We start from the raw sequence: 57,671 nt of genomic DNA, 5'->3' as shown, positions 1-57,671 counted from the left end.
ATCGTCGTCGCGATCTTCTTCATCACGTCGTCGGACTCGGGATCGCTCGTCGTCGACATGCTCGCGTCCGGTGGCCACCCGAACCCGCCCATGTGGTCGCGCATCCTCTGGGCCGTGCTCGAAGGCGTCCTCGCGATGGCGCTGCTCCTGGCGGGCGGATCCGACGCGCTGAGCGCCCTGCAGGCCGGTTCGCTCCTCACGGCACTGCCGTTCAGCGTCATCATGATCCTCATGGCGATCGCGCTCGTGAAGGCACTGCGATACGAGTTCAAGCAGATCGAGCATGCGCAGTCGATGAAACGCCTCGAGCGCTTCACGGAATACGTGACCGAGGAGATGACGAGCAGCCTGTCCGGGAGCGAGGAGCTGCAGGACTACGTCGACGACCGCATCGACTACCGGATCTCCCGCACGCGCGGCCTGCGGCGTCCGCAGAACCGCGGCACCAGCGGATCCGAGTAGCCCCGCGTCGCACAGCCGCCGCGAATCGCTCCGAGGTCGCGATCTCGGAGCGATTCGCGACGGCGAGAGCCCGCGCCGGCCGTCGCGGACCCCGCGCGACACGCGCATGACGCGCCTCGTTATCCTGGCACGGTGAGTCACCCCCACGGCGGTCAGGCGCCTCCCCCGGAAGACGCCGACGACGCCGCACACGGCGCGGGCGCGGAGGCGGCGCGCGAGGCCGGCGGATCGGGCCTGTCGGGGCGCTGGGTCGCCGCGGAGGACGCGCTGCGCACCCGCTTCGACGAGCCGATCGAGCGGGCGACCGCGATCACGCGCCGGACGCTCGCCTGGTTCCCCGTGCGGGTGTGGCGGCACTTCCTGCGGCACAACGGATTCCTGCTCGCCGCCGGGGTGAGCTACGAGGCGCTGTTCGCGATCTTCGCGGCGGTCTACGTCGCCTTCGCCAGCGTCGGGCTGTGGCTCGGCGCGAGCTCCGTCGCCGTCCAGGAGCTCATCGACCTCATCAACCGCTACATCCCCGGGCTCATCTCCGAGGACGGCGTCTTCACGCCCGCCCAGGTGCAGGCGGTGGCGACGGGCGGGACGGGCGTTCTGAGCGTCACAGGGCTGATCGCCGTGGGCACGCTGATCTGGACCATGATCGGCTGGGTGACGTATGCGCGCCGCGCCGTGCGAGACATCTTCGGGCTGCCGCCGGACGATCGCGGCTATGCGCTGCTGAAGGTCCGCGACTTCCTCGCCGCGCTGCTGTTCGGCGGCGCCCTGATCGTCGGCGGCGTGGTGGGGTTCCTCGGCACCTGGACGTTCGGCGCGGTCTTCCGGCTGTTCGGATGGGACACGCATTCGGGGTGGTTCCAGCTGCTCGTCGGAGCCGCGACCGTGCTCGTCTCCTTCGCCGTCGACGCCCTCGCCCTCGCCGTCATCTTCCGGTTCCTGTCCGGCGCCGCGGTGCGCTGGCACATGATCCTGCCCGGCTCGCTGCTCGGGGGCGGCGCCGTCGCGGTGCTGCAGCTCGGCGCCGGATTCCTGCTGAGCTACTCCCCCTCCAACCCCCTGCTCGCGACGTTCGCCGTCTTCATCGGGCTGCTGCTCTGGTTCCGCGTCGCGGGCGTCGTCCTCCTCGTCGCGGCGGCGTGGATCGCCGTCTCAGCGAACGACGAGAACATCGAGCTGGCACCGCGTTCCGAGGCCGATCGCCGCGCGGCCGAGCACGCCGCCCTCCTCGTGGCGGCGCGCGTGCGGCTCCGCGAGGCCGAGAGGGCGCGGGATGCCGCGTCCTGGTTCCGCCGCGCCGCTGCGGCGCGGGCCGTGCGTCGTGCGCAGGCCGACCTCGACGCGCTCACCGCCGACGCCTGACGGACGAGGCGGCACCGCCGCGCAGACAGAGACCCCCGGACGTCACGTGACGTCCGGGGCTCTCTGTCTGCGGGGTGGGTCAGAGGTTGATCTTGACGTCGGCGTCCTTCTTCAGCCCCTTGAGGATCTCGCCGACGGCGGCGTTCTCCTCCTCGGCGACAGCCTGCTGGGCGATCTGGTCGCGGACCTCCTTGAACGGCGGAATCTGCGCCGCCGCTTCCTCGCCCTGAGCCTTCGTCTGCTCGACGAGCGCGTCGTACTGCTTCTTCAGCTCCTCGTCACTCGGCTCCGCGATGTCGGTCTCGCCCTGGATGAACTGGTCGATCTCGGCCTGGACGGCCGCGTCCTCGCGGACCTCCTTCTCCGAGACGCCCTGGTCGTCGAACGCGGAGATGACCGCGTCCACCGACTCGAGGCCGTTCTGCTCGGCGAGCGCCTGAAGCTGCCCGTCGATGTCCTCGTCGGTCGCGTCGATACCGGCGTCGGCTGCCGCCTGCGTGAGGAGAAGGTTGTTGACGAGCATGTCGGCGACCTGGCCCTTGAGGGCCTCCTGGTCGACCTCCTGCCCGGTCTGCTGCTGCGTCATGGCCGCCTGCTGGAGCTGACCCTCGTACGCGGTCGTGAACTCCTCGAGCCCGACCTCTTCACCGTTGACCTCGGCGACGACGTCGGGAACGCCCTTCAGGTCGGCCTTCGGCGCCGCGCTGTCGGGGTTCTCTGTGGCACTGGGGGTCTTCTCCGCGCCGTCTTCGCTGCCTGCCGCGCTGCAGCCGGTGAGCGCGAGCATCGCGACCGCGGACACGGCGAGAAGGGGACGGGTAATCGACATGGAGTCTCCTGAACGTGTGAACATTCCGACCGACGCTACACACGTCGGCTCCGTGCGCAACCGGTGCGGGCTATGGATCGCCCGTGTCGCGCCTCTGCCCGGGTACCCCCAGAAGAAGTTCCCCTCTCGATGTATCAGGGGCGTCCGCGCGCGCTCTTGACATGCATCGAGATCGGCGCGCATCCGCGTGACGGCTCCGATCCGCGCGGCGGGAGCAGCGCGGTCGACCATCTTCCGGGGAGATGCCATGACGACTGGCGCGCTCACACGCCGTACGGCGACCTTCGAGGCCGCCCCCTTCATCGCTCTGCCGTACGCGCGGGATCTGACGGCACGGCGGGCCAAGCGCCTCGTCGACGTCTCCCTCGCCGGCGCCGCCCTCGTCGTCATCGCCGCCCTCCTCCCGGTCATCGCGATCGCGATCGCGATCGACTCTCCCGGCCCTGTCTTCTTCCGGCAGCTCCGGGTCGGGCAGGACGGTCGCCTCTTCGCGATGTGGAAGTTCCGCACGATGCGAGCGGACGCCGAGATCGCGCGCGCCGAGATGCGCGGCGACGATCAGGGCGCCGGGCCGCTCTTCAAGCTTCACGACGATCCGCGCGTCACGCGTGTGGGGCGTCTTCTGCGCCGCCACTCGATCGACGAGCTGCCGCAGTTCTGGAACGTGCTCATGGGCGCCATGAGCATCGTCGGCCCCCGCCCACCGCTCCGTGAGGAGGTGCTGGCGTACGAGGCCGGCGCCTTCCGCCGCCTCGACGTCAAGCCCGGCATCACGGGGCCCTGGCAGGTCAGCGGCCGCAGCGACCTCACCTGGGAGGAGAGCCTCCGGCTCGACCTCCGCTACGTCGAGACCTGGTCGCTCCCGACCGATCTCGCTCTCATATGCCGCACCGTCGGCGTCGTGGTGCGGCCGAAAGGAGCGTACTGATGACCGCCATCGTCACGGAGGGCGCGCACGTCCTCCCCGCAGTCCCCGCAGTCCCCGCACCGTCAGCGCCGGCTCAGCCGAGCGCGCCCGACATCGTCCCCACCACTCCCATCGACGGCGTGCCCATCTGCGCCGCGACGACGGGATCCCTCACGACGACGATCATCTCCCGCACTCTCCTGCCGGGAACTGAGGTCTTCGTCGGCGTCAACGCCCACGTGGTGAACCTGGCGCGACATGACCCCGACCTGCGGGACTTCCTCCGCGACGCCGCCACGAACTACGCCGACGGAAAGTCGGTCGTCTGGGCGGGCTCGCTCCTCGGGGGATCCGTCCCCGAGCGCGTCGCCACGACCGACCTCGCCGAGCCGGTTCTGCGTGCCGCCGCCGACGCCGACCTCCCCGTCTACTTCTTCGGAGGGGCCGAGGGCGTCGCCGCCCGTGCGGCCGAGAAGATGGTCGAGCACGTCCCGGGTCTGCGGATCCGCACCTCGCACGGCTTCGTCGCCGATGACGATGTCCCCGCGCTGCTCGATGACATCCGCGCGCACGACACACGCATCCTGTTCGTGGGCCTCGGGGATCCTCTCCAGGAGCGCTGGGTGCAGGCGCACCGCGACGAGCTCCCTCCCGTCGTCCTCACCTGCGGCGGTCTCTTCGACTGGCTGAGCGGAGCGCACAGGCGCGCACCGCGCTGGATGATGCAGGCGGGTCTCGAGTGGGCCTGGCGGCTCCTCATCGAGCCGCGTCGTCTCGCGCGCCGCTACCTGCTCGGCAACCCGTCGTTCATCGGCGCCGTCCTGCGCCAGCGCTTCTCCCGCCGCACTGCCTCGGCGTCTCTCACGGGACGCTCCGCATGACGGCCGTCGCCCCGCAGGCCACGCTCGCACGAGGCGGCCTCGTGAGCTTCGGCGGCGCCGCGGCCGGATCCGCCCTCGGACTCGCCCTCATCGTCGTCCTCGGTCGGCTCCTCGGCGACGCCGGCGCCGGTGTCGTCCTGCAGGCGATCGCGGTGCTCACCATCGCCCTCGCGGTCGCCCGCGCCGGCATGGACTCGACGGCCCTGTGGATCCTCCCCCGGCTCGCGATCGACGGCACCGCCGGACTCCGTGGCACCACGGGCCGGCTCGTCGCGACCGCCGCCGCGGCCGGGACCCTCGTCGCGGTGATCCTCACGATCGCATCCGCACTTCTGGTCGGGCCGGTCGCCGAGGCCGTCGTCGCCTCCGCCTGGGTGCTGCCCTTCGCTGCGGTCCTCGCGGTCGCCCTCGCCGCTTCCCGGGCGCTGGGAGATCTCGGCGCCTACGTCGGGATCGGGAACGTCGGGCTTCCTCTCGCACGAGTGCTCGCCGTCATCGCGGCCGTCGCCGTCGGCGCCGGCGTCGCGGGCGTCGCGGCCGCGTGGGCGGCTCCCGCGGCACTCGCCTGCGCCGCCGCGCTGTGGCTGCTCGCGCTGCGCCTCCGACTCGCGGACGCGCCTCCGCACGGCGCCGCACCGGTCGGATCCGCGCCTCGCCTCGCGCGCTACGCCGCCCCGCGCGTCGCCTCCGAGACGCTCTCGCAGGCGCTCGCCTGGCTCGACGTCGTCCTGGTCGGGGCGATCGCCGGACCGGCCGCCGCCGGGATCTACGGCGCCGCGACGCGCATCGCGGCCGCCGGCACGCTCGTCGACTCGGCCCTGCGCGTCGTCGTCGCTCCCCGCTTCAGCGGCCTGCTCCACCGCAACGACCACGACGGCATCCGCGCGCTCTTCCGCACCGCGACCTGCTGGCTCGTGCTCTTCAGCGCGCCCATCTACCTGCTGCTGGCGATCTTCGCTCCCGTCTGGCTCGGGATCCTCGGGCGAGATTTCGCCATCGGCGCGCCGGCGCTCGCGATGCTCAGCGCGGCGGCGATCGTCACCTTCCTCGCCGGAAACGTGCACTCGGTTCTCCTCATGAGCGGCCGAAGCGGTCTCGCCGCCCTGAACAAGATCGTCGCGGTCGCCGTCGACGTCCTCCTGCTCCTCGTCCTCGTGCCCCTCTGGGGGATCACGGGCGCGGCCGTCGCGTGGGCCGTCGCGATCCTCGTCGACGCGGCACTCGCGACCTTCCAGGTGAGGCGGATCCTCCGTCTCCCGCTCCCCCTGTCGGCCGGCTTCGTGCCGCTTGCGATCGCCATCGGCTGCGTCGGTCTGCCCGCCGCCGTCAGCCGCGCCGTGTTCGGCGCCACGTGGGAGGGACTGCTCATCGGCGCCGCCCTGGGTGGGATCTGTCTCACCATCTGCGCGGCGCGAGCACCGCGGCTTCTCCATCTCGACCACTTCACAGCGCTTCTGCGCCGCACCACGACCGGAGCGCCCTCATGACCTTCACTCCCCGATCCGTCGTGATCGGCGCCGCCTGCGTCGCGATCCTCGCGGTGACGGGCGCCGCGATCGCCTTCGGCAGCGTGGCGCCCCCAGTCTCCGGCGACGACGCTGCGCTCTCCCCGGCAGCGTCCGACCCGGTGCCCTCGGCGACGGCCGAGGTGAGGGAGAGCGCCTCTGCGCCTCCCGCGGCCCCGGCGGCGACTCCCGTCGCCACGCCGGGGCCGTCTCCCACCGCGGCGCCGCGGACGGCCCCACCGACCCCCGAGCCGACGGCCGCGCCGGTGACCGGCGACCTCGAAGAGGACGCCGTGCGCGATCTCATCGACAGCGCGCTCCTCCCCTCGACGCGTGGGGACAAAGGAAACAGGGTCGGCCTCATCCGCCAGCTCTCGGATGCCGTGGCCGGATCGTACCTCGCCGAGCTCGAGGCGCAGGATGCCGAGCTCGCCGAGAACGGGTGGACCCTCGAGGGCGATCCCGTCGTCGAAAGCGTCGAGATCCTCTCTCACCACGGCCGCGATGCGAGCGTGCGCGCCTGCATCGACTCGAGCGATGTCGTGATGCGCGACGACGCCGGCGACCCGGTGGGCTCGCTCGACGCGCGGAGCGTCCGCGCGGCGAGCGTCTTCGATTTCGTACGCGAAAAGGGCGTCTGGCGCATCACCGCTCGATCCTTTCCCGACGACCCGACCTGCTGACGCGACCGGAGCATCGAATGACTCTTTTCACCCCCGCCGCTCGGCGCGGCGCCTCTGCCGCCGGTCCCGCACTCCTCGGCCTCGCGGTCGCCCTGCTCGTCCCAACGGGCGCGGCAGCCGACGAACCGGCGATTCCGGCTCCCGACGGGCTCACCGAGCAGACGGCAGCCGCCTCGTGCTGGGAGATCGCGCAGACGGATCCGGACGCCCCGAGCGGCGTGTACTGGCTTCTCACTCCCGCGATGGTGTCCCCGGAGCGCTTCCACTGCGATCAGGAGACCGATGGCGGCGGATGGGTACTCGTCGGGCGCGGACGCGAGCGCTGGTCGGAGTCGATCCTCGGGTCGGGCACCCCCGCGCAGGTCCGCGACGTCGTCACGGGCGCCGCGGCCTTCCAGCCGCGTCAGCTGTCCGGCGCGATCATCGACGACCTCGTCGGCCACCAGCCGATCACGGATCTCGAGGACGGGATCCGGCTCGTGCGCGCCACGAACGCGGCCGGCACCGCCCACCAGGACGTGCGATTCCACCTGACGAGCCCGCGCGACGAATGGACATGGCAGTTCAACAGCGAGCAGCGCGTCGGCGCGTTCACGATCGACGGCAGCAGCTATTCGGGTGGCTTCACGAGCAACTTCGGCTCCGGCAACGGCACGAGTCGCGTGCGCACGATCACGGGCGCCGCAGAGGGATGGGCGATGGGGTTCGGCTACGGCGCCGACATCTCGGGCTCGACCGCGGCCTCGAGCCACCTCTGGTCGCGTACGCCGTCGTCGGGCTACGCACGCCCCTTCACCCAGGTGCTCCTGCGCCCGCAGCTCACCACTCCCGAGACGCCCGCCGCCGAGGCGCTCCCGGCGGCGACGCGCGAGCCGGTCGCCGAGGCCTTCGCTCGGCGGCAGACCTGGGGCGTCACGGGCCTCGGCGCCGGCCCCACCACGACCGAGGGCAGCAACGAGGTGTCGGCGTTCGGCGAAGAGGGCGGTCGCGTCTTCGTCGGCGGCAACTTCACCACCGTGCAGCGCTCGTCGTCCGGCGCTGGCGCGGTACAGCAGTCGTATCTCGCGTCGTTCGACCGCGACTCCGGCGACTGGAATCCGGCCTTTCGTCCCGTCTTCGACAATCAGGTGAAGGCGGTCGTGGGGCTCGGCGACGGACGCATCGCGGTGGGCGGATTCTTCTCCACCGTCAACGACGAGCCGCACGCCGGCCTCGTCGTGCTCGATGCCGCGACGGGGGCCGTCGACGCATCCTTCACGGGCGCCCTGATCAACTACCTCTCGGGCGGCGTGCCCTCCGTGCGTTCGATGGATGTGCAGGACGACTGGCTCTACGTCGCCGGGACCTTCACCCACGCCACCGCCGAGGGATCCGGGCAGGCCTACGCCCGCGGCGCGGCGCGCTTCTCCCTCTCGACCGGACTCCCGGGCACGTGGAACCCCGAGTTCAACGGCACCGTGATGAGTCTCGACGCCTCGGAGCAGGGCGACCGCGTGTACGCCGCAGGGTTCTTCTCGCAGTCGCGCGGACGGACCGCCGATCACGCCGCCGCGCTCGCGTCCGCCGACGAGACGCTCTTCCCGTGGGAGCCGGTGTTCTCGAACCGCTCCGGAGGACGAACCGGGTATCAGCAGGCCGTTCGCGAGGTCGGAGACCGCGTATGGCTCGGCGGATCCGAGCACTCGCTCATGAGCTACTCACGCGACACGCTGGACGTGCTCAGCGCCGCCATCACGCTGCGGGGCGGCGACTTCCAGGCGATCGCCTCCGACGGCACGACGGTGTACGGGGGGTGCCACTGCTTCGAAACCGTCTACGAGGGCGCCACGCGGTGGCCCTCGGTCGGGACCGGGTGGAGCGGCTCGCACGCCATCTACGGCAGCGGGGCGTGGGATGCCGCGACGGGCGAATACCGGCCGTCATTCAACGGCGCGTTCAACACGCGCGGCGGCGCGGGCACCTGGGCGCTCTTCGTCGACTCCGCCGGGTCGCTCTGGCAGGGCGGGGACTTCACGCACTCGACGCGCGAGGGATACACCCGGCAGTGGTCGGGCGGGTTCGTGCGGCACGCCGCCGCAGACGTCACCGCGCCGAGCACACCGGCCGGCCTGCAAGCGCAGCGGACCGCCGACGGCGTCGACCTCTCCTGGGAGGAGGCGACGGATGACAGAGGTGTGACGGCCTATCAGGTGATCCGGAACGGACGCGTCGCCGCGTCGACCGACGCCCGCTCGCTGGAGCTGCCGCTCGCGCCTGGTGACACGACCTACGCCGTCCGGGCCTCCGACGCCGCCGGCAACGTCTCCGCGAGCTCCGACCCGATCGCCGCTGCTGCGCCGACGGAGCCGGATCCCGAACCGGACCCCGACCCCGAACCGGACCCGGATCCCGAACCGGACCCGGATCCGGATCCCGACCCCGGTCCCGCGATCGGTCTGGTCATCGCGGGCGGATCCGACTGGCGCCACCTGTGGTCGATCGACGGCGCCGCGGAGGGCTGGGGGTCCCCGGACTTCGACGACGCGACGTGGGCCGCCGCGCCCGCCCCGATCGGCTGGGGCACGAGCGATATCGCGACGCCGCTCGACATATCGCTCTCGCCGCGCCCTGTGACGAGCTACTACCGGCACGGCTTCGACCTGGCCGAGGTCCCCGCCGCGCTCGACCTGAGCGTGCGTGTCGACGACGGCATCGTCGTGTACGTGAACGGCACGGAGGTGCTGCGCGAGAACCTCGACGACGGCCCCCTCACGGCGGGGACCTTCGCGAACGCCGGCGTCTCGGGCGGTGCGGCGGTCGCGAACCCCGTCACCGTCGCGGTTCCGACCGACCTCCTGGTCGCCGGCGCGAACACGATCGCCGTCGAGGTGCACTCGAACTACCGCTCGGCGAAGTCCCACAGCTTCGAGCTCACGGCGGAGGCGACATCGTGACCGTGGGATTCGCGGACTCCGCGACCCTTCGCGACCGCCTCCAGGCCCTGCGGAGCGCGCAGAAGTCGGGCGCAGGAGTGCCTGCCTACACGCGCTGGATCAACCGCCGCCTCGCGCGCGGCGTCGCGGCCGCCGCGGCGAGCGCGGGGCTCGGGCCGAACGCGGTCACCCTGGCCAGCGCGGGCCTCTCGGTCGCGGGTCTCGTCGTCCTCGTCGCCGCACCCGCGTCTCTCCCGAGCGCGGTCGTCGCCGCCGTCCTGCTCGCCGCCGGGTACGTGCTCGACTCCGCCGACGGCCAGGTCGCACGTCTCACGGGGCGCGCCGGTCCAGCGGGCGAATGGCTCGATCACGTCGTCGACGCCATCCGCACGCCGCTCATCCACACGGCCGTCGCGATCGCCGTCTTCCTCCACCGCCCCGACGAGGAGTGGCTCATGATCGTCGCGCTCTCGTACGCGGTGCTCAGCTCCGGTCAGTTCATGAGCCAGATCCTCGCCGAGCAGCTCGCCACCCGTCACGGCCGCGATCGCTCCGAGGGGCCGGGCATCGCGAAGTCGATCGCCCTTCTCCCCACCGACCCCGGCGCCCTCTGCTGGGCCTTCCTGCTCTGGGCCGCCCCGACGGCGTTCGGCCTCGTCTACGCGGCGCTCTTCGTCGCGAACCTCATCCACACCGCCGCTTCGATGCGCCGCAAGCACCGCCTGCTCGCCCGCTGACCACCCGATGGAGGACGCTCCGATGGACCGCACCACGACGCTCGGACTCGAGCACTACGCCCGCGTGATCGCTCGGCACTGGGTGATCATCTGCCTCACGACGGCGCTGGGAGTCGCCACCGCCTGCGCCGCTCTGCTCGTCATGCCCGCCCGCATCACGGCGACGACGCACGTGAACCTGTCGGTCATCACAACGGATCCGTTCGGCGCCCAGCGTTCGGCGTCGGGCCTCGTCGACACCGCCACCGAGACGGCGATCGCCGAATCGTTCGCGGTCGCCGACCGTGCCGCGCTCCTGTTGGGGGGCGAGGTCGCGGCACCCGAGCTCCACGATGGCGTCGAGGTGACGGTCTCCGATGGCGGAACCGTCGCGGGCATCGCCGCCGTGGGCGCGTCGAGCACGGAGGCGATCGCCCGTGCGGACGCCGTCGCCGCCGCGTACCTCGCCTACCGCAGCGAGACGGCGCAGGAGCGCCTCGACGTCATGATCACGCGCATCGATGACCGCGTGGGCGACCTGCGCGCCGACCTCAGCGAGGCGAACGCGACCATCGCGGCGGATCCCCAGAGCGTCCAGGCCGCCAGCGAGCGCGAGCAGATCCTCGCCGAGCTCACGGGGCTCACGACGCAGCGCAACACCCTGCAGAGCGTCGACACGACGGGCGGAAGCGTGCTCACGCGTGCCGCCGACAGCCCCCTCGTGTCCGCGCCCTCGCGCACGATGGTGCTGGCGACGGGCGGCGCGGCCGGGCTCCTGCTCGGCATCGTGTTCGCATTCGTGCGCGATCCGTTCGACCGCCGCCTGCGCACACCCGCCGAGATCGAGCGCCGTTCGGGTCGGAGGATCCTCGCGCACCTGCGAACGGCGCGCCCTGCCGCGCACGGCGGCGCGGAGTTCGACATCGCCCGCGAGCGACTGCTCGGCGACCTGCCCCTCGGAGCGTCGACGATCGGGGTGATCGATGACACGGAGCAGCCCGGCGCGACCGCCCGAGGCCTCGCGCACGCACTCGCTGACAGCGGTCAGGAGACGCTCCTGCTTCTGCCGCCCGAGAGCCGCCCGCGTGTCACGGCCCTGCGCGGCGCCCCCTCGGCGCGCCCCGACGACCGCGAGGGCGTGCCGGGCCTCACCGTCCGCACGTGCATCGCGCCGTCCCCCGCGACGAGTCCCGCCGCCCAGGTCCGCGATGCCGTCGCCTCCGCGCCGGCGGGCGCGATCGTGCTGGTCGCGGTCTCCGCTCACGACGAGGCGGACATGCTGGCCGTCCTGCGGTGCGCCGACGTCGCTGTCGCCGTCGTGCGCGAGGGCGACGTGACCACGACGACGGTCGACAGGATCCGCGAGGCGACCGAGCAGCTGGATCGCCCCCTGCTCGGAACGATCGTGCTGCCGCGGGCCCCACGGCCCGGCGCCGCGAGCCGGCGCTCCCTCCCGGTCGGACGCGCGCCGCGCGCCGACGACAGGATGACGGAGCTCGCCGATGCGGTCTGACACGCTCGCGCGCACCGCATCGGGCCCGGCGCTCCTCGTCCGCACCGAGCTGCCCAGCTGGCCCGTGACCGCCATGTTCGCGGCCTTCCCCCTGTGGTGGCTGCTCGGCGTCGGGGAGATGGCCTGGCTCCCCCTGGCGGGCGCCATGGCGATCCTCATGGCGCGGCGGGGCGACATCCGCGCGCCGCGCGGACTCGGCATCTGGCTGCTCTTCCTCGCGTGCGTCGCCGTCTCGGTGATCGGCATCGACTCGTCGGGACGACTCATCGGATTCGTCTATCGCGCCGCGCAGTACCTCGCGCTCACGATCGCGTTCGTCTACGTCTACAACGCACGGCGCACGCTGACGCCCGACCGGATGCTCGGGATCCTCACCGTGTTCTGGCTCTTCGTCGTAGCCGGCGGCTGGCTCGGCATCCTCGCACCGGAGTTCTCTTTCCGCACGCCCCTGGGGTACGTGCTGCCTGCCTCCCTCCAGGCCAACGAGCTCGTCGGCGAGATGGTCGAGCGCCGAGCCACGCAGTGGAATCCCGACGCATGGGCCGCGCTCGATCCGCGCCCGTCGGCGCCGTTCCTGTACACGAACGGATGGGGCAACGCGTACTCCCTGCTGCTCCCGCTCGTGATCGCGCGGCTGACGCGCATGCCCCGCGACCTCCGGTTCCTCGGGCTCGTCGTCGCCATCGCGGCGTCTCTCGTCCCGGCGTTCCTCACGCTCAATCGCGGAATGTTCATCGGGCTCGGCATCGCCGTCGTATACAGCGGGCTGCTCGCGCTCGGTTCCGGACGGATGCGCGCCCTCGCGGGGCTCGCGGGCGCCTGCGCCGCGGGACTCATCGCCGCGACGGCGCTGGACGTGTGGGACCGCCTGACAGGACGCATGGAGAACAGCTCATCGACTGAGAACCGCGCCGACCTGTACCAGGAGACGTTCGCCCGAACGCTCGAGTCTCCTCTGTTCGGCTACGGAGCGCCCCGCCCGTCGTGGACGCCCGGGGCGCCCTCGGCAGGAACGCAGGGACACGTCTGGATGGTCCTGTTCTCCCACGGATTCCCGGCCCTGTTCCTCTTCCTCGCGGCGATCCTCTGGCTCGCCTGGGCCACCTCGCGCCATCGCGGACCCCTGGCGATGCCCATCCACGTGATCCAGGTCGTCCTGTTCGTGGAGGTCTTCTACTACGGCGTCCTGCCGCACGGGCTCGCGCTCGCGCTCCTCCCCGCGGCGACCGTCATCCCGTACTCGGAATCGTCACATCCATCCGTCGTCCCACACCCCCGGAGGTCCTCATGAGTCCCCTCGTCACGGTCGTCATCGCGACGCGCGATCGCGCAGAGCTGCTGCGGCGCGCGATCCGCTCCGTCCTCGCGCAGGATGTCGCGGGGTTCCTCGAGATCGTCGTCGTGTTCGACGGCTCTCCGGTGGACCCGCTCGACGACGTCGGCCCGGGGCGGCACATGCTCCGCACCGTCGCCAACACGCGCACACCGGGTCTCGCCGGCGCGCGCAACACCGGGATCCTCGCCGCGAGGGCCGAGGCCGTCGCGTTCTGCGATGACGACGACGAATGGGAACCGGGCAAGCTCGCGTCGCAGCTGCCGCTCCTCGAGGATCCGGACGTCGTGCTCGCCGCCACGGGGATCCGGATCCTCTCGAGCGGTGGGTCGCATGTGCGCACGCCGCCGGCGACGACGCGACTCGACGATCTCGTGCGCTCGCGGATCACCGAGCTGCACCCCTCGTCGTTCCTGCTCCGCACGCACGATCTGCGCGGCAGGCTCGGTCTGGTCGACGAGGAGCTCCCGACGGGCTACGGCGAGGACTACGATCTGCTGCTCCGGGCCGCACGGATCGGCGCCGTCGCCGCCGTCCCGGATCCGCTCACGATCGTCCACTGGGATCGCGCCTCGTTCTTCACCGAGCGCTGGCAGGGGATCGTCGACGGGCTCGGCTACCTGCTCGACAAGCATCCGGAGTTCGCGGGATCCGCGACAGGCCGCGCACGGGTCGAGGGCCAGATCGCCTTCGCCCACGGCGCCCTCGGGTCGCTCGCCGACGCGCGCCACTGGGCGGGCCGCGCCCTGCGCGACGACCGGCGACAGGCACGGGCGTACCTCGCGCTGTGCGTCGGCCTGCGGCTCGTCTCCGGTCCGCGCATCGTCCGGGCGCTCAACGCCCGGGGAAGGGGCGTGTGACATGCCTCGTCTCAGCGTTCTGCTGCCCGCCTTCGACGCCGCCGGAACAATCGATCTCGCCGTGCGGTCGACGCTCCGCGCGCTGCCCCGCGACGCCGAGCTCGTCGTTGCCGACGACGGATCGCGCGACGGCACGGCCGACGTCCTCGCCGCAATCGATGACCGGCGCCTGCGCGTCATCTCCGGGCCGAATCGCGGCGTCGCCCGCACCCTCAACGGACTCCTCGAGGCCACCGACAGCGAGTTCATCGCGCGCATGGACGCCGACGACGTCACGCTGCCCGGCCGGTTCCGCCACCAGCTGCGCGCGCTGCAGTCCGCGGACGTCGTCTTCTCCTCGGTCGCCGCGTGGACGGGCCGGGGCGCCCCGCGTCCGTCGTTCTCGCCGCCGATCGGATCCGCCGCGTTCCCGTTCCACCTGCTGCTGACGAACCCCGTCGCCCACTCGACGATGGCGGCACGGCGCGCTTCGCTCGCCGCCTGCGACGGATACCGTGTCGTCCCCAGCGAGGACTACGACCTCTGGCTTCGGCTCGCGCATCGCGGCACGTCGATGCGGCGCCTCGCGGCGCCGGCGGTCCTCTACCGCACACACGACGACCAGGTGACGGCCGCCGACGCCTGGCGCCGACGCTCCTGGCAGGATCCGGAGACGCAGGAGGCGTTCGAACGGCTCTCAGTGCGACTTCTCGGCCGCCCGCACACGCGCATCACGACCCTCGCGGTCGCGCCTCTGCCGCGCGCCGAGGCGTTCGAGCGCTTCGCGGCGTTCGAACGCGACGTCCGTGCGGCCGTCTCGCCCCTGCCGTTCCCGGCGCGGCGCCGCCTCATCGGGGTGCTCGACCGTCGCTGCGCGTGGCTGTGGGAGCGGATCCTCTCCTCACCGCCGACGCTGCCGTTCGATTCCGCGACGGCTCTGGCAGGGCCGGCACGATGAGCGCCCCCCGCGACCGCATGCGCGCCGCGTGTGCGGCGGACCGCGCGGCGAACGCGGCCTATCCGAAGAGCCGGTTGGTGCTCGCGTGGTTCCGCCGCTGTCAGCGCTGGCGTGAGACGCCGGGACGGCTGGGGCGTGCGCTCTTCCTCGTCTACGCGGTGCCGTATCGCCTCGTGACGGAGGGGTTCCTCGGCATCGAGCTGCCCACGTCGACCTCGGTCGGACCGGGCCTGCGCCTGCGGCACGGGATCGGGATCGTCGTCAATCCGCACACGGTCATCGGATCCGGGGTCATGCTCCGCCACGGCGTGACGCTCGGCAACCGGCGCGAACGCGACGACTGCCCCGTCATCGAAGCCGATGTCGAGATCGGCGTCGGCGCCGTCATCATCGGCGCCATCACCGTCGGGCGCGGGGCGCGCATCGGCCCGAACGCCGTCGTCGTGCGCGACGTTCCGCCGGGCGCGACCGTGCTCTCGCCCGGTGCCGATATCCTCTCACCCGGCAGACGACGGGCATCGCGACAGATGGGAATCTCCGCGTGACTCGCATCGGGTACGCCGCCGGGGCGTTCGACCTCTTCCACATCGGCCACCTCAACCTGCTGCGGCACGCGAAGGAACGCTGCGACGTCCTCGTCGCAGGCGTCGTCAGCGATGAGATGCTCCGCGCTGTGAAGGGCATCGCCCCCGTGATCCCGGCAGTCGAGCGGGCCGAGATCGTCGGGAGCCTCGCGTGCGTCGACGCCGTGCACGTCGAGACGACCCCCGACAAGATCGACGCCTGGCGCGACGTGGGCTTCACGCACTTCTTCAAGGGCGACGACTGGCGCGGGACCGACAAGGGGATCCGCCTCGAGCGCGAGCTCGGAGCCGTGGGCGTCGAGGTCGTCTACTTCCCCTACACGGCCCATACCTCGAGCACACGCCTGCGTCACGCCCTCGACGCCCTGACGACGGCAGGTGCCGTCCGCGCGGCCGTCTGACCGAACGGTTCCGCTGGAGTTCACCTCGACGAATGCTCGATGTCGTCTGAACGCCGTATCACCAGGGGGTTGCGCCGCTCTTCACTGGTATGGGCACAATGAGAACAATATGGAGGACGATTCCCGATCGGCACCTTCTGGCGGCCAGCCCGCCGATTCTTCCGCCTCGCCTCCCGAGCGTGCTGCGGACGGGACTGCCGACGCGCTCGGGCGCTCGGGCGAGCGCTGGGCCAGGGCCGCGGCTCTCTTCGTGCGCTGGCGCGGCGGGGATCCGCGGGCCATCGACGATCTGGTGCGACTCATGACGCCGGTGCTGTGGCACGTCGTCCGCGCCTATGGACTGCGCACGTCCGTGGCGGAGGACGTGATTCAGACGACATGGCTCACGCTCGTGCGCAAGCATGAATCGATCGATGAGCCGCAGGCGGTGTCCGCGTGGCTGACGATCACGGCCCGCCGCGAAGCCTGGCGCGCCTCGAAGCGCGACGGGCGCGACGACGACACCGAGGACGAGCGCCTCGAGCGCCTCGCGCCCGCGCGGCGTGGAGTCGACCACGACGTGTCCGAGTCCGACGAGCGGCAACATCTGTGGAACGCCGTCGCACGGCTCGATCCCCGTTGCCAGCGACTGCTGCGCATCATCGCATTCGACGAGCGGCCGGACTACGCGGAGATCTCGAAGGCGCTGCACATGCCCGTCGGAAGCATCGGACCCACACGCAGCAGGTGTCTGGCGAAGCTGCGGAATTTCCTGGATGCTGGAATGAATGATGTGCGAAGAGGAGGAGACAATGCCTGACATCGATGAGCCGAAGGAAGACGAGGAGCTCCTCGGCGAACTGCGCATGGTCTGGGACGCCGAAGATCCGGCTCCCAGCGGCCTCGCCGATCGCATGGTCGCGGCCGCAGCGGTCGATGACCTCAACCGGGAGTTCGAACTCCTCACGATCGTTGAAGGCGACAAGACCGGATCCGTGCGCCGAGGGAGCGCCCCGCGCACGGTGCACTTCGCGGACGACGATGCGGAGGTGCTCATCCGAGTCTCGGCCGAGAGGAACGGAACGCGCCGGGTCGACGGCTGGTCGAGGCCCGCGGTTCTCGCCGCGCGACTGGCCCAGCCGGAGGTGGAGAGGAAGGCCGATACTGCGGGCGACGGGCGCTTCACGTTCGACGAGGTCCCACCGGGGCCGTCTCACATGCGCATGGTCGTCAAGCAGGACGAGAACCTGCGTGAGGTCATGACACAGTGGTTCGAGGTGTGAAGAGGCACACTCACGCGGGGAACGATTCTCAGAAGCCGGAGCCGTAGCAGAGGAAGGGCGCGAGGTGCCCCGTCTCCTCCGCGGCGAGCGCGAGCGCTTCCGCCGGCCCGGCCCCGTCCGCCAGGTGCTCGTGCAGCGCGCAGAGCAGATCGCAGGCGACGTCGTCCGCGACGACGACCGGCGACGCGATGACGGTGCGCACTCCCGAATGCAGCCACGCGCGCGTCATGCCGACCGCCTCCTCCCCCCACTGCACGCTCGATCGACCGAGCTCGCAGGCGGAGAGCAGCACGATCTCCGGCGGTGAGGGGATCTCGTCGACGTCGTAGCCGAACAGCGAGCCGTCCGCGAGGGCGCACGCGGACAGCATCGGCGAGTCGATCGAGTGGTGACCGTGCGCGACGATGTGCAGGACATCGACGTCGCGCGCGAGACGCGAGACGGCGTCGACCGTCGCCGTGGCGCCGTCGAGCACCCGAGCAGCATCGTGATGCGGAAGCGCCCGCCGCCAGATGTCCGCGGCATCACGCGCCTCCTCTCCTCCGCGCGGCACGTCAGGGCCGACGGCGAAGCCGACCCGCTCGATCGGACGGGCGGCGCGACAGGTGTTGACCCACCTCGACGCCGATCTGCTCAGCGTCATGACCCGACCCCGCATCGCCGGGAGAATGCTCCACGGCGTGCCCTGCAGCTCCCCCGGCGCCGTGATGATCACGCGCCGCGGGTCGCCGGCGACACGGAGCGCATCGACGAGCAGGGCGTCGGACAGGTCGGCGAGACGTACGTCCAGCGCGTCGCGCACGAGCGCCCCCGTCGGCGTCCCGTGCGTCTCGGCCGCCGCATTCAGGTCGGGGAAGAGACCATCGCGCAGAGCCCGGACCCGACGCCACGACAGATCGACGATCCTCGGGGGCGCGGTGTGCGGCACGACGAGGCAGAGGAGTCGTTCTCGCACATAGACGAACGACATCAGCGCCGTCTCCTCGTCGAGCGCGGCTCGCAGCGCGCCGAGGGTGACGTGCGCCGGCCCTTCCTGGCCCTGGGTATCCATCCACCGTCGCTCGCTGACGCGCTGGCGCAGGCCGATGACGCGCGGATCCGTGTCCCATGCGGCGTCATCCAGCTCGGCGCGCAGCGACCGCAGCCGGCTGAGATCGGCGGCGTGCTCGTCGTCTCGCGGAGGACGCACGGGAGTGACCTGTTGGCTGAAATGCCGCGTGATCTCCGACCATTCGAACACGATCTCCGGATCCCCCGAGCGCACCGCGGCGTCGATGCCCTCGAGGAAGACACCGGTGCCGTGCATCGCGGCGGAGGACAGCATCTCGATTGAGCCGAACGTGCGCTGCCAGCCCGCCAGCTGCGCGATGCCCTCGTATGCGGCGCGCCGCGCACCCGCGTCGTCGCCGCGTGCCGCGGCCTGCGCCGCCTGCGCCTCGAACGCGAGCAGGCGCACGTTCAGCGGGGCCGTGTCGTCTGCGCGTGGGGTGACGCGCGGCGGCGAACCCGCGCGCGCAAGGGCGGCGTCGCGCGCGAACCGCAACGCGCGCGACTCGCTGCGGAATCCGAGGCGCAGGAGCGCACGGGCCGTCGTCACGCAGCTCGCGCGCACCTCGTCGGAGACCGTCTGGGCGAACCGGCGGCGCGAGGGCGCAAGCAGGGCGCGCAGGCGCACTCCATCCGCCCGCAGGGCCCACGGCGTGCTGCCCTGTGCACGGAACCGCTTCGCCGCGAGCTTCGCCACGCCCGCCGCGCGGCCGGGGTCGTGGGCGAGCAGCGTCTGCGCGAGCCGGAACTCGGCCTCGGCGCGGGACTGACGCATGCGCTGCGCGCCGAAGGTGCGGGCGACGCGCTCGAAGAGCGCTTCCGCCTCGCGCAGCTGACCGGCCTCCCGCAGCACCTCCGCGCGGTCGAGACCCGCGATCGCCGCGAGAGCGGGCGACTCCCGTTCGAGCTCGTCGCGCACCGCCGACATCTCCCGCAGGGCGAGGGCCAGGTCGCCCCGCAGCATGGCCACGTACCCGAGGTTGTGGCGCGCCTGGGCGGCGCCGATGGTGTCACCGTCGGCCGTGAACGTCGCCACCGCCTCCGCGCAGTCGCGCATCGCGTCGTCGAGTGCGCCGAGATCCATGTTCGCCGTGGCCCGATTCATGAGGAGGTTCGCGCGCTCCTGCGGAGAATCGTCGAGCATCGCGAGCGCGATGTCGAGCGACGAGATCGCGGCCTTCCAGCGTCCCGCCGTGAGGAGGACAGCTCCCAGCTCACCGTGGAGGATCGCGCGCGTCTGCTCTCCGAGATCGCGCAGGCGCAGAGCTGCGCGGCTCGCGCGCTCGGCCTCGGCGTGCGCGCCTCGGAGCGAGAGCGCGTACGACCGAGTCGCCGCGATCCGCGCGCGGACGTCGTTCGTCTGCGCGCGCGCCTCGGCCCTGTCGAGATTGTGCTCCCCCGCGCTGAGACGGCGGCCGTTGACGTCGTCGATGGCCCGCTGATGGAGCTCTTCCGCGGTGAGCTTCATGAGCCGGGAGCTGCCGTCGGCGAATGATCGATGGCGTGCAGCGCATCGATCGCGGCACCGGCGGCTCGCGTGACCCGCTCGCAGGCCGCACGACGGGATCGCGGGCGAGCAGGGACCATGCCGAGGTTCGCCGCGATCAGCCCCGCCGCGTACGGGGCCGCGAACGACGTGCCGCTCCAGGCGGCGAATCCGCCCACGTACGCGTCGGGCGCGATCGTCTCGCGACGGTGGTCGTACTGGTCGTCGCGCGACGAGGCCTGCCGCCCGCCGTCGAAAGCGGGCATGGTGCTGACGACGGACGCTCCGGGCGCGTACGCCTGCACCCACGGGCCGATGTTCGAGAACAGCGCGAGCGACGAGCACGCCGGGTTCAGCGCCCCGATCGAGACGTGCGGCGCGGCGTCGTCGCCCTCGATGCCGTTGTGCGCTCCGTCCCACGGCCAGAGAGACGCGGGGAACGTCGGCCGATCGGTCGTGTCGTTGCCGACCGAGCACACGACAGCGCAGCCCAGCCCACGTGCGGCACGCAGGAGCTCGAAGAGCACGGTCGTGAAGAATCCGTCCTCCGGCGTCTCGTGGTAGTAGCCGAGCGACAGGTTCAGCACGTCGATCGGCTGGCCGTCGGCCTTCCCCGCGGCCGCACGCACCATGAGCTCGACCACGTCGCCGAGCGACGCGAGCAGTGCGCTCTCGGAGACGATGCCGCGAGCGTCGGCGACGCGCACCGAGACGATGTCGGCGTCGGGCGCGAGCTGCCGGAGGACTCCGGCGATGAACGTGCCGTGCCCCGACACCGCGTCGATCTCGCCGTCGAGCGGGCCGTACAGATCCGGATAGCGCTCAGGATCCGCATCGTCGGTCAAACCGATCGGACGCCCGTCGATCTCGAGCTGGCGCGTGACGATGCTGTCCGGGAGCCACGTGTGCTCGCCGCACCCGGTGTCGAGATACGCAACGACGGCACGGCGTTCGCTCTTGCGCGGATTCGCGCTCCGGACCGGCCCCGCCCCGAGGCGCGCGATCGGCTGCCGTCCGCCGAGCCCCGCTTCCGCGTACTGCTCGGTTCCGAACGGGTTGGTGCGCGTGAAGGGATTGGTGCGCGTGAACGGGTTGGTCCTGGTGAACGGGTTCGTCCGCGTGAACGGATTGACGCCGATCGGGTCGACGGCCAGCACGTGATCCAGCCCAACATCGGCCAGCGGATCCTTGGCGAGCTGACGCGCCTTCTGCAGCACGCGCCACGCGTCGGCGGCGACCGGCGACTCGCCGCGTACGCGCTCGTCGGGCGTCGTGAGTCGGGCACGCAGGACGCCGGGGATTCCCTCGACGAGCGGATCCGGCTCTTCGCCCTCCGCGAGGCGCTCACCCGCGAGCGTCTCGGGCACGATCGTCCACCCGAAGCTCTCTGCCGCCTCGCGCAGGACATCGAGGTCGTCGTCGGCCGTGGTCTTCTCGTTCCGACGGCTCACGAGCAGACGATCGGGGACGTACACGGTCGGGAAGACGTTGTCACCGGGCGACGCGTCTTCGATCGGGTCGAGCACGCGGCCGACGGGGATCGTGCCGCGTGCGCGGTCGCGCCAGGTCCAGCCCTCGGGCTGGGGGATGCTGTGGTGATCGGTCGCCATGGATGCAACTCCCCGGGTGCCCAGGTAGTCCGGGTACTACCTGCTCGGCGGTATCATCCCGCACCTCTCCCCCGAAAAGGAAGAGGGCTCAGCACACAAGCGATCTCAGGCTCGTTCGACCCGGAACGTGCAGGCGATCGCCTCCGGGCTGAGCATGGCGCCGATCGACGACGCGGGGGAACCCTCGTACTTGCGCTCGATCTCGGCATCGAGCGCCGGGTGGATCGGATCGTCCTGCGGCACCTCGACGAGCGAGACGTCGACGCGCGGGAGCTCGAGCGCCGCCGCGCGGTCGCGCTCGGCGATGCTGCCGTCGCCGTCGACGAACGACACGGGTCGGCCCGCCATCACGTGCCGGTACCACCAGGATCCGCCGCCGTACGCGGAGCGCACATAGGGGACGCCGTCGACGACCATCGACCAGATCGCGGTCGCCGCGGGCTCCCCCTTCTGGCGCGTCGTCACGATCGCGACGACCTTCGTCTCGTCCAGCAGCTTCACCACATGATCGGTTGCCATGCGGCGACGGTATCGTGCCCGAGTGCTCACCGGGGCGGTGGAGTGGGGATCCGCTCAGTCGCTCGAATTACCCTGGTCACGTGCCTGCGAAGATCCTGCTCTACTACGTGTTCACACCGATCGCCGACCCCGACGCGATCCGGCTGTGGCAGCGCGACCTGTGCGAGCTGCTCGGGCTGCGGGGGCGGATCCTCATCTCGGAGCACGGGATCAACGGCACGGTCGGCGGCGACATGGACGCACTCAAGACCTACGTGCGCAAGACCAAGCAGTACGCGCCCTTCCGGGGCGTCGACATGAAGTGGTCACCGGGAACGGGCCTCGACGACGACGGGTTCAGCCTCGATTTCCCGCGGCTCACGGTGAAGGTGCGCGACGAGATCGTGTCGTTCGGAACGCCCGACGAGCTGCGCATCGACGAGAACGGCGTCGTCGGCGGCGGCACGCATCTCAAGCCCGGTGAGCTGCACAGACTCGTCGCGGAGCGAGGTGACGACGTGACCTTCTTCGACGGCCGCAACGCCTTCGAAGCAGAGATCGGCCGGTTCAAGAACGCCGTCGTACCGAACACCGAGACCACGCGCGACTTCATCGCCGAGCTCGACTCCGGCCGCTACGACCACCTCAAGGACAAGCCCGTCGTCACCTACTGCACGGGCGGGGTGCGCTGCGAGGTGCTCTCGAGCCTGATGACCTCGCGCGGCTTCGGCGAGGTGTACCAGCTCGAGGGCGGCATCGTCCGCTACGGCGAGACGTTCGGCAACACGGGCCTGTGGGAGGGATCCCTCTACGTGTTCGACGGGCGTGAGACGACCACCTTCGGCGACGACGCCACGATCATCGGGCGCTGCGTCTCGTGCGGCGCATCGAGCGACCGGATGGTCAATTGCGCCGACGACGACTGCCGCGCCCGCACTGTGCTCTGCGCCGCCTGCGGTGAGACGGCCGTGTGCCGTCGCCACGCTCCCGCCGAGGCCTGACCGCGCGCCGCGCCCGGCGTGCTACGCCGCCGGAGTCTCTGACGCCTCGGGCTCCGTCGGCGCCTGGCTCGGCTCCGCTGGCGGCGTCTGCTGCGGGGCCTGCGAAGGCGACGGCGACGGCGCCTCGGGCTCCGGTGTCGTGGTCGGCTCCTCGGGGTCCGGCGTCGGCACCTCAGGATCCGGCGTCGGGGCCGGCGGAGTCGGTTTCGGTGTGGCCGTCGGCGTCGGCTTCGGCGGCTCCTCCGTCGGGGTCGGCTTCGGCGTCTTCGTCGGAGTCGGCGTGGGCTTCTTCGTCGGAGTCGGCTGCGGATCCTTCGTGGGCGTCGGATCGGGCGACGGGGACGGCTTCGGGGAGGGCTTCGGATCGGGCGTCTTCGGCGACTCGGGGGACGGCTTCTCCGGCGTCGCCGGCACGGGTGCCGGAACGGGAGGCGCGGGGACGGACGGACGCAGCTCGTCGGGTGCCGCGGACCCGCCCGTGAGGAGCGGATAGGGGTCGATGGGCACGCCGTGCCGACGCAGCTCGAAGTGCAGATGATTGCCGAAGCTGCGACCTGTGTTGCCCACGGCGCCGATGTGATCGCCCGTCTCGACCCAGTCGCCGACCTCCACCGTGCGGCTGCCGTGCGTCAGGTGGCCGTATACGGTCTGCAGGCCGTCGATGTGCTGGATGATGACGGCGACGCCGTAGCCGAAGTGCCCTTCGCTCGAGACGACCACCACGCCGGGCGCGGCGGCGCCGATCGGCTCGCCACCCGCCGCCGCGAGGTCGATGCCCATGTGATGACCGCCCCGCGTACCGAAGACGTCGCTGATCCAGTAGTTCGCGAGCGGCCACGCGAGACGGCCGCCCGTGCGGAGATCCCCGAGAGCGGGGAGATCGTCGAGGTCGATGGGCAGACCGGAGGCTTTCGCCTCGGCGATGAGCTTCTCGCGCGCCTCGCGACGGAGCTGCTCGAGCTCCTTCTTCGTCGAGGCCGCGTACTCGCTGTGCATGAGCTGCGCGGCGCTCGCGGCCACGTCCTCCTCGGTGACGCCGCCGTGCGCGTGGTCGCTCGCGCCGGGCGCCGGCGCGCCCGCGACGCTCGGACCGGACGCGAGGGTGGTGACCTCTGCCGGCGCCGCCTTCTGCGGGGCCGGATCGGACAAGAAGGCCGCCCCCAGCAGAGACGCGCTGCAGACCGCCACGACCGTGCCGACCGCCACGGCCGCACCCGCGATGCGCGGAGGCCGAACGCGCCTCTTCCACCGCGGTGTCGTCATCGAAGATCCTCCCCCGCGAGCCATCCTCGCGGTCCGCGCGGCTGCTGACAAGGGCTCTCGACAAGAAAACCCTGGTCGTCACGACTCGAGCGGGATCACTCGCTCCCCGTAGTCGAGGATCGTGTAGCGCCCGCAGGAGATCGCCTCGGCGGTCTCGGGCTCGAACCCGGGTGGATACCGGAACTCCGGCGACTTCTCGTCGAGCAGGACGAAGGTCGCCTCGGCATCGAGGTAGTCGGACCTGTTCATGACCCACGGCCAGACGATGAAGTCATCCGTGATCTGGATGAGGGGCGACGGATCGGCGAGGTACGCCTTCACCGGGCGGACCGTCCAGAAGTCGCCGACCCCGCTCTGCCCCGACTCGTCGATCCAGGCGCCGACGCAGGCGATATCGGCATCGGTGACCTGCGCGGCGCGGACGAGGCTCGGAGTCGCGACGATCCCGAGCCCGACGCAGGCCGCCACCATCCCCGCGACGGCCGCTCGCGGGAGAGATGCCGGCCACGCGCGGCCCGCGACGAGCACGAGCGCGGCGATCGGGAACACGACGAGCGGCTGGAGATAGCGCAGCGCCTCGGAACCCGTCGCGATCGCGACGGCGAGCATCAGCGGCCCCGAGAGAAGCGCGGTGCCGGCGACGATGGCGCCGCCCGCGTCGCGACGCCGCCAGGCCGAGACGCCCGCCGCGACGACGGCCGCCCCGATCGTCACGACGACCGCGATCCAGAGCAGGCCGAACGGCTCCCGCGGCAGCGCTGCCGCGGCGCGAGCGTAGAAGGCTGTGGCCCCCGCCACCTGGTCGACGCGCACGTAGTCCTGCCCGACCGCCATCACGAACCAGTGCGACACCACCGCGCGGACGACGAGGCCCGAGGCCGCGCCCGCGCCGATCCAGATCAGCAGACGCCAGGGCAGACGTCTCTCGCGGCCGCACACGACGAGGATCATGATGCCCAGCGGCGCGAGGCACCACCCCGCGAAGATCGGATTCGTGAGCAGCGACAGCAGGGTGATCGCCGCGATCAGCGGAGGGATCCCCCGCGGATCCGCGCCGGCCCGCACCTCCTCGACGTACCTCCGGACGAGCCCGACGACCATGATGGTCGCCACGATCGTCGCCACGTAGTACGTCGTGAGCACATTGAGCGACGCCCACATGAAGAAGCGGGAGCCGGGACCCTCGAGCGCCGCCAGTGCGCACAGGACCGTGAACGCCGCGAGCGCGCCGCGAGCGGCGTGCGGGTGCCGCTGCGAGGATCCCGCGAGAACCCGGATCGCGCCGTACATCAGCAGGAGGTTCGCGATCGCGCTGAGGATGAGCGTCCCGCGCACCCCCGCGCCGAGGAACGACAGCAGGTGGAACAGCGCCGCCTCCGGGAGGAACAGCACGGGCGACATCGCCCAGTGCTGTACGTGGCCCGCGTGGAGCGACGACGAGATGAGTGCGGTCGCGAGCGAGTCGGCGTCGAGGAACATCATGTCGGCACGCGGCGTCGCCAGCCATGCCGTCGTCGCCGTCGCGAGGCCGGCGGCGATGAGCCAGGCGGCGAGCTCTCCCCCGCGCCGCCGCGCGGCCGAGGCCGGGCGCGTCTCGTGGGCGTCGGCGGTCACACGCTCGCCAGGCGCGTCCGCCCGGCGACGCGCCAGTCCTCCGCGACGCCCAGAAGCCGCCCGAGACGCGCGCCGACGACCGGCACGTGATCGCACGCCACGAGCGCGAACAGGGAGACGAACAGGAGGCTCGCCATGACGATCTCGCCGCCGTCCTCGATCAGCGCCAGCGAGGCGTCCATGACCGGGATCTCGTGCAGGAGCTCGTGGAGCGGATCCACTCCGACGCTCAGAACGACGAGCCAGAGGAACAGCACGAGGAGGTTCGCGGAGATCGCCCGGCCGATGCCTCGCGTGAGAACGTGCAGGACGGCGATCACGATGGCCAGGACGAGGCCGGCGGCGGCGAGGTAGATCAGCTCGCCGATCATGCGATGAGAAACGGCCGCGAAGGTCTCGGCGACGTGCTCCCCCATGCGCTCGTGCACCAGGAACCAGTCGTCGAGCACGATGAAGGCGAACAGCGCGAGCCACCCGACGAGGACGGGCGCCCGGAATCGCCGCGCCGCCCAGAGCAGCAGCACGCAGACGCCGAACATCGTGAAGGTGAACAGCTGCTCGCCGTAGCCGCGCTCGAGGTCGAGGTTCAGGAGCGGGTCGCTCGGTTCGCCGAACGCCCAGTGGGAGACGTGCGCGACGAGGAGCACGGCATCGAGCGCCAGGAGGACGACGAGAAGCACGCGCACCGGACGGGCGTCGAGGCCGAAGAACGCGGCGATCGCGTCCCGACGAGACGGTCGCACGGCGGCGGCGGAGTTCAGCACACCGATATCTTCCCGGGTCTCTCTAAGACGACGATAAATCGGCTGCGAGGGGCCGTCGCGCGCAGGCCGTCATGTGCGGACCGACCGCGTCTCGCGCACATCGTTGCGCGGCGCGTAGACGACGAGTGAATGGAACGTGAAGCGGACCAGGAACGCCACCGCGAGCGTGATGGCCGTCGCGACGGGACTCGCCATGCCCAGCCGCTCGACCATGACCGCCATGATCGGGATCCGCACGGCCGACTCGACGTTGTTGAACGTGAACGAGATCGCGAAGCGCCGCCAGAACGCGCGCGCCTGCCCTCTGAGATCGCGGAACACGAAGTGCTCGGCGAGCAGGAAGTTGCCGACGATCGTGACCTCGGCCGCCACGATCGCCGCCCACAGATAGCCCATGCCGAGCGCGGTGAGCGCCCACACGATGGCGACGTTGGCCACCGCCCCCACGGCGCCGATCAGCGCGTACGCGCTCATCTTGCCGAACCGCAGCATCGTGAGCTGCTGCAGGAACCAGACGCCCTGACGCAGGCTCGCCTTGGACGCGCCGGCGAACCGATCGGCGAAGTCGAATGGGACCTCGGCGACACGCAGGGGCGTGCGCACGATGATCTCGAGCAGGATCTTGAACCCGCGGGGACGCAGCGTCTCCAGGTCGAGGCGCGATCGGTCGATGCCGAAGAACCCCGTCATGGGATCCGTGACACGGCGCAGGCGGACCGGGAACATGGCCCGCGTGACCAGGTTGGATCCGCGCGAGATCATGCGGCGCGTCGCATCGGCGAGGCCGGCCGACGTGCCGGACCCGACGTACCGCGACGCGACGACGATCTGCACGTCGCCCTGGTGCAGGCGCTCGACGATCTCGGGGATCTTCTCGGGCGGGTGCTGCAGGTCGCCGTCCATCACGACGCACGTGTCGGCGCGCGCCTCGCGCATGCCCAGCAGGACGGCGCCGCCGAGGCCCCCCTCCGGCACGTCACGATGGATGACCCGCACGGGCAGCATCGCCGTCAGCGCCACGCGCGCGACCTCGAGCTCTGTGCCGTCCGACGAGTCGTCGACGAAGAGGATCTCCGCGCGATGCGCGCCGACCGACGCGGTGACGCGTCGCACGAGCTCCTCGACGTTGCCCGCCTCGTTGAACGTCGGAACGATCACCGTCAGGTCGACGGCGCGCTCCTCTTCCCCTGCTGTCACGGGTCCATCGTCGCACGCGCATACGCCGCCATTCGCACGAGAGCGGGCGCCTGAGCGGTCCCCGAAAGCGGATCCACCCCGCTCCGAGCGGACATATTCTGGGACCATGACGACTCCCGCGAACGACACCATCACCCTGTTCGGCGCCGAGTGGTGCCGCGACTGCCGCCGCACGAAGGCGCAGCTCGACGGACTCGGCATCGAGTACACCTATGTCGATCTCGAGACCGACCCGACCGCCGCCGACGTCGCCAAGGACATCTCGGGACGCACGAACATCCCCGTCGTGCTCTACCCGGACGCGAGCCACCAGGTCGAGCCGTCGAACGCCGACGTCGAGACGAAGCTGCGCGAGCTCGCCCTTCTCTGACGGACTGTGCGGCGCCGTACATTCTCGGCGCCGTGCGGCAGAATGGTCGAGTGAGCACCGAGCATGTCGAAGAGGTCAGCACTCCGGGCGACATCTGGCGCGCTCGCCCGATCGGCTCCCGACTCGTCGGCATCGTCGTCGCGCGCGCAGGCATGCCGTCGATCGTCGAGCAGCGCCGGCAGCTCACGAGCTTCGGCGTCCCGATCGGCGGCTTCCGCCACCCGGCACCCAACGTCATCGAGACGTGGGAGGAGCGCCTCAACCGCCTGTTCGGCCGGCTCGACCGCGGTGATGTGGTCGTCGTGGTCAGCGCCCGCGTCTTCGGACGCGACGCGACCGAGGAAGCCCAGACGATCGCCGAGCTCGGCCGCCGCGGCATCATGATCAAGGTCCTGGCGCACAGCGAACCCGCGCCGTGAGGTGACGCCCCGCTCACGCCACGTGAGCGGGGCTCCTTCTCAGTCGGAGTGGGAGACGCACGCCGATTCCGGGAGCGACGGCGCTCCGTTGGCGCGCACGATCCGCACCTGGATGCAGGTCTCCGCGCCCGACTCAAGGTCGACCGTCGCGGTCGCCTCGCTCGTCGAGTTCTCGAAGGATCCGAGCTGGTCCTCGACGATGACGCCGTACTCGTAGGTGTCGCCGGCGGAGGGATCCGGGTTGTTCCAGGTGAACGTGACCTGCTCGCCTGTCGCCTCGGCTCTCCCCTGCAGGTCGGTGACGGCCGCCACGTCTTCGTCGGGGATCTCGTCGTTCGGAGCGCCGCCGGTCTGCGTCACGAGGAAGACAGCGAGCGCCGCGACGCCCCCGAGAACCGCGAGCCCGGCGATGATGATGCCGATCACGAGGCGCCGCCGCGAGCGCCGATCGACGACCGTCGGCGTCGACTTCGTCACGGCGGGACCCACCGCTCCCCCCGAGGGGATGCGGCTCACGACGCGGAACTGCGACGGATCCGCCTTCGGCACGCTGCCCGCGCCGAACTCGACGCGCGAATCGAACGTGTAGGCGGCGGGAGCCTGCGACGCCGCCCGACGGGGGCGGGCAGCCGTCGTGTCGTCCGCCGGAGCAGACGATGCCGGGGGACGCGCCCGCGTGACGTCGTCGGCCGCAGCCGCGGTGCGTGACGAACGGATGGCGGTCTCGTCGTCGGCCGGCTCGACGGTGCGCGGCGGACGGACGGCGGTCTCGTCGTCGGCCGGCTCGACGGTGCGCGGCGGACGGACGGCGGTCTCGTCGTCGGCCGGCGGCTCCGCGCGCGGCGAGTCCTCTCGAACCGGTGAGTCGGCGCGCGGTGCGCGGGCTCGCGTCGCGTCATCGGGCGCCCCGTCGAGTGCTGCCTCGTCGTCGTCGCGCGAGGGACGCGCGACGGTGGCATCGGCGTCGGACGGGCCGTGTTCCGGCGCGCCGCTCTGCGCTGCGGCCGCCTCCTCGCTGACCTCCTGGGGCTCCGGCACGGCGGGCAGCTCGTCGGCCCACGCCGGCAGCGCCCCCGCGTCGCCGCCAGCGGACGGAGGGGCGAACGCCGAATGATCCGCCTGCGTCTCCTGCGCCGGGATCTCGAACGGATCCGCCGGGCCGGGCGATGGCGGCGCGAAGGAGCCACCACCGGCGTGGTCTCCCGGGAGGACGGTCGTGCTGCCCGGGATGCGACGGATCTGCGTGGACCCGAGCTCGTCGATCTCGTCGTCCTCGAAGCCCTCGTCGTGCTCGTATCCGTCGTCGAGGATGTCGATCTGGGTGACCGGATCCCCGCGTTCGATCTGCACCTTCTGGAGGGCGCGCGCGAACGCCGCCGCGGTGCGGAAGCGCTCATCGGGATCCTTGGCCATGGCCTTCTCAAGCACCGCCACGAGCGAGCGCGGCACGTCCGAGCGTCCGAGCGGCGGCAGGGGCATCGTCTCGATGCGATCGATCAGCGCCGTGCTGGTGTTGCTCTCGCCCGCGACCTCGAACGGCGACCGGCCCGCGAGGAGCGTGTAGACGGTCGCGCCCAGCTGGTAGACGTCGCTGCGGGGATCGCTGCGCGGCGGCTCGGCGAACGCCTCGGGCGGCGACCACGGGACGGAGACGCCCAGGCTCTCATCGGGATCCGCCGATGACGAGGCGATGCCGAAGTCGGTGAGCGCGGGCCGGTTGTACTCGGTGACGAGGATGTTCGCGGGCTTGATGTCGCGGTGCAGGACATTGGCACGATGGGCCGTCTCGACGGCCGCCGCGACGGGGATCCCCGTGTGGAGGGCCTCGCCGACCGAGAAGCGCTCGCGCCGATACCGCACCTGCAGATTCGGGCGCGGGCAGTACTCCATGACGAGGTACGGACGCCCGTCGTCGGCGACGCCGGCCTGGTAGACGGCGGCGATCGCGGGATGCGTCGACAGCATCGCCATGACATTCGCCTCGGCCGTGAACTGCGCAGCCGACGTCGAGATGCGATCCGGCAGGAGCACCTTGATCGCGACGCGACGGCGCGGCATCTTCTGCTCGTACAGGAAGACGTCGGCGAAGCCGCCCGACCCCAGCAGCTCCAGGTAGGTGAATCCGGGGATCTCGGGAGGCTCAGACGCGGTGCGTCTGCTCACGGCAGCTCCTCGAACGCGACCGTGACGCCGTCGCCGAGATCGAGCACGTCGCCCGACACGACCACCGTGCGCTCGCTGGGACGCAGTCGCACCGGATCCGCCCCCGCACGCCGGAGCTGGGTGCCGTTGGTCGTGCGCAGGTCCGTGACGACGACGGCATCGGGCTCGGGGATGATCTCGACATGGTTGCGCGAGATGTCGAATTCGGGACTCCGCACCGCGAGCAGCAGCGGCGCCTCGTCGATCGCGACGCGCGTCGCCCGTGGGCTCCGTCCGATGACGATCGGGCGATCGAGATCGTGCACCTCCCCGGTCGAGAGGCGGATCCGGCCGGTCGCGCGGACGGGCTGGGCCGCCACGCGGCGGGCGCGCAGCTCGTCGCGCGAGAGCGTCGCGCCGTCGTGGTCGCCGGCGGACGCCCCGCGTCGAGTTCGCAACGCGCGCAGCTGCGCCAGCGTCATCGTGGCGCCGTCGTGATCGCCGGGTCGGACGACGGGGGTCCCTGCCACGTCGTCGGCGACGGGAGCGGTCTCGGAGCCTGCGCCGTCGACCGGCTCAGAAACGGACGCCGCGGCGGCGTCCGGCTCGTCCGACGCCGGGGGGTCCGAGGTGTCCTGCGCGTCGACGAGCGTCTCGCTGATCGCGTCGTCCGCGGCGACGAGCACCGCGGGCATCTCCCCGTGGCGAACGACCCGCGACGGGGTCTCGGACTGGTCGACGACCGCGTACCACGCCGCCCCTGTCAGCACCTCCCGTGCGGCCGCGACGGACTCGGCGAGCGCCGCGCGCACCGCGTCGACGTCGCATGCCGCCGGCACGACGGCGACGCGCTGGGCGGCGGTGACGACCGCGATCTCGGCGGTCACGAGCCGCTCCCCGTGACGGCGGAGCGCGGCCTGGTGTCGACGGATCCATCGGCACCGCGGTCGAGCGTCGCGATCTCGACGTCGTCGTCCCCCGTCGGCGCGGCATGGGTCACGTCGACGGCGTCGACGACGATGGCCGTGATGTTGTCGCGACCGCCCGTGTGGTGCGCCTCGTGCACGAGCAGCGTCGCCGCGACCTGCGGATCCCGCTCCGTGAGAAGGATCTGCTCGATCCGTTCGTGCGTGAGCTCATCGGAGAGCCCGTCCGAGCACACGAGGATGCGGTCGCCGCGGTGCGCGGGCAGCATCCACGTGTCGGCCACGCCGTTGCTCGATGCGCCGAGCGCGCGCGTGACGACGTTGCGACGCTGATCCCGGCGGGCCGCCTCCGGCGTGAGGACGCCCTGCTCGATCATCTCCTGCACGAGCGAATGATCGACGGTGAGCTGGGTCAGCGATCCGTCCTGCAGCCGGTAGGTGCGCGAGTCGCCGACGTTGAGCACCATCCAGTATCCCTCGCCCCGCACGTCGGCGACGGCGACACCCGACAGCGTCGTGCCCGCCCCGCCGGCGTGCCCCTCCGAGAACTCCTCCAGGCACGCGCGCACCTCGTCGATCGCGTCGCGCACCTCATCGACCGTGAGCGACGCGCGCCCGGCGAAGCGCTGGAACGCGCTGACGGCCGTCGCGGCCGCGACGTCGCCCGAGTCGTGGCCGCCCATGCCGTCGGCGACGAGGAAGCACGGCGCCGACGCCAGCGCCGCGTCTTCGTTGAGGGAGCGACGCTGGCCGATGTCGGTGGCGACGCCGCTCGCCGTGAGGATCGCGGGGGTCATGTCAGGCGAGCCCCGCCCTCTCGATCGCGACGGTGCGGTCGCCGATCGTCAGCTCGTCTCCTGCCGCGAGCGGCGTCGGCTCGCCGGGCGTCGCCGTGAACGACGATCCGTGGCGGGCGATCACGACGCCGTTCGTCGAGTGGCGATCGGTGAGCGTCACCTGGTCCGCCGTGACCGTCAGCTCGAAGTGCGTCTTCGACAGCGACATGGTCGTATCGTCGATCCTGACCGACTGCGCGCCGTCCTCCGCGACCGGGTTGCGGCCGAACACGGTGCGGCCCGTCGCCTCGACGCGGAAGCCGTCATCCCACACCAGCGTCGCCGACGGTTCGGGCGCCGCGGCGGGGCGCCGGTTCACGACGACCGTGTCGTCGGGGAACTCGTCGTCGACGGGAGCGGGCGGCGCCGGGGCGGGCGCAGATGCCGGTGCCGGTGCCGGTGCCGGCTCGCCGAAGTCGACGGCGGGCGGGGGCTGCTCCTCCGCACGCGGATCGCCGGTCACGCCCGGCACGAAGGCGATCGGCTCGGCGGGCACCTCGAACTGCGAGGGCGGTGCGGAGGGCTCAGGAACCCCCGGTGCCGGCGGCATCACGGAGGCATCGGCAGCGGGCTGCTCAGGAGCGGGCGGCGCCGGCGGGACGTTCGCGAACGGATCCGCCGGGGCGGGAGCTGGCTGCGGCGCCGGCTGGTCGCCTGCGGGCGCCGCCTGCGCGTCCACGATGGGAGGCGCCGCGTAGCCGTATGCGGGCGCCGCCGGGGGCGCGGGCGGAGCGGGAGGTGCCGCGAGCGTCGGATCCTGCGCCCAGCCCTGCGGTGCCTGTCCCTGCTCGGGAGCAGGAGCCGGCTCGGCGGGCCCGCGACCCGAGACGTCGATGACGAGCGCCCCACCGACCTTGTCGTGCCAGCCCTGCTGGCGGCCCGACCGATCGAAGAACACCGAGAAGTACCCGACGATGATCGCCGCCGCGAGCGCCCAGATGATGTGCCGCAGCAGCGCCCGGCCGAACCCGAGCCGCGCGCCCGAATCCGCGCGCACGAGACGCACCTTGAACCACCGCTGGGCGAGCGACCCGCCGGATCCCTGCATCCACGTGTAGACGACGATCAGGGCGATCGACACGAGCCCGGGAATCATGGCGAGCGCCGCCATGACACCCATCTCACCGTTGAGGAACGCGCTCATCACTGGCCACGCGATCGCCGCGGACACCACGCCGACGACGAAGGCGATGAGCAGCATGTCGACGACGTACACGCCGACGCGCTTGCCGATCGTCGCGAGGGGCTCACGCGTCGCGGGCGCAGACGACTGAGGAGCGGGATCCTGCGGCTGCGGCGGAACGGGCGGAATCGCCCCGTACCCACCGCCCTGCGGCTGGTGCCCGTACGACGGCTGGCTGGAGTATCCGGACTGCCCGGTCGACATGCTCATGTCAGCTCCCCCTTCTGCTCACGACTTCTCGTGCTTCTGCGACTTTCTCACGAAGTGCGCGGAACCCGCGACGGATCGGGGAGTTCTTCGACACGGAGCGCACGCTGAGCCGCGCCCGGAATCGGGCCCATCGCGTCGACTTCTGGCGCATGTCGCCGACGACCGCGTCGACGTCGTCCCAATAGCGGGCGACATCATCGTCGGTCGGATCGGCGGGCGCGAATACCCGCGAATCGGCCTCGACCGCCAGCTGCACGACCCGCGGCTCATGGAATCGCGCCGCGACCGTCCGCGCCTCCTCGTGGCGCGTCTCGCCCGCGGGGAGCGGCACGCGTCGGTAGGCGCCGAGGTCGGTTGCGCGATCGATGAGCTCGCTCCACCCACCCGCGATGCGGTCGGCGCGCTCGGCGGCCTGCAGCCGCTCTCGGCGACGCGCGAGCTTGATCGCGGCGACGATCAGGAACGGTGACAGCACCAGCGCGATGACGAGCAGACTGACGCCCGAGATCGCGATGATCTGCCACACGAACGGCGACAGCAGCGGCTCGTCGTCGTCGTTCTCCTCGCGCTCGTTCGGCACGAGCGGCGGCTCGTCGGCGGGCTCCTGCGGCGGGGGCGGCGGCTGGAGCACCTGCGGCCGCGGCTCCTGGCGCGGCTGCTCCGTGATCTCATCGGGCTCGTTGTCCTCCGGGGGCGTGGGATCGAACGGCACCCATCCGTGCCCCTGGAACGCGACCTCGACCCACGCGTGCACGTTCGCCCCCGAGGCGACGAACGGATCCACGTGGGGGTCGTTCTCGTCGGCGTGGAACCCCATGACGACGCGGGCGGGGATGCCGAGCTCGCGCGCGAGGATCGCCATCGCGACGGCGTACTGCTCGTCGTCGCCGACGCGCTGCTCTGCCCCCAGGAGTTCGCTGATGCGCTGCGCGCCGTGCCCGGCTCGCGACTGCGGATCGTCCTCCGAGCGCCCCGTGTCCTCCTTCGCGAGGCCGTGGCTGAAGTAGCTGTTGCGCAGCCACTCCTCGATCGCGACGACGCTGTCGTACTGCGACAGCGCTCCTGCCTCGGCCGCCTCGGCCCGATCCACGATGTCGGCGGCGACCGAAGCCGAATCCGAGGGCGTCTGGCCCATGGGCGGCAGCTCGGGCTTCGCGAATGCCGCATCCGCCAGGTCCTCGGGCGCAGGCACCTCTGGAAGCACCGCGGTGACGGCGTAGACGTCGCCGGAACGCAGTCCGCCGACCGCGATTCCGGTGCCGGTCTCCTCGTTGATGTACGTCGAGCGGCGCAGCTCGTCGACGCGCTCGCCGTCGCCGGCGAACTCGACCGCGTCGATGACGCCCGTGCCGGGCAGCCAGGGACCGGCGTACTCCTGGATCTCGATGTCGACCGTCACCTCGTCACCCGTCTCGCCCTCCGCCATGTTGCTGCGGAGCGGAGAGAAGTCACTCGATCGCGCGTCACCCGCGTCGGAGACGTTGTAGACGAGACCGTCGTAGCCGTCGAGGACAGCGAGGCGCACGCGCGCCCCCTCCGGCAGGCCGGCCACCGAGAAGAGCGGCTCGTCGGGCGTCGGGTGATCGCGCACGATCGAGCGCCACGACTGCAGCGGACTCGCATAGTCGTAGAGCTCGAACGGCGGCACGATCGTGTCGCGGGCGACCTCGCGCACCTCGTTGCGCGGGGCGGCGAGCTGCGATGCGAGGCCGATGCCCGCGGCGACCGCGATGATGGCGATCCCCGCGACGACTCTGGCGCCGGTCCCGCCGGTCGAACCTCCCGCGGCGCGGCCTGCGACCGACACCGCTTCGCGCTTGGGCGACCAGGCCTCGCGCAGCGCGAGCCACACGATGGCGACGACGACGAAGCACGCGCCGAGCAGGTACGGCAGCCACACGGGCGGATCCGGCGTGCCGAGGACGATCGCCAGCACGACGGTCGCGAGCACCGGAAGGAGAGCCCATACCGGCGGTGTGACGCGCAGCGCGAGACTGCCCGCGAGGACGCCCGCGACGAGCAGCATCGCGAACGGCACGAGCAGGTGGCCGTCGTCGACCGCGACGGGGACGACCGTCGTCACGAAGGACTTCCACATCGTGACGGACCCCACCGCCAGCTCACGCAGGGTCGTGAGCGTGGGGACGACGCCGCCGATCGTCGTCGACGGGAGCGCCAGCGCTCCGCCGAACAGGAAGTAGGCCGCGACCGTCGCCGGAGCGAGGACGAGGATGTGCCACCGCCACAGCGCGCCCGCGGCGGCGAGCGCGAGCCCGACGAGGAGGCCACCATAGGCGCCCACGAAGAATCGGCCCGCGTCGAAGACGGGGGCGAGCACGAGAATCGGCACCGTGAGGAGGAGGACCATCGCGGCGAGGTCGAGGATCCATCGGCGAGCCGACAGTGGAGCCGGACGGGTCGGCGCCGGACGCGCCGACGCCGCGCGCGAGGCGGCCCGGCGGGTGAGGGGCGGCGTGGTCATGCGAGCGCCTTCCTCAGCACGCGGGGAAGCTGGTCGAGCGTGCCGAGCGAGACGACGTGCGCGTCGGCGATGCGACGCAGCTCGGGGTCCGCGCCCTCGTCGGCGACGCACACGAGCGTGCGCGCCCCCGGAGGGATCCGCGCGGCCGCCGACTTGAGGTCGGTCGCCGTCGCGCCGCGCCCGGTGACGAGGACGACGAAGCTGGCGGACGGGATGTTCGAGCCCACGAACGCGCCGAGCTCGTCGATGCGCTCGCGCGTGCGCTCGGGCTCGATGTCGGAGAGGGAGTCGAGCATCTGACGCTCGTTGCCCGCGCGGAGAGCCCGCGACTGCGTGCGCAGATCGACCTCGAACGAATCGCGCATCGCCCGGCGTCCGATCGACGCCGCGATCGACACCGCGAGCTCGAACTCGGCATCCGTGCGGTATTCGTGCGCCGCGCGCGAGATCGCGATGACGAAGTGCGAGCGTCTGGTCTGCTCGTACGTGCGCATCATGAGAGTGCCGGTGCGCGCAGACGAGCGCCAGTGCACGTGCCGCAGATCGTCGCCGGGCTGGTACTCCGTGAGCGCGTGGAACGAGATGTCGTCGCGCGCGAGGTCCGTCGTCGGAAGACCCTCGAGGTCGCGCACGAACCCCAGCGACTCCCCCTCGAATCGCACCGTGCGCGGGTGCACGTAGAGATCCGTCGGGTCGTCCTTGCGTTCGATGCGCTCGAACAGCCCGAGCGGATCCCCGCGCAGCACGCTCACCGGGCCGACCTCGAGCACGCCGCGGCGGTGCGTCGGGATCTGGAAGAGCTCGGTCTCGCTCTCGCCCGCCGCGAGGCGGCGCACGGCGAAGATGCCGCGGCCCTCCCCCACGGGCAGGACCACGCGCGACGCGGCGATCGGCCTCTTCGCGGGATTCGTGAGGATCAGGCCGCCCTCGGCGTGCTCGCCGACGATCACGCGGTCGCGGTGCAGATCGAGCGCGACGTCATAGCCGGTGCGACCGATGAGGAACAGGGCGCACACGACGACGATCACTGTGAGCACGATCGCGCCGGTCGTCATCTCCCGCCACCCGTACGCCGGGCCGAGGATCCACAGGACGATCGCGCCGATGATCGCCATCCACCCGATCGGCCGGATGACGCGGGCGCCCGAGAGCAGTCCGCGCCCGGCCTCCGCGAGCAGGTACACGGCCACGCGCCACCAGGGAGCGCGGCTCTCCTCCGGACGGGAGAACTCGGGAGTCTGCGGATCCACGGGCGCGTCCGACGGCGCCATGCCGGCCGGCACGGCGCTCATCGGCGTCGCGGAGGGAATCGTCATGCTCAGTCGACAGGCTCCTGCTGCGCGCGGTTCTGGGGCGCGGGCACCTCGCTCAGCACGCGCTGGATCACGGTGCTCTGCTGCACACCGGAGAACTCGGCCTCCGGATCCATCACGAGACGGTGCGCCCAGGCGGGCTGCGCCAGCACCTTGATGTCGTCGGGGATGACGTAGTGGCGGCCCTGTGCGCCGGCCCACACCTTCGCGAGGCGGATCATCGAGATCGCGCCGCGAACCGAGACGCCCAGGCGTGTGTCCTGATCCGCGCGCGTCGCCTCTGCCAGCTCGGCCGTGTAGCGCAGCACGGCGCCGTCGACGTGCACCGTCGCGCCGAGGTCGGCCATGTCGGCGATCGCCTCGGTCGTGATGAGCGGTGTGAGCTTCGACGACGGATTGCGCTCCGCGGAGCCCAGGAGGATCCGCTCGGTGACGTCGACGGTGGGGTAGCCGATGGACGCCTTGATGAGGAAGCGGTCGAGCTGCGCCTCGGGCAGCTTGTACGTTCCCGCCGTCTCGATCGGGTTCTGCGTCGCGACGACGAGGAACGGACGCCCCACATCGTGCGTCACCCCGTCCACCGTGACGCGACCCTCCTCCATGACCTCGAGCAGGGCCGACTGCGTCTTCGGCGAGGCGCGGTTGATCTCATCCGCGAGCAGGATCGATGTGAAGACCGGCCCCTTGTGGAACTCGAACGACTGGGTCTTCTGGTCGTAGATCGTCACGCCCGTCACGTCGCTCGGCAGCAGGTCGGGGGTGAACTGGATCCTGCTCGACGTGCCCTGCACCGTGGCCGCGAGCGACTTCGCCAGGCTGGTCTTGCCCGTGCCCGGCGCGTCCTCGAGCAGGACGTGCCCCTCGGCCAGCATCGACGCCAGCACGAGGCTCACGACGTCGCGCTTCCCCATGAGGGCGCGGTCGACGTTGTCGACGAGGCGGTTGAAGGTGCCCTGGAACCACCCGGCCTGCTGCGGGGTCATCGTCATGGTGTATCTCGCTTTCGATTGGCTGGTGGGGCCGGTCAGCTCTGGGGCGTCGGTTTCACGGTGACCTCGTTGGTCAGGCGCGAACCCCAGGGCACCTGCGGGTAGTCGTGCGTGATCGCGATGCGGTAGGTGCCCGGATCCTGACGGTTGCGGAGGCACTCGATGTCGTCGGATCCCGAGCCGGAGGCGCTCTCATAGCCGAAGTAGCCGCTCCCGGCGTCGCGGAATTCACCGCTGTCCGGATCCTTCTCCTGGCACTGGTACATGAACCCCGACCAGGGCTGGGACGGCGGCGCGAGGTTCTTCCACCGCAGGGTGAACTCGTTGCCGCTCGGACGGGTCGTGTCGGTGTCGCGATAGTCGATCGTGAACTCCGGCCGTGGCACCCAGTATTCGGCGCTCGCCGTCGCCTCCTGGCCCTCCGTGTTACGGATCACCGTCTCCACGGTGGCGTAGGTCGCGGGAGGGAGGAGCTTGTCGATGCGCATCGAGATCGACGGCTCGCGCGCGGAATTGCCGTTGCCGCCCTTCGTCTCCTCGAAGACCTTTCCGTTGGCGGCGGTCACGCGCACCCGCATGTACTCGATGTTGCGGCCGTTGTACTGCGTCGTGACATCGACGCCGAAGTTCTGCGCGTGCGTCGTCCCCGACCAGCGGGTGATCGTGGGCTTCGGCGGCGGGCCGAAGGGACGCACGGGCTCGTCGAGAGTGCCGGCGGGGCCCGTCTTCCAGTTCGAGCCGTCGATCGAGGTGCGCGCGCGGATCGAGACGACCGTGTCCACGCCGTTCTGCGCGGGGAGGGTCGCCGCCGCCTTCCCTCCCTGATCGCGGTATCCGTTCGGGAGCGCCGCCCACGAGCCTCCGTTGAGGCGGTAGTCGTACTGGACGTCGCCATCGCGGACGCCGTTCGGATCGGCCTTCTTCCACGAGACGTCGATGGATCCGTCCCCGGCCTTCGCCGAGACATCCGTCACGGGGCCCGGAGGACTGTAGGAGCGGACCGGGGCGCTCGCGGAGCTCGCCTTGCTGCTGCCCTCGCGGTTCGTCGCGACCACGGAGAACCGGTACTCCGTCGGAGAGTTCGCGAGCACGATCGTCGTCGCCCGTCCCTCGTTCGGACGCGAGATGCGATCGACGACGTCGTCGCCGTGGTGCACGCGGATCGTCCAACTCGAGATGCCGTCGCCGCCGTTGCTGTCGGGCGCGCCCCAGGTCACACGGAATTCGTTCTCGCCGTAGGGCTGGTCCGTGCGCTCGACCGACGGCTTCCCGGGAGTCGACGGCACCGTCGCCGGCTTCTCGGCGGCCGACCATCCGCTCCACGACCACCCCTCGGGGTCGCGGATGTCCGCGTCATTGATCGCGGCGATCTGGAAGCGGTACTGCGTGCCGTTCTTCAGCCCGGAGAAGATGTGCGACGTCGAGGTCGAGTCCGTGAGCGCATCGACGAGCCGCGTCTCTCCGCCTCCCTCGAGCCGCACGAGGTAGCCCTTGATCGGGGACCCCTCGTTCTCGGGGGTGTTCCAGCGGATGCCGAGTCGCTGGTCGCGGCTGCCCGGCTCGAGCGTGAACTGCGGCGGGTTCGGGGCCTGCGGCTTCACGTCGGGGCGCACGACCTGGCTCAGTTCGGACGCGGTCGACGGGCCGACCTCGTTCACGGCCGTCACGCGGAACTGGTACTCGCGGTTGTTCGTCAGCCCCGTGAGGTGGCAGACGGTCGCCGTGCACGTCTCGGTGTAGCCGCTGCCGAGGTAGTCCTCGACGAGGTACTCCGTGATCTTCGCGCCGTTGTTCGTCGGCGCCGTCCAGGTGAGCGTCGCCTCGCGGTTGCCGACGTCATTCGCCGAGGGAGTTCCCGGCTGGTCCGGGACCCCGAGAACGGTCGCCGTGATCGCTCCCTGCACGTACCGATCCGCGTCGTCCGTCACGTCGGCGATCGTGTAGCGCGCGGTGACGTACCCGCTCGTCCCGTCGTTCGGGGTGAGCGTCACTCCCGAATCCGTGAAGCTGACGGAGGCCTCCCCCTCGATGACCTCGGCGTCGATGATCCGGAGAGGCGCCTCGCCCTCGAAGGGGTTCGAGTCGTTCTGCAGGACGGGGACCTCCTGCGGCTCGCCCTGGTGGACCCGTCCGAGGTCGTCATCGTTCGCCGCCGGGAGCGGCCGGTTCGATGCGGAGACCGTCACGTGGATCTGCCCGTCCACCGTCCCGGCTTCCTGGTCGTCGATGAGGATGTCGAACGACGCCGACTGCCCGCGCGACTCCGCATCGGCCGCGACCGTCAGCACGTCGCCCTCGATCTTCGCCGTGACCCCGCCGAACTCTCGGGGCCCGGAGAACGAATACGTCAGCGCGTCGCCGTCGATGTCGTACGAGCGCTGCGCCAGATCGACGGAGACCGGATCATCGCCCGCGCCGAGCGTCGTGGACGTGTTCGTGAACTCGGGCTTCTCATTCGCCGGATCGGAGACGGTGATCGGGATCGTGAGAACCGACTTGCGGCCGTCGGGATCGTCCGGATCGTCGCCGTCCGTGACCTCGAAGGTGATGTCGGCGGAGCCCTCGAGCCGGTGCGTGGGCTTGTACTGCAGCGTCTGCGGGTCCTTCACGAGCGCGCCGGTGCTGTTCTTCGCCGTCACCGAGTCGGCAGACGTGACACGCGGCTCGCGCCCCTCCGCCACCTCGACGTAGTCGGCGAGGGGGATCTCGACGGGCGGATCCGACGGGTGATGGTCGCTGATCTCGATGTGCGCGCCCTCCTTGAGGACGGGTCGCAGATCGTCCTTGGCCGGCACGATGAGGAACGCGGTCGCCTCGCCGCCGTCCGGATCCGTCACCGTGTACGGGATGGTCTGGCGGCGGTCCTCGACCGAGGCCCGCACGACGCCGGGGCCCTTCCCGGGAAGCGGTTCGACGCTCGCGACGTCGAGCGTGAGGTCGTCGACGGTGCCGTCGGGATCCTCGTCGTTCGCGAGCAGATCGATCTCCGCCGTGAAGTCGCCCGACACCGCATCGATCAGCACTCGATCGTCGCGCGCGATGGGCAGCTCGAGCGGCACGTCCTTGCCGACCGTGACCTGCACCACGCCCTTCGCGGGGTTTCCGACCTCATCCTCGATCGTGTACTGGAACTGCGTCGTCATCTCACGATCGGGAGCCGTGAACAGCACGCGATCACTCGTCGTCTCGACGCTGTAGTCGGCGTCATCGGGGACCAGCTCGATCGAGTCGGGCACGAGTCCGACACGATCTCCATCGGGATCGGTGTCATTCGCGAGGACGGGAATCGATACGGTGCGCCCCGGACGCATCGCCACCTCGTCGCTCATCGCGTTGGGAGCCTGATTGATGCTCTCGGGCGGAGCGATGCCCACGCGGATCGTGCCGATCGCCTCCTCGCCGAATGTGTCGACGACGCGATACTGGAACGTGTCCACGCCCGTGGCGTCGCGGTCCGCCGCGTAGGTGAGGTAGTCGGCGCCCTGCTCGGTGATCCGCCCCTTCGCGGAGGCGTCTGCCGGGCCGACGAGGTCGACGGAGTCTCCGTCGGGATCGATCTGATCGAGAGGGATCTCGATGCGCGCGTCGGAGCCCGCGAGCGTGCGCGCCGTGACCGTCTGCGGGATCGGCGCGCTGTTGATCTCTTCGTTCCAGGGGACGATGTCGATCGTCACCGCGGCCGACGCCTCCTGGCCCTTCGCATCGACCACCGTGTAGATCGCGCGCACCTGGCCCTGGGCATCGGGTGCCGCCCGGAAGCGCACGTCATCCTGCGCGACGAAGATCTGGCCCATCTCGTCGGACGGCTGCTCGACGAACTCCGGGTCCACCGAGAACGACTCGCCATTCGGATGGTGGTCGTTGTCGGTGACGGGAATCGTGACGACGTCGCCGGCGCGCACGGTGGCGGAGTCGTTCATGGCGATCGGAGCGCGTGCCCGGTCGGTCGGCGGCACGGGGATCACGATGATCTCGCCCGTCGCCTGCTTCGACCCGTTGTGGATGTTGTAGGTGATGACCGCCTGCTCCTCGAGCATCGCCCTGTCCGTGATCTGCACGGTCGACTGCCCGAGTACGGCGGCCGAGACGCCCTGCGCCTCCTGCACCGCCGCCGACTGGACGACGAGCACTCCGCCCGACGGATCCTGGTCGTTCTGCAGCACGTCGATGAGCACCTCGCCGCCGGCCGGCAGATAGGCGGTATCACGCACGGCGACGGGAGGCTCATCGCTCGTGTCCTCGCGCTCGAGCACGTCGACGCGGACGAGGCCCGCAGCCGACTGCATCCCCGCCGAGGCCGTGTAATCGAGGTAGAAGGTGCCGGGCGTCTCGCCGGCGACGGTGAATGCCTCGCCCTGGGCGTCGAGTTCGGTCGTGACCTGCGCGTGTGGTGCGACGCCGGACAGGCCGAGCGACTCGCTCGCCGCGTTGATGTCGTTCACGAGCGGCTCCACACGCGCCGTCTCGCCCGCGTACATCACGACGTGATCGGCGTTGGTGACGGGTTTCACCGTGCCCACGGGACGCACGGAGAGACTCAGCGTCCCCGTGCCCGTGTCCTGACCGTCCGACACCGTCACCTGCACGTCGATGGGGCCCTGACGCGGGGTCAGCGAGCGGTACGTCACCTGCCCGTCGGCCGTGAAGTCGACCTCGTCGCCCTCCTGCGGCTGGACCGCGGCGAGATAGATGTCGTCGCCATCCGGATCGATCCAGTCGGGGAGCACGTTGTACGTGACGGATCCGCCCGTCTCGACCGCGACGGTGGGACGCAGCTCCTTCTGCACCGGTGCCGCGTTCTCCTCCTCCGGGTGCACATCGATGCGCACCGTCGCGGAGTCACTTCCGCCCGCGCCGTCGTCGACCGTGTAGCGGAACGTCGCAGAGCCGCTCGTCTCGCTCGGCGCCAGGGTGATCTGAAGCGCGCGCCCGTCCTGAATCGGCTCGACGCTGCCGATCGCCGGATCCTCGTCGACCGCGATCGTCAGGACGTCGCCGTCGGGATCGTTGTCGTTGTCCAGCACGGGCAGGACCGCAGAGCGCCCGGCGCGGACGCCGTACTCGTCGTCTTCGGCGATCGGCGCCCGGTTGCCCTGCGTGCGATCGGGCGGCTGGATCTCGGCGAGGTCGGTCTCGACCGTCTCATCCGACTGACGCGAATCGCCCTCGGGCGGCGTGAGATCGTCCCAGTTGTTCACGGCCTGCATCTCGTCGGAGGCGAGCCAGGACGCGCCGCCCGCCGCGTCGTTGAGGACGACGTCGTCACCGTTCGAACGCAGGACGAGCGAAGCCTCCGCCGGCGCGCTCTCGACCACCTTCTGCAGGTCGTCATCGGCGCCGAGGCAGTCGCGGATGACCTGGTTGGTGCCTCGCCAGGCCGCGTAGGCGCATCCGTCGACGACGAGAGGCTCGACCGCCTCACCCTCGGCGGCCGCCGCGACTCGCGTCGGCTCGGCGCCGTCGAGCGGAACCTCGATGAGCGCCGATGCGCTCGCGAGACGCACGGACCGGCCCGATGCCGCGTCGGCGGCCAGCCTGACCTGCTCCGCGGAGCCGATCGACGTCGACAGGCCCTCCGGTGACTGCACGAGGCCGCTGGACTCGTCGAAGACGACGGGCGTCTCGCCCACCGTCGTGAGCTGGACCGCGGCTCCCGCCTCGATGTTCTCGAGCGTGCGCGTCTCGGGTTCGCCGACGGTCTCGCCCGTCGACGACGTGTCGATCGTCGTCAGCGTGCGGTCGCTCGGCGCGAACGCGTGCACCGTGCCGTCGGCGGAGACGGTGAGCGCCGCATCCGGCGAGACCTCGGCTGCCGCGTCTCTCTCCTCGGGGTCGAACGTGCCCAGCTCGCTGATCGGGACCACGTACAGCTGGCCGTCATCGGGGCCCAGGATCGCGACGGTGTCGCCCCCGCGCTGGACCTGGGAACCGGCGACGACGTCTGTCTCATCCCCCGGCACCATGCTCACGGCGTCGACGCGCGAGAGCTGATCGGAGCCGTGGTCGAGATAGAGGACGTCGTCGCCCTCCTGCATGATGTCGATGGTGTCCGTCGACTCGATGCGCATCTGCCCGTCGAGCAGAGCCGATTCGGTGTTGAGATGCCCCATGACCTCGCTGGAGGTCTTCGTGACCCACACGCTGCCGTCGTCGAGCTCGACCTCAGCAGTCGGGTTGCCGTCGTACGCGACGGCGAAGCCCGTGAGCGTGACGGCACCGGCGACCACGATCGCCGCGCCCGCAACCGTGCTCTTGCGCGCGCGCAGCCATGTCATCGCCGTCATCCGAGCTGCTCCCCCAAGCAGGTGAGTGCGACCGCAGCGGTATCGACCTCGAGGGCGCGATCGCCGGAGCCCTCAACCTCAATACTCTAACCGGCGCGCTCGGAAGACTTCTCCGAGCGCACCGGCCGGGTGATCGACGTCCGCCCGTCAGCGCGCCTTCTTCTCGGGCGTCGGCGCCTCGCCGCTCTCGCGCAGGCGACGGTAGTGCGCCCGCGCCTCGTCCTGTCGCTCGCTCTCGACGCCCGACGCGATCGGCGCGCGGACATGCTCCGGAGCGAACCCGAAGGCGTCGACGAGATCCTGCGCATGCGGGCGCAGGCGCGTGCAGAGGCGGTCGATGTACCGCGTGACGGCGGACGCACGCTGCGTCGAGAGTCGTCCGTTGATGATGTGCCACGACAGGTGACGCTCGATGAGCGACAGACCGAAGAGGTCCCGGACCCACGTCATGACGGTGCGCGTCCCCTCATCGTCGATCTGGTCGAGCGCGTCGCTGAACGCCTCCCACTGCAGCAGCTCGCCGTGGGCGCGCGCCGCCTCGAGCAGCTCGACCTGGTTCTCGTTGAATACGCGCTGCGCCTCGACCGGATCGAGTCGGCGCGCGGCGTTGAGGCGCGTGCCGACGTCGGCGACCATCTGCTCCACGCGGTCGGCGAGCAGGTGGTGCTGGTCCTCGCCGCGCAGGCCGAACTCGACCGAGCGCGCCGTGGATCCGAAATCGGCGACCGTCTGCCCCAGACGGCGCAGTCCCGCGCCGTGGAAGAACTTCGACGCGCCCTGCTTCGCCGCATAGGCCGCGAGCGCCCTCTGATCCTTGCCCTTGAACTGCGCGCCGAAGTCGCCGAGCAGGCGCTTGCCGACGAGCTGGAGGAGGACGTTGTTGTCGCCCTCGAACGTCGCGTAGACGTCGAGATCCTGGTGCAGACCGACGAGGCGGTTCTCGGCGAGGTAGCCCTGACCGCCGCACGCCTCGCGCGCCTCCTGGATCGTGTCGAGCGCGTGCCACGACGACAGCGGCTTCAGCGCGGCCGCGAGCGTCTCGAGGTCCTGCCGGTTCTCGTCGGTGTCGGCTTCGCCGCTGAAGACCCCGTCGAACTTCTGGAGGAGCTCCTCGTGCGCGAACGCCTGCGCGAACGTCTGAGCGAGACGCGGAAGGAGGCGGCGCTGGTGCTTGCCGTAGTCGAGGATCAGGGTCTCCTCGCCCGTCGCGCCATCGAACTGACGACGCTCGTTGCCGTAGGTCACGGCGATCTTGAGGGCGAGGGCGGATGCCCATGTGGCCGCGCCGTCGAGCGACACGCGGCCCTGCACGAGCGCGCCGAGCATCGTGAAGAAGCGGCGCCCCGGGCTCTTGATGGGACTCGAGTAGGTGCCGTCTGCCGCGACGTCGCCGTAGCGGTTGAGGAGGTTCTCGCGCGGAACGCGCACGTGATCGAAGGCGAGGCGGCCGTTGTCGATGCCGTTCAGTCCGCCCTTCGGCCCGTCGTCCTCGCTCGTGATGCCGGGGAGGTTCTCGCCGCTCTCATCCCGGATCGGCACGAAGAAGCAGTGCACGCCGTAGTTCACACCGCCCGTGATGAGCTGCGCGAACACCGTCGCCGCACGACCGTGCGTCGCGGCGTTTCCGAGGTAGTCCTTGTAGGCGCCGCGGAACGGCGTGTGGATCACGAACTCCTGCTTCTCGACGTCGTACGTCGCCGTCGTGCCGATCGCCTGCACATCGGATCCGTGGCCCGTCTCCGTCATCGCGAACGCACCCGGAAGGATCATGTCGGTCGCGTCGCGGAGCCACCGGTCGTAGTGCTTCTTCGTGCCGAGCTGGAAGATCGCCGACGCGAAGAGACCCCACTGCACGCCCGACTTGATCTGCAGGCTCGGATCCGCGAGCACGAGCTCTTCGAAGCCGGCCAGGTTGCCGCCCTGCGTGTCGAGGCCTCCGTACTCCTTCGGCAGCGCGCGGCCGCCCGCACCCTTCTGCGCCAGCATGCGGCACTGCTCGAAGACGCGCTCGCGGTGCTCGAGGTAGTGCTGCCCCTCGATACGCCAGAACGCTTCGTCCTTGATCAGCTCCCGCGCCTCGAGGCGGATGTCACGCCACTTCCCGAGCAGGATGGGCGTGAGCCCCTCGACGTCGATGCGCGCGTCGAGCGCGTCGTCGCTCACGGTTGCGAGGGCTGCGGTGTCAGGGCGAACGGCTGTGTCGGCCACGGGGGTGGTCCTCTCCACGGTGATGAGGGGTGATTGCGGCACGAATCTATGCCCTTCCCCTCACATCGGGAGGATTGTTTGTCGTACGCCGACAATCACGCGCGGACGCGTGCCGCCTCCTCGTTGTCGATCTGCCCGCTCGGATCCCTGCGGTAGCTGCGGCGCACCACGTCGGCCAGGTGCTTCCAGGTGCGATCGCGGATGAAGATGAAGTCGATGCCGATCATCGCGAGCGAGAACCACGGCAGCCCCATGAGCACGCCGATTCCGACGTGGAAGCTCATGATCCCGATCAGCGCGATCACGCGCGTGGGGCGCGTGAGGAGCATGAACGGGAACGCGACCTGCAGCACGATCGAGCCCCAGGCGGCGATCGTGACCATGGGACCCCATGCCGTGACGAGCTCGCTCAGGACGGGCCACGTGCCGAAGCGCTCCGTCATGAGGGGATCGTAGACCGCCCAGCCGCCCGACCAGGGCTCCCCGCCCGCCTTGTACAGACCGCCGGACACGTAGACGAAGCAGACCTGCGCGGTCATCGCGACGAGGACGAGATTGTGGAGGAGGTTGCTGATCTCGCGCGGCAGGACCGTCGGATCACCGCTCGCGGCGCGACGTCGTGCATCGATCGACCAGCGGGCGGCCGGATCCGCGAACAGCAGGAGAAGCAGCACGATCCGATACATGTTGTCGCCCTGGTCTCCCACGGCATCCGTCATCTCGATGAAGCTCACCCAGAGGACGAAGTAGATCGGCAGGACGATCTTCGTCCGCCAGCCGAGTGTGAACAGGACGGCGAGGGCGAGGAGCACGAGATACATCGTCGTGAACGCGCCATCGTCGAGCCGCACGCTGTCGAACAGGCTGAAGATCCAGATCTTCGGGAAGTCGCTGACGGGCTCCGCCGATTCGCCGTTCCACGCGGATCCGGCGCCGAACGTGTAGAGGCGCGTAGAGAAGTTCGACAGCAGCAGGCCGATGCCCGTGAGGCCCAGCACGATGCGCGTCATGGCGAGGCCGTAGAGCGACTTCTTCGAATCGAGCAGCCACGCCTCTGCGAAGAGCCAGCCACGGCGCACGATATCGATGACCGCGGCCCAGACGGCCGCGATGAGGCGCCCGACGGCGCGGGGCGTGCGGACGACGAACGTCCCCACGTCGGCGGCCACACGGCCGGCGGTTGTCCTGCGGGCACTCACTCGTCGTTCATCCGTTCCCACGTCGGGCGGAAGACGTCGGTGAAGTCCTCCTGCGACTGCCCCTCATTGACGACCAGACCGCGCCAGCCGGTGGGCGAGTACTGGATCCCGGGACGCTCGGCTTCGGGATCGTGCCGGTCGGCGAACGGGATCACGTTCTGCCGCGTCGCTCGGAACTGCACGCGCTCGACGTCATCGCCCCACACCGCATAGGCGACCTGGGTCGCATAGGCCGTGGCACGGTGCTCCTGCTCGACGTATTCCTCGACGAGGACGGGATCCTCGCCCAGCGTCGTCATCGCCTCGGTCATGCGGGGCTCCCACTCGGACTTGAAGTAGTTGAGCTCCGCGACCTCGCGCTGCTCCTCGTTGAGGTCGGCCCACGCGCCCTTGAACTGGCTCGACACGTCCATCGCCTGGATCCCCGCACGGGGCGGGAAGAGGTTGTACTGGATCATCGACAGCTCGACGTCGGAGGCGCTGACCCAGTCGGTCGTCTCGTCGTCGACGATGGCCCGCACCTCGAAGCGGTAGTCGCCGTTGATCGGCTCGGGGGCGAAGACGCTCCACGACTGTCCGAACATCGGGATCATGTAGCCCGAAAGCATCTTGTACGACACGACCTCGCGCGCCGGCGACCACGGGGCGATCCACAGGAACGAGGCGAACACGTGCCATGCCGTGAACGCCGCGAGGACGATCATCACGATGCGCACCCACGGGCGGCGTCGAGGGGGGTTCGGTGTCGGCTCATCGCCTGCGGCGACGGCCGTGGCGGCCCGGGATGTTCCCGGACCGCCACTGCCTGCCGTCAGGCGTTTGTTCTCGCTGGTCACTCCGTCAGCATGCCACCACGGCGTCGTGCGTACACGAACAGGGTGGCGCCGGTGAGGAGCAGCATGACAGCGACCGGGAGGACGAGATCCGAGATCCCGCCACCGGTTGCGGCGAGATCATCATCGTCGCCACCGCCGCCGCCGGCGACAGATGTCACCTCGAAGTCGGTCGACACGGTCCCGGACTGCGCTCCATCGAGCTCGACGAAGTGCGTGCCATCGGCGTGGTAATCAGCAACCGTCCAGGTGAAGGTCACCTCACCGTTCTCGTCGGCCGTCTGAGTCCCCAGCGCCTGCGGCATGGAGAGCATCGTTCCGGTGACCTTCTCGCCCGGCACGAACCCGTAGCCGTAGGCGATCTGCTGATCGCCCGTCTGAACGCTCGGGTGCTCGACCTCGACGGAAGGCTGGTTGCTCTCACCGTCGGCGTCGCCGTCGGCGTTCGCCGCGGCCTGAGCCGAGGCGTCCATCGACGAGTCCGCTGTCGAAGCGGCCTCCGCAGCAGCCGCCGCGTTGCCCTCCGCCGCACTCGACGCATCCGCGTTCGACGCCGACGACGCATCGGCCAGAGCCGCAGCCTGAGCCGCCGTCTGCGCCGAGGCGTTCGCCTCGCTCGAGATGTCCGCGGAAGCATCATTCGAGGCATCCGCCGTGGCCGCCGACTCGGCAGCTGCCGTGGCATCCGCGTTCGACGCAGCCGAAGCCGTCGACGTCGCATCCGCCAGAGCCGCAGCCTGCGCCGCGACCTCAGCCGACGCGTTGCTGTCGTCATCCGCGTTGGCCGAAGCCGACGCCGACGCCGCCGCATTCGCGTTCACACCGGCATCCGCATCCGCCGAGCTGTCGGCGTTCGCCGCAGCCTCCGCCGACGCGTCCATCGACGAGTCCGCCGTCGAAGCGGCCTCCGCAGCAGCCGCCGCGTTGCCCTCCACAGCACTCGACGCATCCGCGTTCGACGCCGACGACGCATCGGCCAGAGCCGCCGCGTCCGCAGCCGTCTCGGCCGACGCGTTCACGTCGCTCGAGACATCCGCCGTCGTGTCGTTCGAGGCATCCGCCGTGGCCGCCGACTCCGCAGCTGCCGTGGCATCCGCGTTCGACGCAGCCGAAGCCGTCGACGTCGCATCCGCCAGAGCCGCAGCCTGCGCCGCGACCTCAGCCGACGCGTTGCTGTCGTCATCCGCGTTGGCCGAAGCCGACGCCGACGCCGCCGCATTCGCGTTCACACCAGCATCCGCATCCGCCGAGGCGTCAGCGTCCACCGAGGCGTCAGCGTCCACCGAAGCGTCAGCGTCAACCGAAGCATCCGCGTCAACCGAAGCATCCGCGTCAACCGAAGCATCCGCGTCAACCGAAGCATCCGCGTCAACCGAAGCATCCGCGTCAACCGAAGCATCCGCGTCAACCGAAGCATCCGCGTCCACCGAAGCATCCGCGTCAACCGAAGCATCCGCGTCCACGTCAGCCTCGGCACCGGGCTCGCCGATGATCAGCTGGTCCGTGGCCGGCGTCTGCGAGACGTCGCCCTCTGCGACGACCTCGACAGTGGCAGGCGCAGCATCCGCGGGCACGTCGTACTCGAACGTGAACGCACCGCTGTCGTCGGTGGTCGCCGTTCCGACATCCTCACCATCGACCGTGATCGTCACAGTCTCATTCGGTGCGAAGCCGGACCCCGTGACGGTCGTCGACTGGCCCGGCTCTACCTCCGCCGGGTCCACGGTGATCGCCGTGTCGTAGATGACCTCAGCCGCAGCGCGCACGGTGGCCGAGCCGAGCGAGAGCTCGACGAGCGGCTGCGCGAGTGCGGGCAAGAGGGAGATCTGAAGGGCTCGCTCGGTGAAGGAACCCACGTCGTAGCCAGACGGCGTCGTGAAGTCGCCGTCGGTCTCCTTGACGTTCACTGTCGCGGAGATCAGGTTGTTCGTGATGAGCTCGGCGACTGGCGAGATCAGTCCATTCGCAGCCTCGACGACCGGTCGGAAGATCGTGTCGAGCGTGCCCTCATCGGTGATCGCGTCGGCGATCGGGGTCACGAGCGCCGGAAGGATCTCGTTCGTCACAGCTTCGACGATCGGGCCGACGATCTCGCCGACCTCCAGTCCGACGAGGTCCAGGCTGACGTCCGTCGACGGGTTCTCCGAGCCCGGAGCCCCGATGAAGTCTCCCAGCGTGCCCTCGAGGTCGATGCCGATCGAGCCAACGGGCGCGCCCAGCAGCGTCACCGCTCCGCCGATCGCGATCTGCAGATCCGCGTTGTTCATCGCATCCGTCACGGCCGTCACGAGGAGCGCCGGAATCTGGTCGAAGACACTTCCGATAGCGCCGTCGAGTGCCGCCTGGATGACGTCGGGACCGAGCAGCTCAGTGTTGGCAGGAAGGCCGTTCAGCGTGCCGTCGTAGTCGCCGCCCTGGCTGTCGGCGACGAGCCTCGCGAGGTCGACGCTGATCTCACCGGTGCTGAAGTCGATCGTGAGCGCACTGTCTTCGCTCGTGATCGGCTCGGCGAAGACGGAAGCGACGGCCGCCTCGAGGTCGACATCCAGCGTCGCCGTGACGCCGAGGTCGTTCACCTGGCCGAGGCCGAGCAGCAGCGGGTTGATCACCCCTTCCAGAGTGTCGAGCAGCGGGGTGATCGTGCTCTCGACGACTCCCCCGTCACCGACGATGCCGTTGATGGGGTCGGAGACCTGCCCGAGCACACCGTTCAGATCGGTGACGATGTCGCCGACCGTGTCGCTCTGGAGGATGAGGTTCGCGCCGGCGAGCTGGTAGTCGCCCTCGGGCTCGGCACCGGCTTCCGCTGTCGCCGAGGCCGAGATCGCGCCGAGCTCCAGACGCGCCTGGGTCAGCAGCTCATCGAGGCCTGCCTGACCGAGGAGCGGCGAGAGGTCGAGGTAGGCGTTCTCGGAAGGATCGCCGGTGCCGATCGAGATCGACCCGTCCTCTCCGACGAGACCCGAGGACGCGTACGCCGAGCTCTCGTCGCTGCTCGCGTACTGTCCGAGTGCGCCGAGTTCGAGCACGCCGTTGTCGCCGAACAGCTGCAGTCCGTCGCCGAGGTCGATGTCCAGGGCGTTCAGCAGGGAGAGTTCAAGCGGGCTCGACTGCTCGGCGTCGCCGCTCGGCGTCGCCGAGTAGGCCGGCGCGAGCGCCGCCAGCTGGTTCGCGTCGATAAAGCCGCCGTCGAACGTGATGAGGCGTCCTTCCGCCTCTGCGACGTCTGTCTCGGCAGCTGTGGCCGGGATCGCCCCCATCGCTGCGCCTGCGACCGCGGCCGTCGTGACGACGGCAGTGGTGGCGAGCCTTCGCTTCGTGAACCAGCGCGATGCCCCGCGCGGTAGTTGTACTTGGTCTGACCTTCGCAACGTGAGCCCCATCTCTCGTCAATCAACATTCGTCGAGATCACCGGATAGGTACCCGGACACGACGATCGGCTTTCACAGCCAACGGCCAGCCTGTCGGTATTCCGGCGCGATGTCCAGGCTGAATATCGCGAATTGATAACGAAGGTGTAACGCCCAGATGGGGCCAGCCCTCAGGAGGCCGCAACGGTGAGTCAGCCGCGGTGCGCGCCCACGATCTCGAGAACCTGCGCGCCGTAGGCTTCTCGCTTCCTCGCGCCGATGCCGCTGATGCCGTCGAGCTCGGCCAGGCTCGACGGTCGATGCTCGGCGAGAGCACGCAGCGTCGCATCGCCGAAGACGACGTACGCGGGCACTCCCTGGGTACGTGCTTGGGTGCCGCGCCATTCGCGCAGCTTCTCGAACAGGTCGCGGTCCTCGGGCGCCAGCGTGTCGGCGGCCGTCGACTTCTTGGCGCGCTCGGGGCGGGACTTCCGGCCGATGACGTCCTGTCGAAGCGGGACGGGCGTCTCGCCTCGAAGCACACCGGCCGATCCCTCACTGAGACCCAGCGTGTTGTATTCCCCCTGCGGCATGAGGAGGCCCCGCGCGAGCAGCTGCCGGATCACGCTGCGCCAGTCCTGTTCGGAGAGATCGGCGCCGACGCCGTACGTCGAGAGCTGATCGTGGCCGAACTTGCGCATGCGGTCCGTCGACGCCCCGCGCAGGATGTCGATGAGGTGCCCGGCTCCGAACGACTGCCCGCGCTCTCGCTGCAGGCGCACGATCGTCGACATGAGCTTCTGCGCCGCGATCAGCCCGTCCCAGGTCTGGGGCGGCTCGAGGCAGGTGTCGCAGTTGCCGCACGGGTCCGATGTCTGGCCGAAGTAGTCCAGCAGGTTCTGCCGCCGGCAGGACACCGTCTCGCAGAGCGCGAGCATGGCGTCGAGGTGCTGCTGCTGACGCATCTGGATCGCGCGGTTGCCCTCTCCCTGCTGGATCATGCGGCGCTGCTGCACGACATCGCCCAGGCCATATGCCATCCACGCCACGCTCGGCTCACCGTCCCGACCCGCGCGCCCCGTCTCCTGGTAGTAGCCCTCGACGGACTTGGGCAGGTCGATGTGCGCGACGAAACGCACGTCGGGCTTGTCGATTCCCATGCCGAACGCGATCGTCGCCACGACGACGACGCCGTCCTCGCGGAGGAACCGGCCCTGATGGTGCGCACGCGTCTCGCCGTCGAGGCCCGCGTGATACGGGATCGCGTCGATGCCCTGCCCCGCGAGGTAGGTCGCCGTCTGTTCGACCGACTTGCGACTGAGCGCGTAGACGATGCCGGCCGAGCGCTCGGGCTGCGAGCGGATGAACTGCAGCAGCTGGCGGCGCGCATCGGTCTTGGCCTCGATGCGGTACTGGATGTTGGGGCGGTCGAAGCTCGCGACGTAGTGGCGAGCGTCGGACAGGTGAAGCCGCTCGGTGATCTCGCGATGGGTCTCGCGCGTCGCCGTCGCCGTCAGCGCGAGGCGCGGAACGCCCGGGAACTGCGAGCCGAGGTCGCCGAGCGTGAGGTAGTCGGGCCGGAAGTCGTGGCCCCACTGGCTCACGCAGTGGGCCTCGTCGATCGCGATGACGCTGAGCGTGCCGCGTGCGAGGAGATCCCGCGTCTGCTGGCCGCTGAGTCGCTCGGGCGCAACGTACAGCAGGTCGAGCTCTCCGGCGATGTACGCGCGCTCGACGTCGGCGCGCTCGGCGGGCGACTGGGTCGAGTTGAGGAAGGCCGCCTGCACGCCGTTCGCGCGCAGCGCGTCGACCTGATCGCGCATGAGGGCGATGAGGGGCGAGACGACGAGCCCGGTTCCCTCCCGAACGAGCGCGGGGATCTGATAGCAGACGCTCTTGCCACCGCCGGTGGGCATGAGCACGACGGCGTCGCCGCCGGCGATGACCTGATCGACGATCTCGGCCTGATCCCCGCGGAAGGCGTCGAACCCGTACACCGTCTGCAGCGCCTCGAGACCCGTCGCATACCGAGAGGAGCGCGCGGAGGCGGCCGACGCCGTCGCCGAGCCCGCAAACGGGTCGGCCCATTCGATCGGCCCGCCCTCGTACTCGGCGTACTGCTCCTCGGGAGGCTCCTCCGGCGGGATCCAGCCGTCGTCGAGCGCGGTGTCGTACGGCGGCTGATTCGTCATGACTCCAGCGTAGAAGGGACCGCTGATGCCTGTTCTCGGACTGTGGACAACTCCTGATCGGGAAGGGTGTCCACGGGCCGGATCCGCCGGTACCGTGGCGGCATGAGCACTGATTCGACGGCGCATCTCCGCGTCGTGCGCGCCGAGGCCCGCTACGAGATCTGGGACGACGAGCTCGGGGCCGAGCCGACGATGGCGGGATTCGCCCAGTTCGAGACGTCCGGCGACGCGATCAAGATCGTCCACACCGAGATCGACAACGCGTTCCGCGGTCGCGGCTACGCCCAGGTGCTCGCCGAGCGCTCGCTGGCCGACATCATCGCGCGTGACGAGGTGCTGTGGCCGCTCTGCCCGTTCTACGCGAAGCACCTCACGACGCATCTCGTCGAGGGCCTGCGCGTGCACTGGCCCTTCGGACAGCCGGTCGGTGCGGCGACGCCGAACACGGACTGACGCGGCGATGACGCGATACGACGTCGATCAGTCGGCCCACGTCGAGGGCGGATCCGTCGTCTGCGACGGTCCGCGCGAGCTCCTGCTGACCTCCCGCGAGGTGCCGCTCGGGGGCATTCGGGCGATGAACGTGTCCCGTGCGCTCCCGCAGCGCGACCTGCCGATGGTCGGCGCCTGGTGCTTCCTCGATCGCTTTGGTCCGCAGGTGGCGCGGATGCGCGTGGATCCCCACCCGCACATCGGCCTGCAGACCGTGACGTGGCCGCTCGTCGGCGAGGTGCGACACCGCGACGCGATCGGCAACGACGTCGCCATCCGCCGCGGCGCGCTCAACCTGATGACGGCGGGCGACGGCATCAGCCATTCCGAGTACTCGATCGGCGACGAGCCGGGTCCGATCGATGCCCTGCAGCTCTGGATCGCCCTTCCCGAGTCGCGCCGGCACGGACCCCGCGACTTCCGACAGCACACGTCGCTCCCGTCGCTCGCGCTGCCGGCCCTGACCGGGGCGGATCCGCAGATCACGGTCGTCGTCGGCGAGCTCGGCGGCGTGCGATCTCCCGCCGAGACGCACACCCCCATCGTGGGCGCCGAAGTGCGCCTCGCGCCCGGTTCTCGCGTGCGCCTGCCGTTCATTCCTGAATGGGAATACGCGATCACGGCGATCGACGGCGACATCGCCGTCGAGGCAGGTGCGGAGGGGCAGCCGACCGAGGTGCACGAGCTCGATCTGCTCTACGTGGGGCGACATCGCACGGGCGTCGAGGTCTCGAGCGAGCACGGCGCCCTGCTGTTCCTGCTGGGCGGCGAGCCGTTCGAGGACGACATCGTCATGTGGTGGAACTTCGTCGGCCGCAGCCACGAGGAGATCCAGCGGGCGCGCGATGACTGGGAGTCGCAGGACAACGTGAGGTACGGCGTCGTCGACGGGCCGCATGACGAAGACCGGATCCCCGCCCCACCGTTGCCGAACGTGCGGCTCACCCCTCGACGTCGGCGCGTGTAGCTCGCTCGCACGACCCCCAGCGGATCCCCACCCGGCGCATGGCGGTGAGGGTCGCCTTACCCCGTAGGCTCGAAGGCGTGACCAAGCCCGCCGCGCTCTCGACCCGCGTGCTCCTCGTGTGCGCCGCGATCGGCGTCGCCACGGGGCTCATCGGCGGCATCGAGGGCTGGCTGACGATCCCCGTTCTCGCGACGGTGCCGTTCCTCTACGGCTTCCTCCTCGGCGTGCACGTGCTGCCCGGGATCATCGCCCAGGAGCTGTTCCGCGCGCCGTGGGTCGCACTGCTGACGCACGTGCTCGCCGCCCTCGTCGGCTGCGCGATCGCTCCGGTGTACGCGCCGCAGTTCCTCGGAACGGCGCTGCTGTTCGGCGGGATCCAGGAGGGCATCGCGGCGGCGTTCCGCTACCGGGCATGGGCGTGGTGGCGCTATCTGCTCTCGGCACTCGCGATCGGCGGCGTCATCGCGGTCGTCGTGTGGATGGCGGCCGACCTCTCGACGCTTCCCCCGTGGGCGCGCGTGATCTACGTCTCACTGTCCCTGCTCGGCCCCGTCGTCTGGACGATGGTCGGTCTCGCGATCGGCCACTCGCTCGAGCGCGCGGGGGTGGCGCCGCGCCGACGCGTCGCGCGGTGACGGGCGGCCCCATGGAGCCTCTCGCTCGCCTGTCCCACGTGAGCGTGACGCACGTCGGGGCCTCGCGTCCCGCGATCCGCGACGTCTCGTTCTCGATCGGTCACGGCGAGGTCGTGCTGCTCGCGGGCCCGAGCGGCGCCGGCAAGTCCACGCTCGCCCAGACGCTGAACGGGATCGTCCCGCACGCGATCGACGCCGAGGTGGCGGGCGACGTCGTCGTCCTGGGCGAGAGCGTCGCCGCGTCGTCGCCCGCGCATCTGAGCACGCGCGTCGCGATGGTCTTCCAGGATCCGGACGCGCAGGTCGTGACCGGATCCGTGTACGACGAGGTCGCCTTCGCCCTCGAGAACCTGCTGCTCGACGTGTCCGAGATCGCGGATCGCGTCGAGCGGGCTCTGCGGGTCGTCGAGCTGTGGGAGCGTCGCCGCGATGATCCCGACACGCTGTCGGGCGGTGGGCGTCAGCGCCTCGCGATCGCGTGCGCCCTCGCGATGGAGTCCCCGCTCATCGTGCTCGATGAGCCGACCGCGAATCTCGATCCGGCCGGAGTGCGCGACGTCGCCTCCGCGCTGCGCGAGATCGCCGCCGCGGGCGACCGCTCGCTCCTGCTCATCGAACACGACCTCGACGTCGCGCTCCCCCTCGCGACGCGACTCCTCGTGCTCGATCACGACGGCGCGCTCGCCTTCGACGGCGCGCCCGACGACGTGATGCGGGATCACGGGCAGGCGCTCCACGATCTCGGCGTCCACCCCGTCGAGTCGGGCGACGCACCGGGTCGGGACGACGACGCTGCCGAGCCGGTCGTGACCGTCTGCGGACTCACGATCGCGCGCAGCGGACGCGAGGTGCTGCACGTCGTCGCCGCCGAGGTCCCCCGCGGATCCTTCACGGCCGTCACCGGCCCCAACGGCGCGGGCAAGACGACCCTCGCCCAGGCGATGGCGGGCGTGATCCGCGCGCCGAGGGGATCCGTGACGGTGGCGGGCGCCGATCCCTGGCGCACGCGTCGGCGC

44 protein-coding genes (2 of these 44 cut by a window edge) are annotated in these 57,671 nt (G+C 70.7%); 23 read left to right on the top strand and 21 right to left on the bottom strand.

Annotated elements, in window-relative coordinates; translation table 11 throughout:
- Together KOL93_RS09380 and KOL93_RS09375 are read left to right on the top strand one after the other, a co-directional pair.
- On the top strand, positions 1–462 hold the end of the coding sequence (locus tag KOL93_RS09380; RefSeq protein ID WP_221585138.1) for a BCCT family transporter. 1,302 nt of this gene lie to the left of the window's left edge; only the last 462 of its 1,764 coding nucleotides appear in the window; the start codon falls outside the window, past its left edge; its stop codon occupies positions 460–462.
- A gap of 132 nt (positions 463–594) precedes the next feature.
- A complete protein-coding gene (locus KOL93_RS09375) occupies positions 595–1,821 on the top strand; it encodes a YihY/virulence factor BrkB family protein (RefSeq protein WP_308291598.1) in 1,227 nt (408 codons plus the stop codon).
- A 79-nt stretch (positions 1,822–1,900) separates the two neighbouring features.
- Here the strand turns inward: KOL93_RS09375 and KOL93_RS09370 are convergent, their stop codons facing one another.
- On the bottom strand, positions 1,901–2,650 hold the full coding sequence (locus tag KOL93_RS09370; RefSeq protein ID WP_221585063.1) for a SurA N-terminal domain-containing protein: 750 nt from the start codon (positions 2,648–2,650) through the stop codon (positions 1,901–1,903).
- Between the two features lie 247 nt (positions 2,651–2,897).
- On the opposite strand from KOL93_RS09370, the gene KOL93_RS09365 reads away from it, so the two are divergent.
- The 14 genes from KOL93_RS09365 to KOL93_RS09300 all read left to right on the top strand — a co-directional run bounded on the left by KOL93_RS09365 (position 2,898) and on the right by KOL93_RS09300 (position 17,144).
- Positions 2,898–3,578, top strand: a complete 681-nt coding sequence (locus tag KOL93_RS09365) for a sugar transferase (protein ID WP_221585062.1) — start codon at positions 2,898–2,900, stop codon at positions 3,576–3,578.
- On the top strand, positions 3,578–4,438 hold the full coding sequence (locus KOL93_RS09360) for a WecB/TagA/CpsF family glycosyltransferase (protein WP_221585061.1): 861 nt from the start codon (positions 3,578–3,580) through the stop codon (positions 4,436–4,438). The genes KOL93_RS09365 and KOL93_RS09360 overlap by 1 nt, the downstream gene beginning before the upstream one ends.
- Positions 4,435–5,925: a lipopolysaccharide biosynthesis protein gene (locus KOL93_RS09355; RefSeq protein ID WP_221585060.1), complete on the top strand. Its 1,491-nt coding sequence runs from the start codon at positions 4,435–4,437 to the stop codon at positions 5,923–5,925. Before KOL93_RS09360 ends, KOL93_RS09355 begins: the two co-directional genes overlap by 4 nt.
- Positions 5,922–6,626, top strand: a complete 705-nt coding sequence (locus tag KOL93_RS09350; protein WP_221585059.1) for an ARC6/PARC6 family protein — start codon at positions 5,922–5,924, stop codon at positions 6,624–6,626. The genes KOL93_RS09355 and KOL93_RS09350 overlap by 4 nt, the downstream gene beginning before the upstream one ends.
- Positions 6,627–6,643: 17 nt before the next feature.
- Positions 6,644–9,559 (top strand): fibrinogen-like YCDxxxxGGGW domain-containing protein, encoded by a 2,916-nt coding sequence (locus KOL93_RS09345; RefSeq protein ID WP_221585058.1) that lies wholly within the window; start codon positions 6,644–6,646, stop codon positions 9,557–9,559.
- Positions 9,556–10,275 (top strand): CDP-alcohol phosphatidyltransferase family protein, encoded by a 720-nt coding sequence (locus tag KOL93_RS09340; RefSeq protein WP_308291597.1) that lies wholly within the window; start codon positions 9,556–9,558, stop codon positions 10,273–10,275. Before KOL93_RS09345 ends, KOL93_RS09340 begins: the two co-directional genes overlap by 4 nt.
- Positions 10,276–10,297: 22 nt before the next feature.
- Entirely contained in the window at positions 10,298–11,767 is a 1,470-nt protein-coding gene (locus tag KOL93_RS09335) for a YveK family protein (protein ID WP_221585057.1), read from the top strand.
- A complete protein-coding gene (locus tag KOL93_RS09330) occupies positions 11,757–13,058 on the top strand; it encodes an O-antigen ligase family protein (protein ID WP_221585056.1) in 1,302 nt (433 codons plus the stop codon). Before KOL93_RS09335 ends, KOL93_RS09330 begins: the two co-directional genes overlap by 11 nt.
- Complete coding sequence (locus KOL93_RS09325) at positions 13,055–13,960, top strand: glycosyltransferase family 2 protein (RefSeq protein ID WP_221585055.1); 906 nt, start codon at positions 13,055–13,057, stop codon at positions 13,958–13,960. The genes KOL93_RS09330 and KOL93_RS09325 overlap by 4 nt, the downstream gene beginning before the upstream one ends.
- A gap of 1 nt (position 13,961) precedes the next feature.
- On the top strand, positions 13,962–14,897 hold the full coding sequence (locus tag KOL93_RS09320; RefSeq protein ID WP_221585054.1) for a glycosyltransferase family 2 protein: 936 nt from the start codon (positions 13,962–13,964) through the stop codon (positions 14,895–14,897).
- Entirely contained in the window at positions 14,894–15,442 is a 549-nt protein-coding gene (locus KOL93_RS09315) for a serine acetyltransferase (protein ID WP_221585053.1), read from the top strand. The genes KOL93_RS09320 and KOL93_RS09315 overlap by 4 nt, the downstream gene beginning before the upstream one ends.
- On the top strand, positions 15,439–15,882 hold the full coding sequence (locus tag KOL93_RS09310; RefSeq protein WP_221585052.1) for an adenylyltransferase/cytidyltransferase family protein: 444 nt from the start codon (positions 15,439–15,441) through the stop codon (positions 15,880–15,882). Before KOL93_RS09315 ends, KOL93_RS09310 begins: the two co-directional genes overlap by 4 nt.
- A gap of 109 nt (positions 15,883–15,991) precedes the next feature.
- On the top strand, positions 15,992–16,681 hold the full coding sequence (locus KOL93_RS09305) for an RNA polymerase sigma factor (RefSeq protein ID WP_221585051.1): 690 nt from the start codon (positions 15,992–15,994) through the stop codon (positions 16,679–16,681).
- Positions 16,674–17,144 carry a hypothetical protein gene (locus KOL93_RS09300; RefSeq protein WP_221585050.1) on the top strand — a complete coding sequence of 157 codons (471 nt, stop codon included), beginning with the start codon at positions 16,674–16,676 and terminating at the stop codon, positions 17,142–17,144. The genes KOL93_RS09305 and KOL93_RS09300 overlap by 8 nt, the downstream gene beginning before the upstream one ends.
- 28 nt (positions 17,145–17,172) lie before the next feature.
- Here KOL93_RS09300 and KOL93_RS09295 read toward each other — a convergent pair whose 3' ends face one another.
- The 3 genes from KOL93_RS09295 to KOL93_RS09285 all read right to left on the bottom strand — a co-directional run bounded on the left by KOL93_RS09295 (position 17,173) and on the right by KOL93_RS09285 (position 21,806).
- Positions 17,173–19,659 (bottom strand): CHAT domain-containing protein, encoded by a 2,487-nt coding sequence (locus KOL93_RS09295; protein ID WP_221585049.1) that lies wholly within the window; start codon positions 19,657–19,659, stop codon positions 17,173–17,175.
- Positions 19,656–21,287: a S8 family peptidase gene (locus KOL93_RS09290; protein ID WP_260406205.1), complete on the bottom strand. Its 1,632-nt coding sequence runs from the start codon at positions 21,285–21,287 to the stop codon at positions 19,656–19,658. The genes KOL93_RS09295 and KOL93_RS09290 overlap by 4 nt, the downstream gene beginning before the upstream one ends.
- 105 nt (positions 21,288–21,392) lie before the next feature.
- Positions 21,393–21,806, bottom strand: coding sequence for a DUF2255 family protein (locus tag KOL93_RS09285; protein WP_221585048.1), 414 nt, complete (start codon positions 21,804–21,806; stop codon positions 21,393–21,395).
- Between the two features lie 80 nt (positions 21,807–21,886).
- On the opposite strand from KOL93_RS09285, the gene trhO reads away from it, so the two are divergent.
- Positions 21,887–22,786, top strand: a complete 900-nt coding sequence (trhO, locus tag KOL93_RS09280; RefSeq protein ID WP_221585047.1) for an oxygen-dependent tRNA uridine(34) hydroxylase TrhO — start codon at positions 21,887–21,889, stop codon at positions 22,784–22,786.
- 21 nt (positions 22,787–22,807) lie between these two features.
- Here trhO and KOL93_RS09275 read toward each other — a convergent pair whose 3' ends face one another.
- The 4 genes from KOL93_RS09275 to KOL93_RS09260 all read right to left on the bottom strand — a co-directional run bounded on the left by KOL93_RS09275 (position 22,808) and on the right by KOL93_RS09260 (position 27,624).
- Positions 22,808–24,049 carry a M23 family metallopeptidase gene (locus KOL93_RS09275; protein WP_221585046.1) on the bottom strand — a complete coding sequence of 414 codons (1,242 nt, stop codon included), beginning with the start codon at positions 24,047–24,049 and terminating at the stop codon, positions 22,808–22,810.
- Between the two features lie 78 nt (positions 24,050–24,127).
- Positions 24,128–25,663, bottom strand: a complete 1,536-nt coding sequence (locus KOL93_RS09270; protein WP_221585045.1) for a hypothetical protein — start codon at positions 25,661–25,663, stop codon at positions 24,128–24,130.
- Complete coding sequence (locus tag KOL93_RS09265; protein WP_221585044.1) at positions 25,660–26,427, bottom strand: hypothetical protein; 768 nt, start codon at positions 26,425–26,427, stop codon at positions 25,660–25,662. The genes KOL93_RS09270 and KOL93_RS09265 overlap by 4 nt, the downstream gene beginning before the upstream one ends.
- A gap of 69 nt (positions 26,428–26,496) precedes the next feature.
- Positions 26,497–27,624, bottom strand: coding sequence for a glycosyltransferase (locus tag KOL93_RS09260; RefSeq protein ID WP_308291596.1), 1,128 nt, complete (start codon positions 27,622–27,624; stop codon positions 26,497–26,499).
- A gap of 106 nt (positions 27,625–27,730) precedes the next feature.
- On the opposite strand from KOL93_RS09260, the gene KOL93_RS09255 reads away from it, so the two are divergent.
- Positions 27,731–27,994, top strand: a complete 264-nt coding sequence (locus tag KOL93_RS09255) for a glutaredoxin domain-containing protein (protein WP_221585042.1) — start codon at positions 27,731–27,733, stop codon at positions 27,992–27,994.
- A gap of 50 nt (positions 27,995–28,044) precedes the next feature.
- Positions 28,045–28,413 (top strand): dehydrogenase, encoded by a 369-nt coding sequence (locus tag KOL93_RS09250; protein WP_221585041.1) that lies wholly within the window; start codon positions 28,045–28,047, stop codon positions 28,411–28,413.
- Between the two features lie 39 nt (positions 28,414–28,452).
- Here the strand turns inward: KOL93_RS09250 and KOL93_RS09245 are convergent, their stop codons facing one another.
- The 13 genes from KOL93_RS09245 to recQ form a co-directional block, all read right to left on the bottom strand.
- On the bottom strand, positions 28,453–30,576 hold the full coding sequence (locus KOL93_RS09245; RefSeq protein ID WP_221585039.1) for a protein kinase domain-containing protein: 2,124 nt from the start codon (positions 30,574–30,576) through the stop codon (positions 28,453–28,455).
- Positions 30,573–31,442 (bottom strand): FHA domain-containing protein, encoded by an 870-nt coding sequence (locus tag KOL93_RS16360; protein ID WP_221585038.1) that lies wholly within the window; start codon positions 31,440–31,442, stop codon positions 30,573–30,575. The genes KOL93_RS09245 and KOL93_RS16360 overlap by 4 nt, the downstream gene beginning before the upstream one ends.
- On the bottom strand, positions 31,439–32,278 hold the full coding sequence (locus KOL93_RS09235) for a PP2C family protein-serine/threonine phosphatase (protein WP_221585037.1): 840 nt from the start codon (positions 32,276–32,278) through the stop codon (positions 31,439–31,441). The genes KOL93_RS16360 and KOL93_RS09235 overlap by 4 nt, the downstream gene beginning before the upstream one ends.
- A 1-nt stretch (position 32,279) precedes the next feature.
- Positions 32,280–33,710, bottom strand: coding sequence for an RDD family protein (locus KOL93_RS09230; RefSeq protein ID WP_221585036.1), 1,431 nt, complete (start codon positions 33,708–33,710; stop codon positions 32,280–32,282).
- Between the two features lies 1 nt (position 33,711).
- Complete coding sequence (locus tag KOL93_RS09225; protein ID WP_221585035.1) at positions 33,712–36,192, bottom strand: transglutaminase domain-containing protein; 2,481 nt, start codon at positions 36,190–36,192, stop codon at positions 33,712–33,714.
- Positions 36,189–37,508 (bottom strand): DUF58 domain-containing protein, encoded by a 1,320-nt coding sequence (locus KOL93_RS09220; protein ID WP_260406198.1) that lies wholly within the window; start codon positions 37,506–37,508, stop codon positions 36,189–36,191. Before KOL93_RS09220 ends, KOL93_RS09225 begins: the two co-directional genes overlap by 4 nt.
- A 2-nt stretch (positions 37,509–37,510) precedes the next feature.
- Complete coding sequence (locus KOL93_RS09215) at positions 37,511–38,494, bottom strand: AAA family ATPase (protein WP_221585034.1); 984 nt, start codon at positions 38,492–38,494, stop codon at positions 37,511–37,513.
- Between the two features lie 35 nt (positions 38,495–38,529).
- Entirely contained in the window at positions 38,530–44,778 is a 6,249-nt protein-coding gene (locus KOL93_RS09210) for an Ig-like domain-containing protein (protein ID WP_221585033.1), read from the bottom strand.
- A 147-nt stretch (positions 44,779–44,925) separates the two neighbouring features.
- Positions 44,926–46,986 (bottom strand): acyl-CoA dehydrogenase family protein, encoded by a 2,061-nt coding sequence (locus KOL93_RS09205; RefSeq protein WP_221585032.1) that lies wholly within the window; start codon positions 46,984–46,986, stop codon positions 44,926–44,928.
- A gap of 95 nt (positions 46,987–47,081) precedes the next feature.
- Complete coding sequence (locus KOL93_RS09200; protein WP_308291595.1) at positions 47,082–48,185, bottom strand: HTTM domain-containing protein; 1,104 nt, start codon at positions 48,183–48,185, stop codon at positions 47,082–47,084.
- Positions 48,182–48,889, bottom strand: coding sequence for a DUF5819 family protein (locus KOL93_RS09195; RefSeq protein ID WP_221585132.1), 708 nt, complete (start codon positions 48,887–48,889; stop codon positions 48,182–48,184). The genes KOL93_RS09200 and KOL93_RS09195 overlap by 4 nt, the downstream gene beginning before the upstream one ends.
- Before the next feature lie 128 nt (positions 48,890–49,017).
- Positions 49,018–52,278 carry a choice-of-anchor G family protein gene (locus tag KOL93_RS09190; protein ID WP_221585031.1) on the bottom strand — a complete coding sequence of 1,087 codons (3,261 nt, stop codon included), beginning with the start codon at positions 52,276–52,278 and terminating at the stop codon, positions 49,018–49,020.
- 303 nt (positions 52,279–52,581) lie between these two features.
- Positions 52,582–54,561, bottom strand: coding sequence for a DNA helicase RecQ (gene recQ / locus KOL93_RS09185; protein ID WP_221585030.1), 1,980 nt, complete (start codon positions 54,559–54,561; stop codon positions 52,582–52,584).
- A gap of 102 nt (positions 54,562–54,663) precedes the next feature.
- On the opposite strand from recQ, the gene KOL93_RS09180 reads away from it, so the two are divergent.
- The 4 genes from KOL93_RS09180 to KOL93_RS09165 all read left to right on the top strand — a co-directional run.
- Positions 54,664–55,014: a GNAT family N-acetyltransferase gene (locus KOL93_RS09180; protein WP_221585029.1), complete on the top strand. Its 351-nt coding sequence runs from the start codon at positions 54,664–54,666 to the stop codon at positions 55,012–55,014.
- Positions 55,015–55,021: 7 nt separating this feature from the next.
- Positions 55,022–56,020 carry a pirin family protein gene (locus KOL93_RS09175; RefSeq protein WP_221585028.1) on the top strand — a complete coding sequence of 333 codons (999 nt, stop codon included), beginning with the start codon at positions 55,022–55,024 and terminating at the stop codon, positions 56,018–56,020.
- A 77-nt stretch (positions 56,021–56,097) separates the two neighbouring features.
- On the top strand, positions 56,098–56,655 hold the full coding sequence (locus KOL93_RS09170; protein WP_308291594.1) for an ECF transporter S component: 558 nt from the start codon (positions 56,098–56,100) through the stop codon (positions 56,653–56,655).
- A gap of 38 nt (positions 56,656–56,693) precedes the next feature.
- Positions 56,694–57,671, top strand: the 5' portion of a protein-coding gene (locus tag KOL93_RS09165; RefSeq protein WP_308291593.1) for an ATP-binding cassette domain-containing protein. The gene runs 1,107 nt beyond the window's last position; 978 of the gene's 2,085 nt are visible here — the first part of the coding sequence; the start codon lies at positions 56,694–56,696; its stop codon lies beyond the right edge, outside the window.

The sequence above is a fragment of the Microbacterium salitolerans genome, from assembly GCF_019720895.1.
Lineage (GTDB): Bacteria > Actinomycetota > Actinomycetes > Actinomycetales > Microbacteriaceae > Microbacterium.
This window is presented reverse-complemented; position numbering and strand designations above follow the sequence as displayed.

Coding starts and splice junctions, on each gene's coding strand:
- KOL93_RS09370 (WP_221585063.1), bottom strand. CDS start 2,650: ATGTCGATTACCCGTCCCCTTCTCGCCGTGTCCGCGGTCGCGATGCTC.
- KOL93_RS09365 (WP_221585062.1), top strand. CDS start 2,898: ATGACGACTGGCGCGCTCACACGCCGTACGGCGACCTTCGAGGCCGCC.
- KOL93_RS09360 (WP_221585061.1), top strand. CDS start 3,578: ATGACCGCCATCGTCACGGAGGGCGCGCACGTCCTCCCCGCAGTCCCC.
- KOL93_RS09355 (WP_221585060.1), top strand. CDS start 4,435: ATGACGGCCGTCGCCCCGCAGGCCACGCTCGCACGAGGCGGCCTCGTG.
- KOL93_RS09350 (WP_221585059.1), top strand. CDS start 5,922: ATGACCTTCACTCCCCGATCCGTCGTGATCGGCGCCGCCTGCGTCGCG.
- KOL93_RS09345 (WP_221585058.1), top strand. CDS start 6,644: ATGACTCTTTTCACCCCCGCCGCTCGGCGCGGCGCCTCTGCCGCCGGT.
- KOL93_RS09335 (WP_221585057.1), top strand. CDS start 10,298: ATGGACCGCACCACGACGCTCGGACTCGAGCACTACGCCCGCGTGATC.
- KOL93_RS09330 (WP_221585056.1), top strand. CDS start 11,757: ATGCGGTCTGACACGCTCGCGCGCACCGCATCGGGCCCGGCGCTCCTC.
- KOL93_RS09325 (WP_221585055.1), top strand. CDS start 13,055: ATGAGTCCCCTCGTCACGGTCGTCATCGCGACGCGCGATCGCGCAGAG.
- KOL93_RS09320 (WP_221585054.1), top strand. CDS start 13,962: ATGCCTCGTCTCAGCGTTCTGCTGCCCGCCTTCGACGCCGCCGGAACA.
- KOL93_RS09315 (WP_221585053.1), top strand. CDS start 14,894: ATGAGCGCCCCCCGCGACCGCATGCGCGCCGCGTGTGCGGCGGACCGC.
- KOL93_RS09305 (WP_221585051.1), top strand. CDS start 15,992: ATGGAGGACGATTCCCGATCGGCACCTTCTGGCGGCCAGCCCGCCGAT.
- KOL93_RS09300 (WP_221585050.1), top strand. CDS start 16,674: ATGCCTGACATCGATGAGCCGAAGGAAGACGAGGAGCTCCTCGGCGAA.
- KOL93_RS09295 (WP_221585049.1), bottom strand. CDS start 19,659: ATGAAGCTCACCGCGGAAGAGCTCCATCAGCGGGCCATCGACGACGTC.
- KOL93_RS09290 (WP_260406205.1), bottom strand. CDS start 21,287: ATGGCGACCGATCACCACAGCATCCCCCAGCCCGAGGGCTGGACCTGG.
- KOL93_RS09285 (WP_221585048.1), bottom strand. CDS start 21,806: ATGGCAACCGATCATGTGGTGAAGCTGCTGGACGAGACGAAGGTCGTC.
- KOL93_RS09275 (WP_221585046.1), bottom strand. CDS start 24,049: ATGACGACACCGCGGTGGAAGAGGCGCGTTCGGCCTCCGCGCATCGCG.
- KOL93_RS09255 (WP_221585042.1), top strand. CDS start 27,731: ATGACGACTCCCGCGAACGACACCATCACCCTGTTCGGCGCCGAGTGG.
- KOL93_RS09235 (WP_221585037.1), bottom strand. CDS start 32,278: ATGACCCCCGCGATCCTCACGGCGAGCGGCGTCGCCACCGACATCGGC.
- KOL93_RS09230 (WP_221585036.1), bottom strand. CDS start 33,710: ATGAGCATGTCGACCGGGCAGTCCGGATACTCCAGCCAGCCGTCGTAC.
- KOL93_RS09225 (WP_221585035.1), bottom strand. CDS start 36,192: ATGACCACGCCGCCCCTCACCCGCCGGGCCGCCTCGCGCGCGGCGTCG.
- KOL93_RS09220 (WP_260406198.1), bottom strand. CDS start 37,508: ATGACGATTCCCTCCGCGACGCCGATGAGCGCCGTGCCGGCCGGCATG.
- KOL93_RS09215 (WP_221585034.1), bottom strand. CDS start 38,494: ATGACGATGACCCCGCAGCAGGCCGGGTGGTTCCAGGGCACCTTCAAC.
- KOL93_RS09210 (WP_221585033.1), bottom strand. CDS start 44,778: ATGACGGCGATGACATGGCTGCGCGCGCGCAAGAGCACGGTTGCGGGC.
- KOL93_RS09195 (WP_221585132.1), bottom strand. CDS start 48,889: ATGATCGTCCTCGCGGCGTTCACGGCATGGCACGTGTTCGCCTCGTTC.
- KOL93_RS09190 (WP_221585031.1), bottom strand. CDS start 52,278: ATGGGGGCGATCCCGGCCACAGCTGCCGAGACAGACGTCGCAGAGGCG.
- recQ (WP_221585030.1), bottom strand. CDS start 54,561: ATGACGAATCAGCCGCCGTACGACACCGCGCTCGACGACGGCTGGATC.
- KOL93_RS09180 (WP_221585029.1), top strand. CDS start 54,664: ATGAGCACTGATTCGACGGCGCATCTCCGCGTCGTGCGCGCCGAGGCC.
- KOL93_RS09175 (WP_221585028.1), top strand. CDS start 55,022: ATGACGCGATACGACGTCGATCAGTCGGCCCACGTCGAGGGCGGATCC.